Annotated in this window: 45 protein-coding genes (1 of these 45 running past the window's edge); 17 read left to right on the forward strand and 28 right to left on the reverse strand. The window is 53.5% G+C overall.

What is annotated here, in order from left to right:
- The 3 genes from JMI88_RS14635 to JMI88_RS14645 all read right to left on the reverse strand — a co-directional run.
- Positions 1 to 1208, reverse strand: partial view of a hypothetical protein gene (locus JMI88_RS14635; protein ID WP_201362605.1) — the 5' portion only. Its footprint begins 658 nt before the window's first position; the window shows 1208 of its 1866 coding nt (coding positions 1-1208); the start codon lies at positions 1206 to 1208; its stop codon lies beyond the left edge, outside the window.
- On the reverse strand, positions 1208 to 1858 hold the full coding sequence (locus tag JMI88_RS14640; RefSeq protein WP_201362606.1) for an RNA polymerase sigma factor: 651 nt from the start codon (positions 1856 to 1858) through the stop codon (positions 1208 to 1210). The genes JMI88_RS14635 and JMI88_RS14640 overlap by 1 nt, the downstream gene beginning before the upstream one ends.
- Before the next feature lie 280 nt (positions 1859 to 2138).
- Positions 2139 to 3449, reverse strand: a complete 1311-nt coding sequence (locus JMI88_RS14645; RefSeq protein WP_201362607.1) for a serine/threonine-protein kinase — start codon at positions 3447 to 3449, stop codon at positions 2139 to 2141.
- Between the two features lie 307 nt (positions 3450 to 3756).
- On the opposite strand from JMI88_RS14645, the gene JMI88_RS14650 reads away from it, so the two are divergent.
- Positions 3757 to 4821 carry a LacI family DNA-binding transcriptional regulator gene (locus JMI88_RS14650; protein ID WP_201362608.1) on the forward strand — a complete coding sequence of 355 codons (1065 nt, stop codon included), beginning with the start codon at positions 3757 to 3759 and terminating at the stop codon, positions 4819 to 4821.
- Between the two features lie 91 nt (positions 4822 to 4912).
- Positions 4913 to 5089: a hypothetical protein gene (locus JMI88_RS14655; RefSeq protein WP_201362609.1), complete on the forward strand. Its 177-nt coding sequence runs from the start codon at positions 4913 to 4915 to the stop codon at positions 5087 to 5089.
- Between the two features lie 27 nt (positions 5090 to 5116).
- Here the strand turns inward: JMI88_RS14655 and JMI88_RS14660 are convergent, their stop codons facing one another.
- Positions 5117 to 6265, reverse strand: a complete 1149-nt coding sequence (locus JMI88_RS14660) for an AI-2E family transporter (protein WP_201362610.1) — start codon at positions 6263 to 6265, stop codon at positions 5117 to 5119.
- Positions 6266 to 6997: 732 nt separating this feature from the next.
- Here JMI88_RS14660 and ltaE point away from each other — a divergent pair.
- Positions 6998 to 8062, forward strand: a complete 1065-nt coding sequence (ltaE, locus tag JMI88_RS14665) for a low-specificity L-threonine aldolase (RefSeq protein WP_201362611.1) — start codon at positions 6998 to 7000, stop codon at positions 8060 to 8062.
- A gap of 133 nt (positions 8063 to 8195) precedes the next feature.
- Here ltaE and JMI88_RS40115 read toward each other — a convergent pair whose 3' ends face one another.
- Both JMI88_RS40115 and JMI88_RS14670 read right to left on the reverse strand, forming a co-directional pair.
- Positions 8196 to 8318, reverse strand: coding sequence for a hypothetical protein (locus JMI88_RS40115; RefSeq protein ID WP_268905995.1), 123 nt, complete (start codon positions 8316 to 8318; stop codon positions 8196 to 8198).
- 128 nt (positions 8319 to 8446) lie between these two features.
- On the reverse strand, positions 8447 to 8788 hold the full coding sequence (locus tag JMI88_RS14670) for a gamma-butyrobetaine hydroxylase family protein (protein ID WP_201362612.1): 342 nt from the start codon (positions 8786 to 8788) through the stop codon (positions 8447 to 8449).
- 480 nt (positions 8789 to 9268) lie between these two features.
- Between JMI88_RS14670 and JMI88_RS14675 the strand changes: the two genes are divergently transcribed.
- The 8 genes from JMI88_RS14675 to JMI88_RS14710 all read left to right on the forward strand — a co-directional run bounded on the left by JMI88_RS14675 (position 9269) and on the right by JMI88_RS14710 (position 16440).
- Complete coding sequence (locus tag JMI88_RS14675; protein WP_201362613.1) at positions 9269 to 10018, forward strand: pentapeptide repeat-containing protein; 750 nt, start codon at positions 9269 to 9271, stop codon at positions 10016 to 10018.
- 556 nt (positions 10019 to 10574) lie between these two features.
- Positions 10575 to 11342 (forward strand): 3-oxoacyl-[acyl-carrier-protein] reductase, encoded by a 768-nt coding sequence (gene fabG, locus JMI88_RS14680; protein ID WP_201362614.1) that lies wholly within the window; start codon positions 10575 to 10577, stop codon positions 11340 to 11342.
- A gap of 106 nt (positions 11343 to 11448) precedes the next feature.
- Complete coding sequence (locus JMI88_RS14685; protein WP_201362615.1) at positions 11449 to 12318, forward strand: class I SAM-dependent methyltransferase; 870 nt, start codon at positions 11449 to 11451, stop codon at positions 12316 to 12318.
- Positions 12319 to 12448: 130 nt separating this feature from the next.
- Positions 12449 to 13246 carry a COG4280 domain-containing protein gene (locus tag JMI88_RS14690; protein WP_201362616.1) on the forward strand — a complete coding sequence of 266 codons (798 nt, stop codon included), beginning with the start codon at positions 12449 to 12451 and terminating at the stop codon, positions 13244 to 13246.
- A 17-nt stretch (positions 13247 to 13263) separates the two neighbouring features.
- Positions 13264 to 13470, forward strand: coding sequence for a hypothetical protein (locus JMI88_RS14695; protein ID WP_201362617.1), 207 nt, complete (start codon positions 13264 to 13266; stop codon positions 13468 to 13470).
- Positions 13471 to 13677: 207 nt separating this feature from the next.
- Entirely contained in the window at positions 13678 to 14706 is a 1029-nt protein-coding gene (locus JMI88_RS14700) for a GAF domain-containing protein (RefSeq protein WP_201362618.1), read from the forward strand.
- Between the two features lie 135 nt (positions 14707 to 14841).
- Complete coding sequence (locus JMI88_RS14705; RefSeq protein WP_201362619.1) at positions 14842 to 15552, forward strand: hypothetical protein; 711 nt, start codon at positions 14842 to 14844, stop codon at positions 15550 to 15552.
- 126 nt (positions 15553 to 15678) lie between these two features.
- Positions 15679 to 16440: an SDR family oxidoreductase gene (locus JMI88_RS14710; RefSeq protein ID WP_201362620.1), complete on the forward strand. Its 762-nt coding sequence runs from the start codon at positions 15679 to 15681 to the stop codon at positions 16438 to 16440.
- Between the two features lie 46 nt (positions 16441 to 16486).
- On the opposite strand, the gene JMI88_RS14715 is transcribed toward JMI88_RS14710, so the two are convergent.
- Positions 16487 to 17272 (reverse strand): alpha/beta fold hydrolase, encoded by a 786-nt coding sequence (locus JMI88_RS14715; RefSeq protein ID WP_201362621.1) that lies wholly within the window; start codon positions 17270 to 17272, stop codon positions 16487 to 16489.
- Positions 17273 to 17715: 443 nt separating this feature from the next.
- On the opposite strand from JMI88_RS14715, the gene JMI88_RS14720 reads away from it, so the two are divergent.
- Complete coding sequence (locus JMI88_RS14720) at positions 17716 to 18081, forward strand: VOC family protein (protein WP_201362622.1); 366 nt, start codon at positions 17716 to 17718, stop codon at positions 18079 to 18081.
- A 299-nt stretch (positions 18082 to 18380) separates the two neighbouring features.
- Here the strand turns inward: JMI88_RS14720 and JMI88_RS14725 are convergent, their stop codons facing one another.
- Positions 18381 to 18989, reverse strand: coding sequence for an ATP-dependent Clp protease proteolytic subunit (locus tag JMI88_RS14725; RefSeq protein WP_201362623.1), 609 nt, complete (start codon positions 18987 to 18989; stop codon positions 18381 to 18383).
- Between the two features lie 33 nt (positions 18990 to 19022).
- Positions 19023 to 19304, reverse strand: a complete 282-nt coding sequence (locus tag JMI88_RS14730) for a hypothetical protein (RefSeq protein WP_201362624.1) — start codon at positions 19302 to 19304, stop codon at positions 19023 to 19025.
- Positions 19305 to 19569: 265 nt separating this feature from the next.
- Between JMI88_RS14730 and JMI88_RS14735 the strand changes: the two genes are divergently transcribed.
- Positions 19570 to 19968 carry a helix-turn-helix domain-containing protein gene (locus tag JMI88_RS14735; RefSeq protein WP_201362625.1) on the forward strand — a complete coding sequence of 133 codons (399 nt, stop codon included), beginning with the start codon at positions 19570 to 19572 and terminating at the stop codon, positions 19966 to 19968.
- Between the two features lie 360 nt (positions 19969 to 20328).
- Here the strand turns inward: JMI88_RS14735 and JMI88_RS14740 are convergent, their stop codons facing one another.
- The 7 genes from JMI88_RS14740 to JMI88_RS14770 form a co-directional block, all read right to left on the reverse strand.
- On the reverse strand, positions 20329 to 21147 hold the full coding sequence (locus tag JMI88_RS14740) for a phosphatase PAP2 family protein (protein WP_201362626.1): 819 nt from the start codon (positions 21145 to 21147) through the stop codon (positions 20329 to 20331).
- 118 nt (positions 21148 to 21265) lie between these two features.
- Positions 21266 to 21646, reverse strand: a complete 381-nt coding sequence (locus JMI88_RS14745) for an ACT domain-containing protein (protein WP_201362627.1) — start codon at positions 21644 to 21646, stop codon at positions 21266 to 21268.
- A gap of 169 nt (positions 21647 to 21815) precedes the next feature.
- Positions 21816 to 24377 carry a polynucleotide kinase-phosphatase gene (locus tag JMI88_RS14750; protein WP_201362628.1) on the reverse strand — a complete coding sequence of 854 codons (2562 nt, stop codon included), beginning with the start codon at positions 24375 to 24377 and terminating at the stop codon, positions 21816 to 21818.
- Positions 24378 to 25868: a 3' terminal RNA ribose 2'-O-methyltransferase Hen1 gene (locus tag JMI88_RS14755; RefSeq protein ID WP_201362629.1), complete on the reverse strand. Its 1491-nt coding sequence runs from the start codon at positions 25866 to 25868 to the stop codon at positions 24378 to 24380.
- A 294-nt stretch (positions 25869 to 26162) separates the two neighbouring features.
- A complete protein-coding gene (locus JMI88_RS14760) occupies positions 26163 to 29120 on the reverse strand; it encodes a CHAT domain-containing tetratricopeptide repeat protein (protein ID WP_201362630.1) in 2958 nt (985 codons plus the stop codon).
- A gap of 17 nt (positions 29121 to 29137) precedes the next feature.
- Entirely contained in the window at positions 29138 to 29953 is an 816-nt protein-coding gene (locus JMI88_RS14765; protein WP_201362631.1) for an anti-sigma factor, read from the reverse strand.
- Between the two features lie 258 nt (positions 29954 to 30211).
- Entirely contained in the window at positions 30212 to 30967 is a 756-nt protein-coding gene (locus JMI88_RS14770) for a sigma-70 RNA polymerase sigma factor region 4 domain-containing protein (protein ID WP_201362632.1), read from the reverse strand.
- Positions 30968 to 31356: 389 nt separating this feature from the next.
- Between JMI88_RS14770 and JMI88_RS14775 the strand changes: the two genes are divergently transcribed.
- Both JMI88_RS14775 and JMI88_RS14780 read left to right on the forward strand, forming a co-directional pair.
- Positions 31357 to 31986 (forward strand): DUF4388 domain-containing protein, encoded by a 630-nt coding sequence (locus JMI88_RS14775; protein ID WP_201362633.1) that lies wholly within the window; start codon positions 31357 to 31359, stop codon positions 31984 to 31986.
- A 30-nt stretch (positions 31987 to 32016) separates the two neighbouring features.
- Positions 32017 to 33552, forward strand: a complete 1536-nt coding sequence (locus tag JMI88_RS14780) for a PDC sensor domain-containing protein (protein WP_201362634.1) — start codon at positions 32017 to 32019, stop codon at positions 33550 to 33552.
- Positions 33553 to 33815: 263 nt separating this feature from the next.
- On the opposite strand, the gene JMI88_RS14785 is transcribed toward JMI88_RS14780, so the two are convergent.
- The 3 genes from JMI88_RS14785 to JMI88_RS14795 all read right to left on the reverse strand — a co-directional run bounded on the left by JMI88_RS14785 (position 33816) and on the right by JMI88_RS14795 (position 38371).
- Complete coding sequence (locus JMI88_RS14785) at positions 33816 to 36275, reverse strand: aldehyde dehydrogenase family protein (RefSeq protein ID WP_201362635.1); 2460 nt, start codon at positions 36273 to 36275, stop codon at positions 33816 to 33818.
- 16 nt (positions 36276 to 36291) lie between these two features.
- Entirely contained in the window at positions 36292 to 37296 is a 1005-nt protein-coding gene (deoC, locus tag JMI88_RS14790) for a deoxyribose-phosphate aldolase (RefSeq protein ID WP_201362636.1), read from the reverse strand.
- Between the two features lie 64 nt (positions 37297 to 37360).
- Complete coding sequence (locus tag JMI88_RS14795) at positions 37361 to 38371, reverse strand: phosphotransferase (protein WP_201362637.1); 1011 nt, start codon at positions 38369 to 38371, stop codon at positions 37361 to 37363.
- A 252-nt stretch (positions 38372 to 38623) separates the two neighbouring features.
- Between JMI88_RS14795 and JMI88_RS14800 the strand changes: the two genes are divergently transcribed.
- A complete protein-coding gene (locus JMI88_RS14800) occupies positions 38624 to 39421 on the forward strand; it encodes a ribonuclease HI (protein WP_201362638.1) in 798 nt (265 codons plus the stop codon).
- On the opposite strand, the gene JMI88_RS14805 is transcribed toward JMI88_RS14800, so the two are convergent.
- Entirely contained in the window at positions 39418 to 39606 is a 189-nt protein-coding gene (locus JMI88_RS14805; RefSeq protein ID WP_201362639.1) for a hypothetical protein, read from the reverse strand. The genes JMI88_RS14800 and JMI88_RS14805 overlap by 4 nt on opposite strands.
- 370 nt (positions 39607 to 39976) lie before the next feature.
- Here JMI88_RS14805 and JMI88_RS14810 point away from each other — a divergent pair, with 370 nt between their 5' ends.
- Positions 39977 to 41734, forward strand: a complete 1758-nt coding sequence (locus tag JMI88_RS14810) for a S53 family peptidase (protein ID WP_201362640.1) — start codon at positions 39977 to 39979, stop codon at positions 41732 to 41734.
- Positions 41735 to 41904: 170 nt separating this feature from the next.
- Here the strand turns inward: JMI88_RS14810 and JMI88_RS14815 are convergent, their stop codons facing one another.
- The 8 genes from JMI88_RS14815 to rpsP form a co-directional block, all read right to left on the reverse strand.
- Positions 41905 to 42396: an LURP-one-related/scramblase family protein gene (locus JMI88_RS14815; RefSeq protein ID WP_201362641.1), complete on the reverse strand. Its 492-nt coding sequence runs from the start codon at positions 42394 to 42396 to the stop codon at positions 41905 to 41907.
- 113 nt (positions 42397 to 42509) lie between these two features.
- Positions 42510 to 44135: a diacylglycerol/lipid kinase family protein gene (locus JMI88_RS14820; protein WP_201362642.1), complete on the reverse strand. Its 1626-nt coding sequence runs from the start codon at positions 44133 to 44135 to the stop codon at positions 42510 to 42512.
- A 317-nt stretch (positions 44136 to 44452) separates the two neighbouring features.
- Positions 44453 to 46318 carry a transketolase gene (locus tag JMI88_RS14825; RefSeq protein WP_201362643.1) on the reverse strand — a complete coding sequence of 622 codons (1866 nt, stop codon included), beginning with the start codon at positions 46316 to 46318 and terminating at the stop codon, positions 44453 to 44455.
- A 446-nt stretch (positions 46319 to 46764) separates the two neighbouring features.
- Complete coding sequence (locus JMI88_RS14830) at positions 46765 to 47007, reverse strand: hypothetical protein (RefSeq protein WP_201362644.1); 243 nt, start codon at positions 47005 to 47007, stop codon at positions 46765 to 46767.
- A 242-nt stretch (positions 47008 to 47249) separates the two neighbouring features.
- The gene (locus JMI88_RS14835; protein WP_201362645.1) at positions 47250 to 47480 is read right to left on the reverse strand and encodes a hypothetical protein; all 231 of its coding nucleotides are present in this window, start codon (positions 47478 to 47480) and stop codon (positions 47250 to 47252) included.
- A gap of 250 nt (positions 47481 to 47730) precedes the next feature.
- Positions 47731 to 48288, reverse strand: a complete 558-nt coding sequence (gene rimM / locus JMI88_RS14840; protein ID WP_201362646.1) for a ribosome maturation factor RimM — start codon at positions 48286 to 48288, stop codon at positions 47731 to 47733.
- Positions 48289 to 48441: 153 nt separating this feature from the next.
- Positions 48442 to 48672 (reverse strand): KH domain-containing protein, encoded by a 231-nt coding sequence (locus JMI88_RS14845; RefSeq protein WP_126597586.1) that lies wholly within the window; start codon positions 48670 to 48672, stop codon positions 48442 to 48444.
- 50 nt (positions 48673 to 48722) lie between these two features.
- A complete protein-coding gene (gene rpsP / locus JMI88_RS14850; RefSeq protein ID WP_201362647.1) occupies positions 48723 to 49019 on the reverse strand; it encodes a 30S ribosomal protein S16 in 297 nt (98 codons plus the stop codon).
- Positions 49020 to 49617 lie beyond the last annotated feature (598 nt).

Here is a 49617-nt window from a genome sequence, read left to right on the forward strand (position 1 = left end):
GGAGGGGTATTCTGTTGAGGGATATCTACCGCGTCCAGATACTGCCCGGTTGTTGTGTTGATCAGGTGGATCGTGTCGGCTGAACTGGGAGCTTGAATAGGATCATCAAAGGCGATCCATTTTTTATCGGGCGACCAGGTCAGTTTTGCCGTCACACCACAATAGAGTGTCTGCAGCCCCTGTCCATCGACGCGCACCATGCGCAATTCAACCATTGCGCCCCCGGCAGACTTCGTAGCATCGTACAACTCAAACAATACCCATTGTCCATCAGCTGAAAGGATGCTATCCCTGATCGCATACGTGCCAGGAGCATTGAAGATCTCGTGGCTCTCATGCGAAACAGTATCATAACGCATGATGCGATTCGAGCTAGCCGCGTTATTAACATCCTGAGCAATATAAACGATCTGCGGATGTGGACCCTGTGCCAGGGGAGCCGTAACCATAGCCCGCGCTGTGTTGGGGGCGGGACAATCTGTCTGGGTCGCCGGCACTGGTTGCGTGACGCTCATAGCAGTTGCTGACGGCGTTGGAGTAGCAGGCGAAGTCGGCGACGGAGTCGGGGTCGCGACAGGAACAGCATGGTGCGGTGGCTGTGGATTATTATTATTCTTGCTACCCACCAATAGTGTCTTCAAGCTAAAGAAGCTACCAGCAATAATAGCCACCACAAGTACCGCTACCAGTGTGGCCCATAGAGATGTGTGTGTTTTCCGTTGCCCATAATTTTGTTGCATTACAGGTATCCTTTTTTGGGAATAAGTACTATTATCATTTACATTTTTTAAGCCATAATCTTTTTTGCTATTGCGTTGATCTCGCACACCTTTCCTCTGTGCGATTTCTGTATCCATAACGTCTAGAACATCAAAAAGCGGACGGATAGGTGCGACATTTTCGTTATGCTGGCTATTTTCTGCTGGCAGCAATTGAAACGCGGTAGATTGCAAAGCTGACGGCTGGTCGAGTCGTGCCAGTACAGCATCGGCCAGAGAAGTTGAAGATGTTGCTTCTGGCGCTCCATCCTTCACAGTCGCCATCAAACGACAAATATGTTCAATCTCAGCAATATCCTGCTGGCAAAACAGGCACTCCCGTACATGCAGTTCAACACGGAATCTCATGTGCTCGCTGATCTCTGCGGAAACGTAATCTCCCAGAAGAGCATTGGCCTCATCGTGGGTTAAAGCCTGCATTTCACTCATTAGCACACCTCCATATCCAACAGCCTGTACGCCTTACGCAAAGCTATCAACGCACGTGAAACCCGCTTCCGCACAGCCTCGCTACTCATTCCAAGACGGGCCGCAATCTCGCCATAGCGCTCGCCGCTAACATAATGCAGTACCAGGCAGGCCGCATCCTCCTCTGCCAGAGTACTGAGCGCGACACGTAACAATTCTCGCGCAATCGAACCGTCCTCAAACGAGGACTGCTGACCGCTATGCGCAAATGTAGCCGCACTATTCCCGGGTCGGCCATTAGCTGTACTGTGCACGCGCCTGCGCACATCTTGTTTGCGCAGCAATGAGAGTGCGCGATTCGTGGCAATACGGTAGAGCCACGGTGCCAGCAATTGCGTCCCATTTCCCGAGCGGCCAGGCCGCACCTCATCTGATACATCACTGGCATAATCTGAAGGCTTCCAATGCGGAAGGGTTTGATAGACAACGATAAATGTTTCTTGCGCGATGTCACGAGCATTCTCCCTATCGCCCGCAAGCATCTGTGTCAGATAGGCAATGAGCCGGCCCTCATAAAAAACAACCAGATAGCGAAAAGCCTCTGCATCTCCATGAGCGGCCCGTTCAATCAATGCAAGCTCTCCATCCCTATCTGATATTTGTTGCTCCATACAATTTGGTCGCTCCTTCTTGTCTTCATGTGAGCAAAATATCTCATCTCCATAACGCCTCATCCATAAAAAACCGGACACAAATACCCCGGCATCTTCCCTCCCCGCACGCGCGGTAAGGTTATATGCTGGCAGGCGTTGCGCGTTGGGGGGATAACTCTTCACGCTAAATGGTATCGCTCATCAAGGGAAAATCGGGCGCAAGGCCCGAACCTATTGTCATCGTTTATATTAGAGACGATATCACTCATCAAGGGAAAAGCGGACGCAAGGCCCGAACCTACGAGTGGGTGGCGGGCGCTTTCTTCCTGGTTGTTTTTTTGGCGGGGCTTTTGGTCGCGGCTTTGGCGCTCTTGACGCGAGTTGAGGCTTTTTTGATGGGAGCTTTGGCTACCTTTTCGCTCTTGACGCGAGCCGGAGCTTTTTTGGCGGAGGGGCTCTTGCGCTTGGATTTTTCGCTCTTCGCACGTGCAGGAGCTTTTTTGGTGATGGAGCTCCTGGTCGCGGCTTTTTTGCTCCTGGTGCGGGCGAGAGTTTTTTTGGCGGGGGCGGTTTTGCTGGTGGTGCGGCGCTTGCGGGGCGCGGGCGCGGGTACGAGGTCGGCCAGGGTGGCTTCGCCGTTCATGGGGACGGTCTCTTCGTAGAAGACGCTGTCGTCGATGGAGGTCTTTTTGGCCGTTCTGGGGGTGCCGGGCGCGTGCAGGATCAGGCGCTTTCCGTGCTGTGGGGCCGCGACAGGGGCCGGCCAGTCAGGTGAGGCTGAGTCGGCGTGCTGGTGGGCCTCAAGCGCGTCTACAAAGGCGGCCACATCCTTAAAACGGTCTGTGTATTTTTTCTCCATGCCGCGTAAGATAGCCTGCTCGATATGCTGGGGCAAACCCTTAGATAGCTGCGAGGGCGGCACTGGCGTTTCATGGAGCTGCTTCTGCTTCATGGTAGCGAAATCATCGCCCTCAAAGGGACGCCTGCCAGTCACCATTTCATAGGTCATGCAGGCCAGAGCATATTGATCGCTCTCATAGCGCACCTTGCCCTGGAACTGCTCAGGCGCCATATACGATGGGGTGCCACCGATACTTACGCCCGGCGCCTTCACCGATTTCAGCACACGCGCAATGTCAAAATCCGCAATCAAAGCCTCGTTATCGACATTAAATAAGATATTCTCCGGCTTCAAATCGCAGTGCACAACATTGTGCGCGTGGGCGAATTGCAGGCCATCTCCAATCTGACGCAGCACCGTCAGCGCCTGTGCTAAAGGCAAGGGATGCCCATGAAGCTGGCGCAGGCGATCGCGCAGCGAGCCCTCGGAGGCATACTCCTTGACAATATAGGGAGCGCCCTCGTAAGTGCCAAAGTCGATCAGGGATAAAATATGGGGATGGCGCAGTTGCGCCAGAATCTGGGCCTCCTGATAGAGCACATCATGCTCTGCTCCCGGGTCCACAAAGGTTGTGTGCAAAATTTTGAGAGCCACCGGGCGTTGCGACAAAAAACTGTGGACTGCTTTATAGACATAGGCGTAGGCGCCCTGCGCAATTTCATCCACAATGCGATAATTGCCAACCTTCTGACCAATATGGAGCTGCATATAAACACCTCTATTCGTTTTTTCTTAGAATCAAGCTGAGGCAAGCTCAGCACCTATGACGCAAGCGCAATGAATACAAAGGCACATTATAGCACGTCTCATCTCCACTTGTAGAGCATTTACCTGTCTATCAGACAACATATGCACACCTGCACTTCTGACCACAAGTATTTGCTGTATAGAAGGAGAAAAAAGTTGGTGGCAAGAACAAGGTAAATTGACAGGTTATAGAAATTTTGTTAAAGTGCGAAAAGATTGGACGCTTCATTTTTTGTTAATTAGCCTTTTATCAGTAGCGAGAAAACAGATGACCTTAGAATCACCTTCCATCATTGATGTGGCAAAAAAAGCGGGAGTCTCCGTTGCAACTGCCAGCCGGGTCATGAGCGGTTCGACCTATCCTGTGAGCGACGGCACACGTGAAAAAGTATTGATCGCCGCCAAAGAATTGCACTACGTTCCCAACTCGCTGGCACGTAGCCTTAAGGCACAGCGCAGCAAGCTGATCGCGGTGCTGGTAGGTGATAACGCTGACCCCTATTTTGCGCAGGTGGCGCGTGGGGTTGAAGAGGTCGCTAATGCCCACGGCTATCTCACTATTATCTGCAATACTGAGCGCGACCCTGACCGCGAGCTCTCTTATCTACAGACGCTGCAAGACTATCGCGCCGATGGCATTATTTTTACCGGTAGCGGCTCCGACGAAACCAGTGTCCCGGAGCAACTCGAAATCGACGCCATGGTCGAAAAGATCCAGCGCCGTGGAGCGGCCATTGTTATCTTATCTCCCCATAGCATTCAAGCGCCCTCGATCCAGCCCGACAATCTCGGCGGCGCGTACGAACTGACCAGCTATCTGATCTCGCTGGGGCATAAGCGCATCGCGTTTGTGACCGGACCCGGCAATGTGACGGTCGCCAATCAGCGCCTGCATGGTTATCGCCAGGCACTGACGGACTCGGGCATCACACCTGATGACACGCTGCTGCTCCCGGGAAACTTTACCCAGGCCGGCGGCGAGCGCGCGGCCGGTATGCTGGACCAATTTCCACGCGAGAAACGACCGACCGCCGTTTTCGCCTGCAACGACGAGACCGCCTTTGGCCTGATGTATGGTCTACGTCAGCGTGGCTGGCGCCTGCCCGAGGACATATCCATCTGCGGCTTCGGCAATTTGCCCATGGCGCGTATGGTAACGCCGTCCCTGACCACGGTCAACATCGCCCTGCGCGAACTGGGGCGCGCCGGAGCACAGAAGATCCTGACCTTATTGCAACACCAGGAAACTCCCACCCAGGAAACGTTCCCGACCACTGTCGTGAAGCGCGCATCCACCATCCCACTCGAACACACCGCCGGCGTCCAACAATAAACAACTGGAAAGCCGGCCAGAAACGTGGTATATGTGGAAAGCAATAACATAAAACCCGACCATTGTCGGCGATATATGGGGAGGAACCATTATGTTGATCGAGGCATACCTGGCCTATAGCCTGATTCCCCTTTTCTACATACTTCTGGGAATTCTGGTTTACCTGGTGTTGAAATATAGCCACGCACCTGAAGAGACACAACAGAGCGTGGTTAATAATCCGCCTGCCGCAGCCCAGCAGGCAGATGCAGACAAACACCAGGCATAGCGACGTATCCATCCATTCGTAGGAGTGCTAGCCGTCGTCAAGTTGCTCACTAGCCGCAGGCGTATGGGCTGCATCTTTGTGATGTCGGCCAAACTGCTCTGGATGGGTGCGCCGCCACTCAAGCCAGAATGTGATTAAGAGGGCCTGCAGCACGCCCGCGATTGGCGAAGCCAGCAAGGCACCCCAGATGCCAAAGATCTGCGAGCCGGCAATCACGGCGGTAATCGAAACAATCGGATGGAGGCCGACCGCCTCTCCGACGATGCGCGGGCCAATGATGTCGCCCTCAAGGATATGCACCACGATAAAGTAGATCAGCACGCCCAGCGCGATCCAGATGCCCTGCGTCAGAGCAATCAAAATGCAGATCGCCCCCGAGATGAGGGTGCCAAGGATGGGGATGAATTCCAGGATGAAGGCCAGCACGCCCAGCAGCAGGGCATAAGGCACATGGAATAGCGCCATACCAATGCCCACCAGTAGTCCGATCAGCGTAGCCAGGATCAGTTGTCCACGAATATAGCCGCCCACGATACGCTGCAAGGTATCGACCAGAAAATTCGGCCGTATTTTATCGGGAAGATTGTGGCGGCACCAGCGGTTTATGCGATGGCCGTCGATCAGGAAATAGATGGTGATGACCGCCACCACTACCGTATCGAGCAACACATCCAGAATACTGGTAATCAGTGGTAAGGCACTGCTGGCCAGACTTTCCCCACGCGAAATCAGTTGCTGGCGCGCCATCGCAATCTGCTGCTGCGTAATACCGATGGACTGCAAAAAGGTCTCTAGCGGAGAAGAGGTGCCGCCGCGCGGAGTCAAGACATAGGCCAGTGAACGCGACAACGAGGAAAACTGGTGCAGGGCGGTAATGGTCACAAAGTAGAACAGCAGGCTCAAACAGGCCAGGGTAATCAAGCAGATGCTCACAATCGCAAATGGACGTGGAATAAACTTTTGCAACCACTTTACGCCCGGCGTCAGCGCATAGGCCAGCAGGGCCGCGATAATCAACAGCAGCAGCGCCCGTATAACATGCGCCGCACCCCATAGAACAACCGCAATCACCCCGATCCAGGCCAGTATCGCAAGAGGGATATCCCGCCGCCTCTTCCATTTCGTATCTGTTTCACCAACAGGCGCATCCTGCGGCAGATGTCTTGGTGTCGACATAAGCATATCCCTTCCAGGCAAAAACAACCTGGATAACGAGTACGACTTCTAGCGTATGCATACTATACACTATGGATTATGGATACTGACAGCTCATGCAAATCGGAGGCAAGCTCCGAACCTATTGGGGTCATCATCCGTTGTGCGTTTCGATGGCCCATGCAAATCGGAGGCATGAACATTGACAAATGAAGAGGGAGGATGCAGACCGGTGTAGCGGAGCAGGTCAGGGCCGAGATGTGATGCCATGAGGGGCCGAACGGTGAGGGAACTATGGGGTGTCGTGTTATGGGTATTTTTTCATATGCCCAAACCAATCGATCGGATTTGAACATGAACGATAAACACGAAACCCATAGGTTCGGACCTTGCGTCCGATTATTATCCTTCCCCGGAGGACAATAATCGGATACATGACCATGCCTCCGATTGTCGTTCCTCGGCGGAGAAATAATCGGACGCAAGGTCCGAACCTATGGGCATCATCATCCGTTGCGCGTTTCGATGGCCCATGCATGCACCGGGCGGTGTACATGATTCCAATAGGTTCGGACGAGCATGCCGGGAGCATGACGAGCATGTCGGGGACATGATCTCCTCCTCGCCTCCGATTGCACGAAACCCAGACTTTCACACATGACCCTGGCAGATATGAAACTTTGCTTCAATAAGCTATACTGAAGATGTTTGCAGAGAACAAATTACACATTGATTGAAAGGTAGAATCTGAGCATGTATATTGATCTACGCAGCGATACCGTTACCCAGCCAACGGCCGCAATGCGCGAGGCCATGTATCAGGCCGAGGTGGGCGACGACGTTTATAGTGAAGATCCCACAATCAATCGTTTACAGGAACTGGCCGCGACCATCACCGGCAAAGAGGCCGCGCTCTTCGTGCCCAGCGGTACCATGGGCAACGCCATCGCTCTCCTGACACATGCTGGCCGAGGACAGGCGGTTATTGTCGGCGATCAATCGCATATCTATCGCTACGAGGCCGGGGGCGCCTCTACCCTCGGTGGCTCCCCTATGTATACCGTACCAACCCATCCAGATGGCATGCTCGATCTGGACGCGGTCACCCATGGCATCGCGGATGAGAGCGATGAACATACAGCGGCCACGGCCCTGATCTGTATTGAGAATTCGCATAACCGCTGCGGTGGTACCGTGATCGGTGTAGAGCAGATAGAAGCGATTAGCGCGCTGGCCCACACCCATGGTGTCGCGGTACATATGGATGGTGCGCGTATATTCAACGCGGCGACCGCGCTAAATATACCGGTCAGTACGCTGGTGAGCAGCGTCGATTCGCTGATGTTCTGTCTATCCAAGGGACTAAGCGCGCCGGTTGGCTCTCTACTGGTGGGAGAAACAGCCTTCATTCGCCGGGCACGCCGGGTACGCAAAGTACTGGGTGGAGGTATGCGGCAGGCCGGAGTACTGGCGGCCGCGGGCATCGTGGCCCTGGAACAGATGGTAGAACGCCTGGCAGAAGATCATGAGAACTGCGAACGCCTGGCTTATGGCCTGGCGGACATCCCGCACATCCAGATTCAGCCCGATCAGGTGGTCACAAACATCCTGCTCTTCTCGCTCCACCACGGAGAGCAGCCGTTCTCAGACAGCGAGATCGCGCTCTTCCTCAACAAAGCACGCGAGCAGGGTATATTGCTAGGCCGCATGGGCGAGAGGAATATTCGCGCGGTCACACATGCGGGCATCGAAGCCGCGCACATCGACCAGGCCCTGATCGGCATCAGACAGGCCATCCAGGAAATTTACCCATCTTAACAGCACTACATAAGGATCACACCAGCAGCAATACAGGCAGGTCAGCATCGCTGCGCTTGCTTGTTGCCGCTGGTTCATCGCATAATCCATATCTATCACCGCAGAGTATAGAAGCAAGCAAAGCAGGCCAGCACTAGTGTGACGTGGCATTAGTGGCGAATAATGCCAGCACCAGCAGTCCACTGACCACAAGCACAAAAATAATACGTAAGATCCAGCGAGAAATCCCCAGGCGCGAATGCCCACGTGTACTCATATCAGTCAATCCTCCATCGTCTCAGTAGTTATTTCGAGCCCCAATGCACTCTAGATAGTTTTACCTACACTACCCTCTTTTCACTAGCTACAACGATGTGGAGATTGAATGCTAACAGCTAATACTTTTCATGACCTTTTCTTCCTACACTCATCACATTCGCACATGGCGCGCAACTTTTCGTATGTATAGATACCTGTCTTATGGCCATCCTCCCAAACCGGAGTCAAACCATAGCGCCCAACCGGCTCTATATTGATCAAGGTTGTCTCTTCACGGCTCAGGTTTTTTTTGCTAGCCAGCACGCCTGGCTGTCCACCTTCACCGGCGCACCAGGCGCAGGGGCAGGCCCAGCGCAGTCGCTCCCAATCATGGACGCTCTCGTGCTCATCGGTCCAGGATAGATAAAGCGTGCGCTTCTCCTCATCCAGGAAAAAGGATGTAGGGGAAGGGTGATTATATTGCGACATAGAAGGCTCCTCTAGTGAATGTTGCCATCTGGCAATGAATTTTTCTCGCAGAGCGTGTTTCATTCCTCTGGCCATCCCATCGCTATGGGATAGCGCGCCAGCCTGGGGGCGCTGACGCCCCCACTCTTTTTATTCAGTGGTGCAAGCGGTGCGCCGTGCGCACCGCTTGCACCACTGAATAAAATTTTGTGAGCACCGCAGGTGCGAAGTGTCAGGTGCCGAAGGCACGTAACGCAGGCTTTTTAAACACGCTTGCAGCGCTATTATATCTCTTTCTGTCTGCACTGGTCTACACAGGCAATAGCAATTCAATGCAGCATGCATGCCAGAACAGCCTGGCGGCTTTATTACATCCAGGCATGCGGATTAATCATTATACACACAAGACATGAATTAAAATGCAATCTAGTTCAACTCTTTTAGTTACTCTTATACACCTATCCACGTTGTACGAAATAGAACACGTTGGGGGTGTGAAGGATGAGCGAAATTATTATACCTGGCAGTATTATTTGCGGCTGGCTAATTATTATTTGCCTGGCTATCTCTATAGCCAGGTCTCAAAGACGAGGTATCGAGCGGCTACACAATCAGTTACAGGCCTGGGAAAAAGCTCAGGGGGTGCGCAGAAAGCGCTGGGAGGAACGTCTAGAAAAAGATATGATCGCTATGGAGCAGCGCCTGGTTGCCCATATCGATCGCTTACACTTCGAGGAACGCAAACGGACCATACAGCCCACGGAGCGCGTCACGTATGAGCTCGCGCACCTGCCACGCCTTGAGGATACGCCACTTCCTCCAAGGATGCCAACAGAGACAACAGGTCCGGACATACATCAGCTGCCACGCAGCTTTCAAGGCGCCAAGCTCGCAAGCTATGATCTCTCGTATCGCTATCTGCGCTATGCAGATCTGCGCAACGCCGATCTGTCGCATGCCAATCTCTTCATGGCAGACCTGACTGGTGCCTGTCTGAGGGATGCCAAACTCACGCAGGCTGACCTGTCGGCGGCCAACTTCACGCACGCAGATCTCACGAACGCCGACCTGACTGGAGCCAACCTGCTGGTCACCGACCTGTATGACACTCTTCTAGCGGGTGCCTCACTGTTACAAACGCGCAACCTTACCAACGAACAGGTGCGCGGAGCCATTGTCGACCGCAACACCCAACTAGACCCGGGCATCGACATCACGCTACCGCGTATCCCACGCACCTCGCTCCAATAACCCGGAAGCTCGCGCCCTCGGAGGCGCGAACTTCCGAAAAATAAGCAAAGTCTTCGATCATATATAATAAATAACGTTACACTCGTCAATGTATCAAATCGGGCATGATTCATAAAACCACCAGGAAGTACGAACGTCGTAGGTGCGGGCCTCAGCGCCCGCTTGCCGCCCGCCGCAGCGTGGCGGCCCTGTGTCCGTATGACCGATCTCCGCTTTTTCCCATCACCTTGGCCCACGCGGTGCCCAAAAGCGAAGGGTCCTTTTGGGCACCGCGTGGGCCAAGGTGATGAGCAAGAGAGCTGCCCTGTCATAAGGATACAGGGCCCCACAAACGGTGGGGCAAATCGGGCGCAAGGCCCGAACCTATGAACGCTTTTCTTCTTGCGTTTGGTTCTTCGATGTTCTCATACATGATGTATTGCCCGCAAGGGCGCACGTGCTGGTTGCTTGTTCTTTTGCCATGCCGGAGGGATATTTGGTATTGTCTGGAGCAACTATGCTATACTACAACAAGCCAGATAGCATAAAAAACTATTTCGATTGAAGGAACAAATGTATGTCACATGAACATCCTCTTCCACTTACAGGTAAAGTTGCTCTGATTACAGGAAGCAGCCAGGGTATCGGTCGCGCTATCGCCCAGAGATTGGCGCAGGCGGGCGCAGATATAGTCATCAATTATCGCGGTAACGCTGAGGCGGCTGCGGAAGCAAAAGCCAGTATTGAGGAACTGGGGAGGCGATGTATAGCCGTCCAGGCTGATGTCAGCAAGGAAGATGATGTAACCCGGCTCTTTACAGAAGCGACCAGTGCTCTCGGACCAGTCACGATTCTAGTCAATAACGCAGGCACTACACGCGACAAGCTAATCCTGCAGATGTCATTGGCCGATTTTGAGTATGTGATGAATACGAATTTGCGCTCAGCTTTCCTGTGTACCAAAGCTGCCCTGCGCGGCATGATGAAAGCACGCTGGGGCCGCATCGTGAACATCGCATCGGTCGCGGGCCTGATGGGGCCGGCCGGGCAGGCCAACTATGGTGCCTCCAAGGCCGCCATTATTTCTTTGACCTTGAGTACGGCCCGTGAGATGGCGAGTCGAAACGTGACAGCCAATGCGCTGGCCCCGGGATTTATTCCAACGGAATTAACATCCATTGTCACCGAGCCACAGCGCAAATATATGCTGGACAATACACCCCTGGGCCGCTTCGGCACAACCGATGAAGTGGCTGCCGCCGCCGCATTCCTTTGTTCACCAGAAGCATGCTATATTACCGGACAGGTACTCAGTGTCGACGGTGGTATGTCTATGCATATGTAGGAAGTAAATGTTGCTCGAACAAATTTCACCATGTCAGTGAAACAAGTTGCCACTAAAATTGATCTAATCTTTAACAAACAGTTTGGTTAAGGAGGCTTCATTTATTATGGGACTTATTGAAACTGATGAGACGAATCTATATACGTTCGAGCCGTTTGCAGCCCATGCATTCTATACGGAGGTGAACCGCGCACTGGTTAAGCAGACGCTTGCCCATCTCAAGCCACAGACGGAAGGTGAAACGCTAACGATTGTGGATATGGCATGTGGAACCGGCGCGGTCACTCGTCTCATCGCCGAAGAGTTGGTAAAACAGGGTCGAGTAAGCAATATTAAACTGGTGGGCGTCGACCCATCGGCGGAGGCGTTACGCCGTGCGCAGAAGGGTATGGAGGAATCACAACTCCCCATTTCAGCGCAATTCATCCAGGGTGAATCCGAAGATTTGCCACGCATCGTCCAAAATGTTGACGCCGCATTCTTCTGCAATGCCATCCACCTGGTACCAGATAAATTGGCGGCCTTCAAACAGGTATCCTCTATCCTTGCGCCCCAGGGCATTTTTGGCTGCAATAGCGCCTTTTATGAGGGCACCTATGTGCCAGGCACAGAGCGCTTCTACCGTCTGTGGACCCGGCGCGCAGTGGGTTGGCTGAAAAAAGAGCATCCAGAGGCTCGTCTATCACGCGAGGCCAAAGCGATGGCGATGCAATGGTTGACCAGAGATGAGTATATCCAGGATCTCAAGCAGAGCGGTTTTGCCAGCGTTGAAACGGAGCAAAATGATGCCGTTATCTCGTTGGATGGCTGGCGCGACCTGGGTCAATACTGGCTCTTCATCGAAGGCGCCCTGCCAGGCGTGGCGCTACCCCTGGCCGCCAAAGCCCTCGAAGTCGCGGTCTATCAGGCTGGCGAAGAACTCGGGCTCACCGAAATTCCCCGCACCTGGCTGCAAATGGTCGCCATTAAAAGATAACAACGATACATGCATATGGTGTGCTACAATGGGCAATGGGAATCTTTATCTACACGAAAGATTCCCATGATCCATTTTTTCCTATTTAACCGCTAGCAATGCACACTATCGCTAGAACAGGAGCATATGCATGCAATGGGCCGCTGTTTCAGGAGCCTTTCTCGCTTCTGCCGTTGAATTTGTAGAGGCCTTTACCATCGTTCTGGTGGTTGGCGTCACCATTAACTGGCGCAGTTCCCTGCTGGGAGCCTTTGCCGCCGCCGCTACCCTCGCCCTCATTATCGCCACCTTTGGCGTCGCCCTCATCAACTTTGTTCCACTCGGAATCCTACGCCTGGTCATCGGAGTATTGCTGATCCTCTTCGGCCTGAAGTGGCTCAAGAAAGCCATCCTGCGTTACAGCGGACTCAAAGCGCTGCACGATGAAGAGGCCATCTTTGAAGAGACGATGGCCGAGGTCCGGGCGCGGGGTGAGGCCGTTTCGCCGCGCGTCCATCCCTTTGGCCTGGCGCTTTCCTATAAAGCTGTGCTGCTAGAAGGGCTGGAGGTCGCCTTCATCGTGATCACCTTCGGCAGTAGCGCGGTCACTCCTACCTGCACCCAGGCATGCGGTATCAATCTAGCGGCTCTCGGAGCCACGCTGGCCGGCATCCTGGTCATCTTACTCGGCGCCCTGGTACGCGCCCCGCTCACCAGGATTCCCGAAAACACGCTCAAGTTTGTAGTTGGCATCATGCTCACCACGTTTGGCACCTTCTGGACCGGTGAGGGGTTGGGCGTTGAATGGCTCTTCTCAGACGCCTTCCTGATCATCCTGGCCGCCCTCTACCTGCTCACGACGCTAGCCCTGATTGCCTGGCTCAAACAATCCAAACAGCAGCGCGCAGCCTCGACATCCACGGTCCCACCAGTACTAGAGCGCAAGTAGGAAAAGGAAGGATACACATGAATGTCATCAAAGCCATCTACAATTTCATTGCCGGCGACATGGTCATCCTCGTCGGCGTCCTGATCCTGCTGGCTGTGCTGCTGCTGATCAACAATGTGGCGGCCCTCGCGCCGATCCGCGTCATCACAGGCCCCGTGTTGATCATCGCCCTGCTAGCAATCCTGGTCGCCACCCTGCTACGCGAAATCAAACCGAAACCATAAGGCCAAAGGGGTGTGTCACAAGCCATTCAAACCAGGAGAAGTGCGCATGCTTTTTTTCGAGCCGCATTCTTCTCCTGGCGGTTAATTACGCCATGAGAGTTTTTTTATAGTAATATAACTTTTTTCTGTTGACGTTATAGTTGTTAATTGGTATCATGATCTTAATTGGGTGCTTTTCATAGCAATTTCAGCGATTAAGGTAAAAATATGCAAGAAGCACGGACGTGGCGCGAATTATTAGGAAAAATTATCAGTGATCCTAAAGAAAAACAACATTTAATAGAGACACTGAACGTTACTTCTATCACATTTACGCGCTGGGTCAGTGGTGAGTCTGATCCCCGTCCTCAGAACCTACGCCAGCTCATTAATGCGTTACCACAGCGCTACCAGGAGCAAATGCGCCAGCTGATCAAAGAGGAAAAGGGCGTAGCAGAAATTATAGCCGCACCGCAAGAAGTTTCTCTGAAAACCATTCCCTCTGAATTTTATGCTCGTGTCCTGGTGGCACGAGCATCCATAGCTGAGAATTTACGCTTCTGGTCAACCTCTCACCTCATATTGCAGCAGGCGATAGGGCAACTTGACCCGGAACGCCGTGGTATGTCAATCTGGGTAGTGCGCTGTATGCCACCATCTGGACCATACAAGAAGGTGCGCAGCCTGCGTGAAAGCGTAGGGCTGGGAACGCCCCCCTGGGTCGGCAACCTCGAACAGACTGCGATGTTCCTGGGCGCCGAGTCCCTGGCCGGCAATGTGGTTACGCTCTGCCGACCTGGCATTATTCAGAATCTGGATAAAGAACATAATCTGATGCCAGCTTCGCGCGTCGAGTATGAGAAAAGCGCGGCCATCTATCCTATCCTGTACGCAGGAAGGATCGCCGGCGTCTTGCTCGTATCTAGCACCCAGATTGACTATTTCCTATCTCAGGCGCGCACCGACCTGGTTCAACAGTATGCGGACCTGGTAGCCCTGGCCTTTGAACCACAAGATTTCTATGCGCCAGAGGATATTGCGCTCTGTGTGATGCCTTCCCACAGGCAGCAGAAAGAATATTTCTCAAGGTTTCGCCAGATGGTGGCAGAAACCATGCTGCGAGCCGCGACAAAGAATCAGCCGGTCAATAACCAGCAAGCAGATATGCTGGTCTGGAAGAGGTTAGAGGAAGAACTCTTACAGATACCTGCACGTAACGTTGTACATATCAATTTAGAAACCAACAACTACAATTAAACGTGGAAATAGACAGAGGACAAAGCGACGCGACAGACAACTTTTAGCGATAACTTCGAACAGGGCATCCATCCCCACTGGATACAAACCTGCATCGGCACTGGTTCGCTTCAGCTTGAAGCGTCTACGCTACAGATGGTGCTACCAGAGAATCCTGCCGGCCACTATGCTGATGCCCAGATTGACGATTATGGGCAACTACCCCGCGCACAATTTCCCTGGCGCCCACCCCTGCGGATGGAGGTGCGGGCCCGCGCGTCCCATCCCGCGGCCGACGCAACGACGGGAACACAGGACATGACGGTTTTGCGCGGCACGGCGGGCTTCGGCTTCTGGAATTATCCTTTCTCGGTGCGAGGTGATATCCTTATGCTACCGGAGGCGGTCTGGTTCTTTTATGCCGCCCCACCCTCGAATATGGCCCTGGTCCCTGGCGTGCCCGGCTGGGGCTGGAAGGCCCAGGTCATCCATAGTATGCGCCCCGGCGCCTTGCTGGCAACGCTGCCCACCGCACTGGCTACCGGCTGGGGTCGCCTGAGCCAGAACAGCGCACCCGCGGCCCGCTGGCTGCAAAAACTGAGCGGCGCCCAGGAAGCGCTGATACAGACCGATATAATGGCCTGGCACACCTATAGCCTGGAATGGTGGGCGAACGAAGCTCTGTTCTGGGTCGATGGCAACCAGATTTTACGCGCGCCACAGCCTCCCACGCGTCCCCTTGGCTTTGTCGCCTGGCTCGACAACCAGTACGCGGTCGCCACGCCGCGAGGAGTGCTCCGCTTCGGCGCCACCCCAACCGCTACCCAATGGCTGGCCATCGACAACATCCAGATCCAGCCCCTCTAAGAGAGCCAAACAGAGCAAAACAATCCTTGACTGTTGTTTTCCTGCGCGCAATTACTGCTGTGCTTGCACTATCGGCCCGACATCCTGCACAATGGGAGAACTTATCATAAAGAAGGAGAAAAGTTCATGAGCACCATTCCCTTAGCACTCACCGGACAGGTGGCGCTGGTAACCGGGGCCAGTAGCGGGCTCGGGCGCGCAACAGCTCAAGCGCTCGCCCAGGCAGGAGCAGATATCGTCCTCCTGGCACGCGGAGCCAACGACCTGAAGCAAGTCGGCGCGGAAATTGAGTCTGTGGGGCGCCGGGCGCTCCCATTGCCAGGAGATCTAGCTGACGAAGATTACATTCTGAACGCAGTGCAACGCACCATCTCTACCTTCGGGCACATTGATGTTCTGGTCAATGCAGCGGGATTCGATGTTCCAGGAGCGGTGACCGATCTTCCCACAAGCGATTGGGACTATGTGGTAGACGTGAATCTGCGTGCGCCCTTCCTGTTAGCAAAGGCTGTTTTCCCACACATGCGCCAGGCGAGACATGGGACCATCATCAACGTTTCTTCTGTGGCTGGTAAACGTGGCTGGGCCAATGCTGCGGCTTACTGTGCCTCCAAATTTGGCTTGACTGGTTTGACCCAGTCACTTGCTGCCGAAGGCAAAGCCCATGGAATTCGTGCGTGTATCCTCTATCCTGGAGGAATGGCAACCAATTGGGGTGCCTGGGGAGCAAACGCTCGGCAGGCCAGGCCAGAGAATACACGGCCAGTGACAAAAGCCTTACCCTCGACAGAGGTAGCCGACCTGATTGTCTGGATGGCGGCCGCACCGGGAGAACTGGTTCTCAACGAAGTTGTCGTTAGCCCACTGGAAGAACAAGGATGGCCGTAACCAGGAAGGCAACAGCTACAGGGTATCTTCATTGCATCAGAGTACTTTAAGGAGCGGTGAAAAACTCGATCAGAGCGGGGGCCATGGCTTCGGCGCTGACGTCATGCGTCTGACCTTCAAGGGTGCGGTACTGAGCGTTGGGGATGGCACTCGCGAGGGCCTGGGCTGTGTCGCGCATCCATGCCATGCCAGCGCCGCCGGCCATCACAAGTGTGGGGATGGCGACGGAGTTGGCCTGCTTGCTCGGCAGCATACCATCTCCCAGGATGGTAGTGTCGTAGATCAGCGTGGGGGCGATCCCCTCCATCAGCGGCCACATCGGTGAGTTGCGCATCTGGCCGATAGCTTCGGCGGGCATCCCAACCTGCGTCATAAAGAACTCAACCATATCGCCTCGACGACCTTCCGCGTGCAATCGTTTAAACTGCTTCAAGTTCTCTTCTGGCTGGCCGCGCACACTCTCATCAAGGTTGAATGGCGGCTCATACAATGCCAACTTCTTGATGGAGAGTCCGCTGGCCGCGGCAGCCAGGGACAGGGCCGCGCCTGAGGAAATACCATAGACAAAGGCCGATCCGCCAGCCTCTTGAATGAGAGCATCTAAATCTTCGATCTCGCGCTCAACCGCATAGGGGGCCGTATCGCCGCTCTCGCCCCGGCCACGGCGATCATAGGCAAATACCGTGAAGTGCGGTGCAAGCTTCGCCACCAGTGGTCCCATTGGCCCGAACGCTCGATAGCACATAGCGCCATCGACCAGGATGAGCGGCGCTCCTTCACCAGAGCGATCATAGGCGATTGTAGCGCCGTCTTTGGAATGTACTTTACCCATGTTCAGGTTCCTCCTCATACCTATCCTGTAGTTTGAGTATCGACTATCCATAAGTACAATCAGTATACAGCTTCGGATCAGAAAAAACTTCTTCAATCTTGCTCTAATAAATAAATACAGACATCTTCTGAAAAAAAGGAAAAGACATACAGGCGGTTGACCACGGGTTATTGATGTGTTATGATGACAGCGTCAAAAGGCAGGACCGGTTAGGTAGCCCGGTCGCCCTCATGTAACTCATTGAGGGTAACTGTCCCCGCGCAGCAGCGCCCGGACCCACGACAATAACGGCAGATGAAGTGCATCTGCTGACTTGTTGAGGTCCGATGCTTGCAAGTGGGAATATTTCCGTACGGCGAGGAAAATCGGCCGCAAGGGCCGAACCTACCGTGGGGATGATGCGATGCGTCATCACATCGGACCTCCAATCTCAGGAGGTTCTTATGCAACTCAACCACATCAATCTCTGTGTCAACGACCTTACCGCAGCACGCAACTTCTTCCAAACATGCTTCGATTTTCAGCTCCAGGAGCAAAAAGGTGACGCAGTCGCCGTCATGAACGATGGGCATGGATTTCTGCTTGTCCTGAGCAACACGCAAGCATTTAAAAGTGAGGCACAGCCCTACCCAGAGAATTTTCATCTCGGATTTATCCTGGAAACAAGCGATCAGGTAGATCAGGCGTACAATCGCCTGGCTGCCGCTGAGCTTCAACTTCCACAAAGACCGAGAAAAATTAGAGGCAGCTACGGCTTCTACTTCACCGCCCTCAATGATATCCTCTTCGAGGTCAGCTGCCCTCTATAACCTCTTTTGGGTTGATGGAAGTGGGGTGGTTCCGCTTCCATCAACCGGAAATATTCGCGCCTGCGGCCCTGACGCTACGCACCTGCGGTGCTCAAACGGTTTTATTCAAGCAGTGGTGCAAAAAACGCGTGCTGAGCACGCGTTTTTTGCACCACTGCTTGAATAAAAAAGGGCGTCCGCGCATGCGGACGCCCGAGCGCGGGCGCGCAGGTTTCCCACCCACATGGATGTATAACAGACTGTAATAAAAAAGGATGAGATGCATACGTATGCATCCCACCCAAAGGTAGAGCCTGGCTCTATTCTTTATCGGCCAGGGGCAGAACTTCGTCGATAATACCGTATTCAACCGCTTCTTCGGCGCTCATGAAGTAGTCGCGCTCGGTATCGCGTCGGATACGCTCTAGGGGTTGTCCGGTGTGTTTCTGAATGATGCCATTGATGACATCACGGGTGTACAGAATTTCTCGGGCGTGGATGTCGATGTCGGTCGCCTGACCACCGATGCCACCCTGAATCAAGGGCTGGTGCATATGGATGCGAGCATTCGGCAGAGAGCGGCGCCGACCTTTGTCTCCAGCCAGCAGCAGGATGGTGCCAAAGCTGGCTGCATAACCAACGCAGGTCGTGGCAATCGGGCAGGGCAGCGAGCGCATCGTGTCATAAATGGCCAGTCCGGCCGAGATGACACCTCCGGGCGAGCTGATGTACAGGTTGATCTCACGCTCCGAACTCTCAGCCGCCAGGAATAGGAGCTGCGCAACGATCAGATTGGCCATGGTATCCTCAACGGTCCCGTTGACCATGATGATCCGTTCCTTCAGTAAACGGGAATAGATGTCATAGGCGCGCTCACCGCGTCCGGTATTTTCTAAAACGGTCGGGACCAGTACACTGGAAGCCATCATATATATTCTCCTTCTAAAAGCTGGCAACGCTTTTTAAGCATTCAAGTTTTGGCGTACAAAGTAGTAGTAGACACGGGAACCGCTGCCTGAGACGCGCTCATCCAGCACGTTAACCAGGATCCAGCCATCTTTCCCCAGCTCGTTCAACTGCTCGGCATTGACCAGTGCATCCTCTCGGGTATCAATGGTGAGCAGATGATATTCCCACTGCGCCTGCTTGACTGGCGCAACCTCATAAATGGTAGGAATTGGTAAGGACGAACGGACTTCAGGACCTGCTAACTGCGGTGCAAACGGTTGTGGTGAAAAAAACATGATCCTTTTTCCTCTTTTCTCTGGCACTATTTCTTCGCAATCACGCTTAATCAATTTTTTTCATCTAAAAAGTAAAGACCTGTAGCATTGCTTTACTTAACTTGAATATAGCAGGCTAATAGCCTATACTGATAGGGGATAGCTATGCTTTTAGCATAGGTATATTTTTGAGCAATGCTCTCAGCATAGGTAAAAAACATACAGTGAGCGCTTAAATAGATACAATACTAATAAACTACTACGCTATACAATGAGGTGGTAAACCATGGCTGATTTACAAGAAACTCTCGGGCGTGTCGTACGCCAGGAACGCCAGTATCGCAATCTGACGATTAAAGAGCTGGGAGAAAAAGCTGGCCTCTCAGAAATTTATGTGGGAGAAATTGAGCGTGGACAGAAGTATCCGTCAGCCAAGGTGCTGGAAAGCCTGGCCCGGGCCCTGGGATTGGATATCGCGGAGTTGCTGGAGTTGATGGCGGAAGCCATTCGCAGCGAGCGTGAACCCGAGTATACACGCGTGATTGGCTTTACTGTGCCTACGACCAGTGGTCAGCCGCGGCGCACGGTCATCAAGCGGATCGTCAATCTGCTGGATGAAGGTGAGATTGAGAGCGTGACCAACTTCGGTGCCTTCTTGCTCTCCAGGCACCTAACACCTCAATAATACACCACTTCGTAGATGCGCCCGCAAGGGGCAATAACATTTCATGTATCTGGCTTTTCGCCTCGAAGATCGCACCCCGTAGGGAACGTTACGTGCGAGGAGGAAGAAATCGGACGCAAGGTCCGAACCTATGGACATCCCTTTTCGTGATGCGTTTCGATGGCCCATGTCTCGTTGGGCACCATGTGATTCACGAGATCCATAGGTTCGGACCTTGCGTCCGATTTTCCCACCGACCCATGAAAACGGGGGCGATGCAACGTCATGTTTCACATCATTGCCCATCAACATAACAACCTCTCGATCGCTTTGTTTCCCGCTTCTGTGAAAAGTATTGCCCGCAAGGGGCATCTACGACGGTTAAGCGGTAGCCGTTCGGGCATGTTTTTTCTCGCGCCATTTGGCCAGCATGGTGGTTGTCCAGCGATAGAGGAAGATGAAGAAGAACAGGTAGATGGTCCCTTCAAGATAGCCTCCCATGACGTCAGTAAACCAGTGATCGCCTTCCAGGATACGTGAATAACCGATCATCAGAATGTCATAAACCGCGTAGATCTGAAAGGGCAAGAGGAACCAGCGATAGCGCCATTCACGTACCGGTTTAGTAAAGCTCAGGTAGAGCAAGAAGCCATAGTAGGCCACGTCATGTTCAGTATGGCCCGAAGGATAGGTCGGGAACGGAACGATTGGTGTCATAACCTGAATATGGTCGGTATGTGGATTTGGTCGCGGTCGGCCCACCAGCTCGTCGGCCAGCACGTTCAAGCCAGCCGAGCTCATTACAGTAATGACCAGGAAGATCGCCGCTTGTAACCAGGTCAGAGGCGATTTGCCGCGCAGACGAGTAATCAAGGCCATAACCAACATGAATGCCAGCCAGAGTCCTAAGGCCACTTCAGAAGAAACAGGATTATTCAAGATACTGGGGAATATGAAGATGGCCTCGACAAAGCCTGGCACGCGAAAGCCCTGAACGGTATGGGTCACAATCAGGTCAATGGGATACGGTTTGGGATGTCCATGCATAATAAAGCAGGAGATGATGAACACGATAAATCCAATGAACCAGGCAGCAAACTGGATGACATAACGCCCCCTCGCGTTCTGTCGATCTTCACCGCCAGCGGTTCGCTGTGCCGTTGGCCGCTGTATGCCCTGGGGATTAGCAGTTGTAGGCATTGTCATCCTCGTTATGTTTAATATGATGAATAAGTATCTGCATAGAGTACGGACTGCTAAGCTTAAATGGATACAGTGTACTACACGAAAAACCGCATGGCTATACATACAAGAGGCATCAGGCCTGAATAAGCTCGTGACCGGCCTGCTCCAACGCGTCCACGGCCTGTGCAAGCTGTGGCTCTTTGACCAGGATGTAGTCGGTATCAAAGGTAGAAACGGCAAAAATCGACACCTGTGCCTGCGCCAGCGTACTCGATAGGGAGGCCAGGATGCCCACCAGCGCGAAATCCAAAGGTCCTACCACTTTGATGGCTCGCCAGTTTCGTTCGCAGCGCACCTCTTCCGGGACAGAATCAGCCACACAGACCAGCGACAGCTCATCCTCGGTCGAGGTAATCGAAAAAAAGCCGGTTCGCCGCACGGCCCAGGCGGGTATCGCCTCCTCAGGCGCCAGCCGACACACAGCCAGTTCCAGCGACAACAAAACCAGGCGCATAACTATATATCCTTCCTCATGGTGCTAATAATGTCCACATCCATACCTTGCGCCATATTTTTTCATGCGTGAATAAATAAATCGGGCGCAATTCACGAACCTATTGATCAATGCACGATAACGTCCCCAGCAATAAATCGGGCGCAAGGCCCGAACCTATTGGCCTCAATTAGAGGCGGGGGTCGACGGGTTCGCTTTCGAGGGCGAGGACGCCGAAGACGCATTCATGGACGCGTCTGAGGGGTTCGCCGCATACAAAGCGTTCCAGTGCTTCGATGCCGAGGGCGAATTCGCGCATGGCGAGCGAACGTTTGGCGCCGAGGCCGCGCGAGCGCAGGCGGTTCAGGTTTTCCGGCACGTCATACTCCAGCCCGTAGATGATGCGCAGGTACTCGGGTCCACGGCATTTGACGGCCGGTTGCAGGATGCCGCGTGGGCCTGAAGCGATAAACTCAAAGGGTTTGACGACCATGCCCTCTCCACCCTGTGACGTGAGTTGCTTCCACCAGGCGATGCCCTGCTCGACGCTAACTGGCTCGTTGACATCGACGATACGGTAAGGGGTTGCCAGCAGCAATTGTTGATCGGCGCGACAGATTTCGGCCAGCGTCTCCATGTGCCAGACGTGATTCTTGTCTATGTGGACGGTTCCCTGCGTGGCCAGGATATGGAAAGGGGCCAGCTTGAGATCGTCCAGGCCATTGACGGGCCAGCAATACTGGCGATAGGCATTGACATAGCGCTCGGCCAGCTTCTGTTTCTGCTGATAGGTGGCAAGCAGCGAATCAACTTCTATTCCATGTTCTCCGGCCTGCTCAAGTGCGGCAAGGGCGTGTCCCAGGGAAGTACGTGACGCGGCACCAACGGCAGAATATTGCTTCAAGACCAGCGACTGCGCTTTCACAGACCAGGGCAACAGCTCGCAATCCAGGCAGACCCAATCTGTCTGGTGACGCTCCCAGAAGCCGGTCGCTGTCAGGGCCTTTTGTACGCGCTGCAGCAGAGCTGCCTCAAGCTGGTCGTTATCAAAGAAACGCCGGCCAGTGCGGGTGTAGCAGATGCCGATGCCTTCGTCGATCACGCCAAAGCGCTGACGGGCAGCCTGCTCGTCCCGGCAGACCACGACGATGGCCCGCGAACCCATGTGCTTCTCTTCGCATACCACCTTCTCGATGCCCTGACGGCGATAATAGGCGAAGGCCTCCTCTGGATATTCCAGAAAGCCAGGCTGCTGGCTGGTTTCACTGGGCGACATGGTTGGCGGCAGATAGATCAACCACTTGGGATTAGCCGCGAAGCGACTCATGACCTCCAGGGCAGCGATTGCATTCTCCTCACGGATCGTCAATTTAGACTGCAAACGCGTTTCCAACAGGCGCTTACCGCTCACGTCCTGCACATCCAACAGATCATCGTGCTGCTGCTGCAGCGACAGCTCGGGCGCCGCTACGGTTGTCAGTGGACGCACCGGCTCACAATAGGTGCGCAGGGCTGCCACTGATATCAGCTGCTTTTCAGGATATTGCAAGGCAGTCAACCGACCACCGAAAACGCAGCCAGTGTCAATGTTGATGGTGTTATTCAACCAGGTAGGCTCAGGCACCGGCGTATGGCCATAGACCACCATGGATCGACCGCGATAATCGGCGGCCCAGTTATAACGGATCGGCAAGCCAAACTCGTCCGTTTCACCGGTGGTCTCGCCATAAAGAGTAAATTCGCGCACTGCCCGTGAGCCACGTCCCTGCATAGCCGCCGGCAGACCAGCGTGGGCCACTACCAGATTGCCATCATCCAGCACATAATGGCTGATCATCTTATCGATAAACTCCAGCACGCGCTGCTTAAAGGCCGGAGCTTCCTGCTCCAGTTGCTGCAAGGTTTCAACGATGCCGTGTTTTAACGATACATCTTTCCCTCTAAGCTTGCGTAGCAGCTTGACATCGTGGTTACCGGGCACGCAAAAGGCGCTTCCAGCCTCCACCATATCCATCACCAGCCGCAAGACGGCAGGCGTCGCTGGCCCGCGATCGACAAGGTCGCCCAGGAAGATAACCTTGCGCCCGGCAGGATGCGTCACCTGGAAGCGTGGATCCTGCCCACCCTGCTGATCCACCACATAGCCAAGCTTCTGCAACAATAAATGCAGTTCATCGAAGCAGCCATGCACATCGCCAATGATATCAAACGGACCATGTTCGTGCTTCAGATTATTCCAGAGCCGCTGCCGCTCAATCTCTACCTCCTCTACCTGCTGTGGCGATGAGAGGATCACGGTCTGCGGAAACCCCTCGTTTTTCAGGGTACGTAGCGATTTGCGCATCTGGGCCGATTGCAGGCGGATAACATGAGGACCAAACTGCCGATCGGGCCGCTCGCGATTGCGCTCATGGCATACACTTTCCGGCAAGTTGAAGACAATCGTAGACACCAGGCAGTGATATTGCCTGGCCAGGGTCAGCAGAGCCTTGCGTGCCTCCGGCTGCACATTGGTAGCATCGATAACAGTCAATCTACCGGCCGCCAGGCGTTTGGCGGCAATAAAATGCAGCACCTCAAAGGCATCATTGGTCGCCGACTGGTCGTTCTCATCGTCGGAAACCAGGCCACGGCAGTAGTCGGACGACAGGATCTCGGTCGGCTTAAAGTGGGTACGAGCAAACGTTGATTTGCCAGAACCGGATGGGCCAATCAACACAACCAGTGAAAATTCTGGAATAGTAATCTTCATCTATACAACCTCGGACCTATCTAAGGATTCGTGACGCGAGAAGATGCCCATTTGCGAGGGGGCACCCACCTCGGCATCCTCGGGTCCAATGGGAGAGAGCTGCACCTGATAGCCAAAACGCTCGGCAAGCTGCTGAGACCAGTCCTGAAACTGTGCGCGTGTCCACTCAAAGCGGTGATCCTGGTGGCGGAACTTGCCCGCATCCAGGGTCTCGTATTTGACGTTATATTCGGCGTTGGGTGTGGTAATCACTACCGTTTGGGGATGAGCGAACTCGAACAGCACACGCTCAAACGCACGCAGTCGGGGCTGATCCATGTGCTCAATCACCTCGATCACGAAGGCCGCATCATAGCCCTCCAGACGCTGATCGCGGTAGGTCAGGGCTCCATGCACCAGCGTAATGCGCTCGCGCTGCCGCGACGGCATACGCTCCAGATGCAAACGTTTCTGGGCCAGCTCCAGAGCACGGTAGGAGACATCCAGCCCCAGAATATGCTCAAAGCTCTTCTCCTGCAGCAACTTTTTAAGCAAGCGACCCTCGCCACATCCCAGGTCAAGCACGCGCTTAGCTCCGCGCTGCCTGACCACCTCAAGCGCGGCCAGCAAGCGCTGCTCATGCAAACGAACGGACTTCTCCTTCTTCTGCTTCTGCGCAGCTTCAACGGGGGCGGCAGGCGGAAACTGTGCTTCCGTAGTCTTGCTCTCTTCACTCGCCTGCTCGTCCACGGCCTCTATCTCACTGGCCTCATCATCGTTCTGCTCTTCCTCGGGCACCAGGCGCTCCAGGGCATCGCGCGTCAGACTCTGCTTGTGGCGCAGATAGTTATAGGCGATCCTCCGACGCTCAGGATGCTTCTCCAGCCAGCCCTGCCCACGCATCAACAACTTGTTGACCTCATCATCACCGATCCAATAGTGCTTGCTGTTATCCAGCACAGGGATCAGCACATAGAGATGGGTCAATAGCTCGCTCAACCGGCATTCGGCGCTCAGCGTCACCGTAAAATAGGGGCTCAGACCCCATTCGGGGTGAAGCTCATCCAGGAGATGCTGCACTACCTCCACGGTATAGCCCAGCGGCTCAAACAGCCGTCGCAACCAGGCCTCTCCCCCAAGGCAAGGGACCACGGCGATCTGCGCCTGCAGCGGTAGCGAGGTCGTCACCAGTTCGGGCCGCTGCTTACAGCGTCCATTGAGGGCCGTACCGAACACATCAGCCAGGGCCACGCTGAGGAATGACGAAGCCACATAGGGACGATCATTGACATATTGGTCCAGAGAACTGGCATTGCCCTTGCCACGCACAAGCTGGACAGCATCAACATCTAAGAGAAGAGCAGCCGTACAGCGCTGCTCGGTAGCTTCAGGATAAAAGACATGGGCCTGGCCAAAATTTAAATCAAACGTCTGTAGCCGTGCTGGATTCTTATGCAGCAGGTAGCCAAGCTCAGTCGCAGGCTGGTAGGTAGTTGAAATCGTCAATAACATAGGCAGGTATCCTTACCCATTTCTCATAATGTCGCATAGCCCATCCATTTTACACCAAAAAGCCAATGCGGGAAACATATACGATATGCATCATTCCATCACGCATAGGTTCGGGGCTTGCCCCCGATTACCCCTCCACCAATGGGAATAATCGGGAGCATGGGCATGTATCCGATAATTGCCCTCCGGGGAAGGAGAATAATCGGGGGCATGGACATGTATCCGATTATTGCCCTCCGGGGAAGGAGAATAATCGGGGGCAAGCCCCGAACCTATGGCATGATGGAACGGTGGTTAAATGAGGGGGCCGGCGTCGCCGATGAGGTGGAAGGCGGCCCAGAAGTAGGGGTGGATGCGGTAGGCGAGGGTCGAGGAGGCGCGGGCGCGGGCGATAAAGACGCGCTGGGCGTAGGCGAGGGCAGTGGCTTTGCTGGCTCCTCCTAAGAGGGCCTGGTAGAAGTGGGCCATCAGGTCAGCGCTGCTGGCATCGTCGACTTTCCAGAGGGTGGGCAGGAGCGAGGCGGCTCCGGCGTAGAGGAAACCACGGCCGAGGCCGATGACTTCGTCGACGCCGCCGACGACGGCGCGACCGGTTTCGCAGGCGCTCAGGACCAGGAGCGAGCAGTGCGCGAGGTTGAGGTTGAAGACTTCGATAGTGCTGAGCTGCCGATCGGCCAGCTGGATATGAGAGAAATTAGGGGCATCCAGTCGGAAGAGTCCGTGAGCTGCAATGTGGATAATGGGGCTGAGCGGCCCACGCTGCCAGAGCAGGGCTGTCGTGGCCTCTCGGTTGAGCGCGCAAGGCACCTGTAGCTGCCGAGCCGCCGTTTGCGCCTCCTGGATCGCGTACTCCAGGCGTCCACTATCCGAGAGTCCCATGACCAGCGATTGTTGGAGAGGGATATGGCGCTCCAGCACCGATTGTCCACGGCGGCGGCAAATATCCATCAACATGACAGAAGGCAGGTAAGAGATTTCGGCCTTCTCGATCACAAATTGCTGTCCATCATACAGGCAATGAAATGGGATGTAGTGCAGCATACCGTATGGAACGATCGTCAGGTGGCGACAGCCACGCAGGAGGTCCTCAATGGGCGTTAAGAGCAGCTCATAGAAGCGCTTGAGCAGGCCCAGGCTATTGCTCTGCAGGCTTAAAAAGGCCTGGGCCTGGTCGGCGGTGTTGGCCGCCCGGCCTGAGAGGTCCAGGTTGGTGCGCCAGAGAGAATAGAGCCTCTCGAGCTGAACCACGGCATCCGGAACGCTGCGCACGGTAACACCAGCGGTGGTCAGGTGAAAAATGTAGAGATCCTGGTCCGAGAGGTAATATTCGAGCAGATGCGCGCCAGGCGCCAGCTTCTTGCCCAGCGTGGCAACACCTGGATGAGTCCAGTTGGCACGCGGACGAGAGACAAGCGAGCCAGCTGAGCGCAACTGAATCTGCTCAAATAATTGCTCAATGCGCCGCTCGCGTTTCTGCATCTCCTGCCGGGCCGTGCCGGGATCCACCGCGCGAATACGCATCACGGCCGTATCGCTCAAATTGGACTCGTCTTCAGTATGATAGACAATCGAGCTAAACCAGGCATGCTCCTCGCGCGCCTTGACCAGGGCGTCCAGAATATCCTCGTTCATGCGATCATCGGGTCGTACACGAATATCGATGTTGTGGCGCAGGTAATCGCCCAGCACGCGTGATTTTGCTTTCTCAACATAAGTCATGGCCTGCTCAACCTGGCCACGACGCAGGGCCAGGATAATAGCGCGCTGATAAATATCGCGCTTATTCTCCAGGAAGCTGGTACGTTCATCCAATACCAGGCGACTCTGTACATCATCAATGCCCTGAATGGCCTGATCATAGTAATCGGCGGCCCCATCCAGATCCTCGCGGCGCTCGGCCAGTTGTCCCAGTAGATCAAAGCAGCGGTATTGTAGCTCCAGCAGGCCCTGGCCCTGCGCGACATCCAGCGCCTGGGCACAGAGTTCCTGGGCGGTCAGGATATCGCCCCGGGCATCGGCGATACGGCCCTGCAGCAAGATCGCCTGCGCCAGGCGCGGCAGGTCTTCCTGCTCAGCAAAAATGTCCGCCACATGCTCAACTTCGCGCGCACTGGCCTCGACCTGCTGGTCGGCAAAATAGAGTTCGGCGCGCTGCAAACGGGCCAGGAGTGCCAGGCGATGGAAACCACCCTCTTCTAGCAAGCGGCTAGCCTCACGCAGCATCTCTTCGGAGGCGCGCATATCGTCCAGCAAGATGGCGGCGGCCGCCTTATGCATCAGGGAGCGAGCCAGATTGTGGCGTTGCGCAGGCGAGGAACGAAAGTACTCGATGGTCTCGCTGGCCAGGTCATAGGCTTCATGGGCACGATTAAGGCGCACCAGGCATAGACACATCTGCTGCGCCACCTCATAGGCGGCAAACACAATCTTGTGGCGCTGAAAGCGTTCACGACTCTGGTTGTAGAGCAGCAGCGCCTGGCTATAGTGGCCCTGGGCCGCATAGATATCCGCGATATTCAATTCTTCGCGAGCCACCGAGATCTCTTCACGCGCACCATAGCGGTCAAAGGTGGCGCGGGCCTGCTCATGCAGGGCCACGGCCTCCCGGAACTTTCCCTGCGCCGCCAGGGTCAGCGCCTTATTGCCCTGGGCGCGGGCCAGATAGAGATCAACATTATCACCATGCAACACATACGTTTCGATGGCGCGATCAAACAGGTGCAAGGCCTGCTCATAGCGGCCAAGCTCAAAATGAATGATCGCCGCATTCGCATCGATCTGGCCGGCCCGCAACAGCTTGCCATGGCGCATAAAGATCGTGCGCGCCTTCTCAGCATCCTGGATCGCTTCGGTGGTCCGATTCAGGCCAAGGCCGGCATTGATGCGCCCAAAGCGGGTCCTGGCCCAGCTCACCTCATCGCCAATCGACAGAAACTCCTCACCGGCGGTATCAAAAAACGGCAATGACTCTTCGTTGCGGCCCTGACGGCGCAGGGCGTCCCCGCGCGCCATCAATCCCAGGGCATGGTAGTAGGTACTTTTCGTGAAGTCGCCGATCAATATCAGATAGCCCGATAGCGTCAGGGAGCGCTCCACGTCGTCATTCCAGCTCCGATCGGCCTCTTTCTTGAGCGCATATACCAGGCGATCAAGGGCTGGCGTACTGAAAAAGGGCAGGTGGGCCAGCAGCAACTGCCGCCCCTGCTCTTCACTCATGCCGACCAGAGCCGCCACGAGATCTTGAGGAGTCATCGTATTATCAACTTTATCTAGCGCGCCTCTTGTACTGGAAGCTGATCGATCACTACGATACCCTCAGGCAACTGCAATTCAATGGTATACGTAGTAGGCTGCAAGGCGGGAAATACGACGTTGCCTAACTCATCAATGTGCTGCGTCTGGATTACTCCATTAGCGGTCATCAGTTGTGCTGGCGTACCCTGCAAGGCATCAATGGCCTTACCCTGGCGCGTGACCAGGCCAATCAATTGCAAGGCACCTCGCTGCCTGGGACTGTTTTCAAGCTGCAAAGATATAGTGACGTCCTCGGCCTGATAGTTACGCGGCCACGCAAGGTCTGGCTGCCCCAGGCTACGCTGGTAAGCGAATCCAGGCTGGGGAGGCAGCAGCAACGCAGCGATACGCCGCACCCCATCCAATGTCTGCTCACGCACCTGCCCTAGAGTACGCTTAATGTCCTGCAGCGGCTGCTGCGCATTATGAGACGCCACCGGACTGACGACGCGGCCAATGGCAACGGGCAGCGGATCAGCGGCCAGAAAGTTAGTAAGCGTCACCATTTCAGCCGAACAGAGCACACACATCCGCAGATGCGCCTGAATGGCGACGGCATGCTCACCATTCATCAATCCTAGAGCGAAATCGCCCAGGACCTGATTGGATGGGCAATCCCAGCGGTAAAGCTTCTGGCTCAGTCGACGTTCCACATGACGATAGCTTGCCAGCTGAGACGAACATTTTTGACAGCGCGCAAGGTGCTCTACAACTGCGGATCGCACTTTTTCGCCCTCAAGGTAGGCAATGAGCTCCTCATTGCTGATAGCACCCGGTTCACTACACTCCATGAGCGTTTCCTCTACATCAACAAATGCTACAGGTTCAGCACATTTCTCCCTCCCCCAGCGGGATCGTCCATATATAGGTAGAACGGTAGAGATCGCATAAGCGCATACAATACAGATACTCCAATGCTCCCTACAAAGCTGAAAACCCGGAAGAAGACCTTGTGTCTGCTACTTCATCAAAATAAACGAGCCTGATTGTGCTTTTCGGACCCATTGTTGTAGAGTTCTCATCATATCTGGTACAATGGGCTGAAACGGCTAGCGGCGGAAAAGGGCCTGAAGGCGTCGATTACGGCGTAATCGCTCCAGGACATTGCGCTTAATCCGGTACACATCATCAACGGACGTAAAATATCGTGGATGCTGCATACTAATTTCACCTGGCTTCATGCCATGAACGTAGGCCTCATATATCAGTATACGCTCATCTTCGCTACGCACTTCTTCCAGGATAATCTTCCAGAGATCTTGCGCCGAGAGATTGGCAATCACATCCTCGGCCGGATCATCGCTAGCTGGCTCATGCTCGATGGACTCCAATGTATCTTCGTACTGACGTGCCTGGCGCACTCGCACCTCATCGGCCACTACACTATGAACACACATCTTCATATATTTTAATATAGCCGCCAATGATTCAAAATTGCCAATCTTGAGCGGAGTCAGCGCCTGCGCAAATTTAGCAAAAGCAGCATTAACCAGGGGCGCTCCACCATCCTGCCCCAGAATAGTAGCGACACTCTGATGCTGCGTCACCCAGGTAAGAACCAGGGGCGCATACTGCTGATAGATACAGGCCCATGCCCCCTCATCCCGCTTGATAATAGCGCGACGAAATAACTCAAGACAAAAACGCTCATTGGAAACGTTCTGCTTTAGAAACTTATTGGTCTCCTCTGAGCAACGGCGAGCCAATTCGTTAATTGAAAGTAGCTCGGTTTGTGGTGCGCTGTCACCTGATCCTCTCATCTCAGGCTGAGATCCAGGCGATTGAGAGAGGTTGTGAGACTCCATCTAAACTCCCTGCTTCCAGACTACTACATATTTTGCGGCTACCAACTGCTGCACGCGTTCAGGAACACAGTATTGGGCAAATACGGTTACATGTTCCTGGTGGATCACCAATACACCTCGACAATGTTTTCATTTATTATCGCACGTTTGAGGGTCTATATCCATACAATGATGATACATCAGGATAAGCAAAAACTGGCAGTGCAGGATATATGACCTAAGACTTAAAATACCCAGTAAATAAAGGATAATAGTACCGTTTATTAGGTGATTCAGCTCATTGAAACGAAAAAATTATCACAATCTTCGTTCTTTATGCTATGCTTGTATAATCTGCAATAGAGAAAATCTTAAGGGTTTAACCTGCTTAGAGACGGAGCAAGACGCTCATGGCATCACGACGCGGTATCGCGACTGACCAATTAATGAATGTAATTCAAGTTCTCCAACTTGGGCGTAAAACGGGACAACTTTCTATCGAGCGTGGCGAGGAGCCACATAGAGAGTGGGGAGAAATCACTTTCGTACAGGGCCGTATCATCTCAGCTCAAAGCGGGCAACTTGAAGGCCAGACAGCCATGGATTGGCTCCAAACCTGGGGACCGTGTCGCTTTATCTTTGTTAACGATATAGATAGAGGCACGGGCCCAATGATGAATCTTCAATCGTCATCATCAGCCACCAATCCATCATTACCAGCAATGTATTCATCAATACCCATCACACCGCTGAATGATTCCCGACAACGTCATAGCACAGGACCCATGCCAGCCTTGCCAGTTACGCCAATGCCAATGCCCTCTATCCAGGCCAGCCACAGTGGACCCCAACGTACCTGTACACCTGAAGAAGGCATGAGACGCCTGGCCCAGGCCAACCTTTCACGTCATCACCGTCAATTGTACCTGCTCATCGACGGTAACCGATCTGTCATGGAGCTTATTCGCTTGACAGGTCGTCAACCCGGAGAAGTTCAGCAGCTTCTGTATGACCTGGAACGCATTGGAATTATTCGCTAACCTCAATATCAACAAAGGACACAACAAAGAATGGCTCAAAAAGATATACAAGCACACCGGCGAGGATGGTTCCCATTGCCTCTACGCATCTCAATCGGCTATGTTTTCGCTGCGATCATCCCCCTGCTACTGGTAGTGGTGTTCATCAAAGTGCAGACACAGCCTACGTTGATCAATCAAGCCAACGACACTATGACCAGTGACGCGCAAACACGTGTGCAGTTGATTGATAATTATTTTCGTGAACGCACACTAGACGCCATGGCACTCACCCAGGTACCCAGTGTTCAACAATTTATGGCACTTTCCCCTGCTGATACCCCGATAGCAATATATAAAGACGGATTATTGCACTCTACGTTTGCCTTACAAGCAGGGTTGAGCCGCAGTAAGGACTATAGTTACTGGGCACTCTTTAATGCACAGGGGCACTTAATTCAATCCTATCCGACAGGAACGCCCCAAAGAGGCAATGCGTATATTACGCCCGAGCAACTAAAGAGCATTAAAGCAGGCAAAACCTTTATTTCGCCAGTTTACTATGATCCCAAAACAAATGTCGCGACCGTTGATATTTATGCTCCTATTTTTACACTACCAGTACCGAATACCAAACCGCAAGTCCTGGGTTTTATGCGCGCAACGCTGAAGATGGACTACATCTGGAAAGAGGTTGTGCAAAAGGACGCCAATGTCCATGGTAAGAATAGCTACGCCTTTATCGTCGATGAGAATGGTGTGCGCATCGCCGATACCGATCCCAACAGGCTGTTCACCAGCATCAAGCCGCTAAGTTCGACCGCCCAGCAGCAAATCCTAAACCAGCAGCGCTATGGCAATAAATCACAAATACAAGCTCCCTATGATCCAGCGCTGGGCAACCACACTGGTAACAACCGCGGCGCATCAGAAATCTTTAACGCCCGGCCACAGGGTCAACAAGAGGACTTTGAAGTGGTGCGCCAGGCAACCACCAGCGTCCCCTGGCAATATTTTGTGCTCAGCCCGGTCAGTAGTGTCACCAGTATCGCAAATCAGCAGATGAGCAATATTTTCTGGCTCGCCGGACTGGCGGCCCTGGTCGTCGCTATTGGCGGTTTCTTCGCAGGTATCGGCATCTCGCGCCCGATCATGCGTGCCGTAGAAAGCCTGCGCGGCAATAGCCAGGCGCTGAACATCCTGGCCCAAAGCCAGCAAGATGCCGCCGGTGAGCAAGTCTGGGTGGTAGATTCTTCGCAGGTAGGATTGCAGTCGGTGCAATACTATACCGAGGCCGCCAAAGTAGCCTCAGAAAAGCTCAACAGCACTACACAGTTGCTCAGACAACACGGAAACCAGTTAACACCTGCGCAGGTGGAGCAGGTCATGGAGGACATTATGCGCTCGGCCAGCTACCTGGTCAATGCCCTGGAATACCAACATTCCAGCAACCAGAAACTGGCGACCGCCCTCAAAGTGGCCACCCAGGTAACCGAACAGTTGCAGACCGGCGCATCCTCCGCCACCGATGCCGCCGAACAGCTCGAACGGGTGGTACAGGAGCTACGCTCTGTCGTCGGACGCTAAACCGTCCTTGCGCAGAAAAGGCACCCGGAAAAAGGGGTATTTCTTTTTCCGGGTGTTTTTTTCAAATTACGCATTTTCAAAACACCTTCCTCCACGCGGTGCCCAAAAGCGGCCTTCGCTTTTGGGCACCGCGTGGAGGAAGGTGTCATTCCACAAGATACAAAGCGCCTGGATACAGGGCCGCCGCTCTGCGGAGGGCGGCAAGCGGCCGCAGAGGGCCGCACCTACGTTATCCTCCGGAGGGGTTAAACGCCCGCAAGGGGTTACTCCCCGTAGGGGACCCAGATGTTTTTGACCTGGGTAGCTTCACGCAGGAACTCTTCACCCTCGCCCTGGATGCGATCAAGCCAGTTGCGGCTGCGACCGTAGTTGACCCAGGTGCGCTTCATATTACTGGTCGAGGCTAGCTCAACGGCTTTCGAACCTTCAGCCGTGCCAAAGTACCACATGGAGTTTACGTCGTGGTGCTCGGCCAGGACCTTGCTGAGGGTTTCACGCTCGCCGGTGACGATATTGATGACGCCCGCCGGGACATCCGAGGTTTCAAAAATTTGATAACAATCGGTGGCGCTGAATGGCGCGCGCGGCGAAGGGATGGCTACCACGGTATTGCCCATGGCGATCGCCGGAGCGACCAGCGAGATGAAGCCCAGCAGCGGATAATCGTCTGGACAAGCCATACCAATAACGCCGATAGCCTCTTTCATGGCCAGCACGGCTCCGCGCAGCGGCGGTAGGTGCACGCTCCCCTCGAACTTATCGGTCCAGGCCGCATAGCTGAAGAGGCGCGACAGGCTGGTCTGTACCTCGTTGAGCGCATCAGCATATGTGCGACCGGTCTGGTCGACAATGCGCCGCGCGAACTCGCTTTCACGCGCGCCCAGGTTCTCAGCAATATAGTAAAGGATCTGAGCGCGATTATGCGCGGAAGTAGCGCTCCACCCACTGGCTTTGTGTGCGGCCTCAACGGCATTACGAATATCTTTACGATTGCCTTCACCGACCTCACCCAGCACACGACCCGCAGCCCCGGTAATCGTCAGGCTATAGCCAGAGTCCGGGCGTGCCTGCTTGCCGCCAATGAATAGCTTGGGGGTGCGATCAATAGGAGGAAAACCATAGCCAACATGCGAGTCAGTCGTGTTGAATTCCTCTAGTTCATCCGTATGCACCGCAGCGCTACCATTAGCGGTCGCCTGCTGCTCTTCGGCCTGTGCTACAGCCTTTGCGCTGCTGGAGCGACCATGGTGGACATTGAGCCAGGCAGGCTTCACATACTCATAGAGGCCCTCTTTCCCGCCTTCACGACCATACCCGCTCTCGCGATAGCCACCAAAACCACAGGCCGCATCGAATTGATTAGTGCAATTCACCCAGACACTTCCCGCTTTCACTTTAGGAGCGATATCCAGGGCCAGATTAATGTTGTCGCTCCAGATACTGGCGGCCAGACCGTAACGGGTATTGTTGGCAATCTCAACCGCTTCTGCGGGCGTTCTGAAGGTGAGGGTTACCAGCACCGGCCCAAAGATTTCCACCTGCGCCAGGGTAGAGGCAGGCGCCACATTGGTAAACAGTGTGGGAGGGAAGAACGAGCCCTCGGTCGGACAGGCAGTGGACGGCTGCCACATCTGGGCACCCTCTTTCACGCCAATATCAACCAGGTGCTGAATCTCCTCACGTTGTCCAGGCGAAACAATCGCCCCGATATCCATGGCCTTATCCAGTGGATCTCCGATGCGCAGATTCTCCATGCGAGCACGCAATTTATTGATCAGGCGCTCAGCAATATTCTCCTGCACCAGCAATCGCGAGCCGGCGCAGCATACCTGGCCCTGGTTAAACCAGATAGCGTCCACCACACCCTCGACAACGCTATCCAGATCGGCATCGTCAAAGACAATGAAAGGCGATTTGCCGCCCAGTTCAAGCGAGAGCTTCTTGCCGCTGCCAGCCGTCGCCTTACGAATGCTGCGGCCAACATCGGTCGAACCGGTAAACGCGATCTTATCGATATCGGGATGGTTGACCAGGGCATCCCCGGCCTTAGAGGCCTCACCGGTCACGATGTTCACCACACCGGCCGGCAGCCCGACCTCCTGCATGATCTCGGCGAACTTCAAAGCGGTCAGCGAAGTATAGCGGGCCGGCTTCAAGACCACGGTATTGCCCATCGCCAGGGCGGGCGCGATCTTCCAGGCCAGCATCAAGAGCGGAAAATTCCAGGGGATGATCTGCCCCACCACGCCAACCGGCTGATAACCAGATAATTCCGTCTCCATCAACTGGGCCCAACCGGCGTGATAATAAAAGTGCCGGGCCACCAGAGGAATGTCGATATCGCGCGTCTCACGAATGGTCTTCCCATTATCCAGCGACTCCAACACCGCCAGCAGGCGAGCATGCTTCTGAATATGGCGCGCGATAGCATATAAATAGCGAGCACGAACGTGTCCCGGAGTTTTGCTCCATGAGGGAAACGCCTTGCGGGCAGCGGCCACAGCTTTATCCACATCGGCTTTATCGGCGGCGGCGACCTTCGTGATGCCCTTACCAGTGGCGGGATTACTGCTCTCAAAATATGTCTCTTTAGCAGGCGCGGTCCACTGATTATTGATGAACAACTGGAACGGCTGATGCTCTTTTATCCAGGCCAGTGCAAGGGAAGATGCTTCTGGTGCCGGACCGTAGTCCATCGTCTCAAAAATTTCCATAATACTCATAATGTCACCTTCCAGACTAAACCATAGGATTTTCATAGGCGGCGGCATACTGGCCGCTCACGAAGTGTGCCAGCTGGCGCTCGATGTCGGACAGCAGGCCGCTGGCGCCAAAGCGGAACAGCGTATTATTCAGCCACTCGTTGCCGAGCTCTTCTTTGATCAGGGCCAGCCAATCCAGCGAAGACCTGGCAGCGCGAATGCCACCGGCCGGCTTAAAACCTACCTTATAGCCCGTCTGCTCATAGTAATCGCGAATGGCACGCACCATGACCAGGCCAACCGGAAGGGTAGCATTCACCGGCTCTTTACCGGTCGAAGTCTTAATGAAGTCAGCGCCAGCCATCATACAGACCAGGCTGGCCATACCGACATTGCGCAGGGTCGCCAGCTCGTGGGTTGCCAGAATCGTTTTCAGGTGGGCCTCTCCACAGGCCTCACGAAAAGCCTTGACCTCGTCATATAACGCCTGCCAGTTGCCGGTCAGCACATGATGGCGCGAAATCACAATATCGATTTCGCGGGCGCCCGCCGCCACCGAAGCCGCAATCTCTTGCAACTTCTGCTCAAACGCATTCAGGCCAGCAGGAAAACCGGTCGAAACCGCAGCGACAGGAATATCGCTGCCACGCAGGGCATCAACAGCCGTCGATACAAACTGATGATAGACGCAGACCGCTCCGACGTGCAAACTCTCGAAGCCCAGCGCCTGTAGAATCTCCGGACGCACCGGCTGGAGCGCCTTCGCGCACAGGCGTCGCACATTGCCAGGGGTATCGTCGCCTGACAACGTCGTCAGATCCAGGCAGGTAATCGCCCGCAACAGCCAGGCAGCCTGCCATTCTTTTTTAACGGTGCGGCGCGCCGGCAACGTAGCGGCCCGCCGTTCGATAGCACTGCGATTAATGTGTACGCGACCGACCCACCCCATATCCAGGGGCATCCCTGGATTACGCACCAGGGTGTCGGCCGTAGCTGGCTGTGCGTCAGCTACTGACTCCGTACGCGCTTTAGTCGTGGTCATGGATTTTTCCTTTGACGGTACAATGAAAGACGTCATTTCTTCAACGAAACGATAAGAGGTTAAACTAGTGGCAAGCATCAACCAGGGCAGCCCACGAGGCTGCTTGAGTCGCCAGGGTACGCAATGTAGTTAAAGTGCTGGTTGTCTCACGGACACCGATGAGTTGTTCATCTTCACTGGTCACAGATTCTCCGAGAGAACGGCGCATATTGAAAAGCAGCCAGCCGAGCCAGGTGCCCATACAAGCATGGATAGCACTCTGGCCGGAGCCCTCTATCCTTCCTCCTGCGCCGCAATAGGCTGCCAGCAAAGCCGAAAAACGCTCCTCGCCCGCCTGGCCTGTGAGCAATCCACTCCAGGTCAGGGCAGCCCCCACCAGTTCCATAGTGGGATTCACCAGTCCGGCCGCCTCCCAATCGATCAACCAGGGGGTTGCTGGATCGCTCCAGACGACATTGGAAGGATCACAATGGGCATGGCTCACCAGCATGTGCTGGCTCAGCAATGTGCCGGCCTCTTCATAGGCACGGGTCCATTCGAGCAGGCGCGGCAAGACCGAGCGCACCTGATTAGCCCAGGGAAGATTTAAATCGGAGGCTTGAAACGTCAAGATATCCCAGTCCTCATCTTCAAAATGCGTCCACTCAAAGGGACGCACCTCCGAGACCTGCAGGTGCAGGGCATGCATCCGTGCCAGCAGGGTCCCGATCTGGCGGACCTGCTCAAGCGTCACGGATTCCGCCGGCAAGACGGAGCCATCAATCCATCTATATACAAGCAACGTCATATCATCTAGCTCATAGATGACATCTCCTGCACCATGCGCCAGCGCCGCCACGGCCGGGATGCCTCGCTCCGCCATAGCACTCGCGATATGTTCAGATAAACGATAGGCATGTTGAACGCCCGGCTTCTGTAAAAGCGCCGCATTTAACTGCTTTAACGCGAACGTGCCGCCGGTAGTCTTGAGCCGCCACACACGATGCAACAAACCACCCGTCACCGCCTGAGGCTCCTCCAGCGGCTCTCCCAATCCTGCCATAGTGCATAGATGTACGACTTGCGTAGTATTCATCGAAATAAAACCTGATCCCTATTATGTTGCTGCCAGTAGCGCAGAAGGCCGCTCAATTGGATGAGCGCCATGAGCGCGCTACAAATATACAAACCCAACACAATTCTATCATAAGCAATCCATATTGTGGATGGGATGGCAAAGTCACAGGGAACGAAGAGCTATATGCTATCCATGTAGCAGTAACTATGCTAAACTGCACCATACACATGACATCAATCATTACCAGCAGGAATTGAAAGGTTGTTTGGAGTGAGCGAAATTCAAGCCTCATTAGAGTGGGAATCAATCCTCAAAGCTGTTCTCGACATAGATGTACGGGCCGCGCTGCCGGGTCTGGACAAGACCGGAGTCATCGCCTATACCGATGGAGCCTGTATTAAAAATCCCGGTGGCCCGGCCGGCTGGAGCGCCTTGCTATGGGCGGCCGCCGACGCCAGCGACGGGCAGCTTCCACAACAGTCTCCGTGTGTAGAGTGCTACGGGCACATTCCCAAATCGCCCACCACCACCAACAACCGGGCCGAGATCTCGGCGGTCCTGGCCGTACTTTCGATCGCGCCACCGCTACTTCCACTCACCATCTACAGCGATAGCGAGTATACCATCAAAGTCGCCACCGGCGTCTACCAGATGAAAGCCAACCCGGACCTCTGGGAGATCTACCGCAAAATGCTCAGCTATCGCAAGGCCAAACCCAAATTTATCTGGGTACGTGGACACGCCGGACATGAACAGAACGAACGGGCAGACTACCTGGCCGGACTGGGCACCTGGAATAACAACAAGGATGCCTTCGAGCGCTGGCAGAACTCACAGACGCCCGAAGCGCGCAGCGGACTCTCAACAGCCCAGATCAACACCATACGCAAGCAAGTCCAACAACTCCAGGCATATATAGATACTATCGACCCCAATAGCTCACGCGTCAGCCTACAAGAACGCAAATTTGTAGCCGACATGACCAAACGCCTGCGCAAAAACAACTTCGTGCCATCCGAGAAACAGAGCAGCTGGCTCCAAAAGCTGGTCGTCAAATATCGCCTCTAAAACAAAGCAACAATAAAAGCGATTACATAGGTTCGGAGCTTGCCTCCGATTATCCCTCCGCCAATGAGCATAATCGGGAGCATGGTCATGTATCCGATGATCCCCCCGCCAATGAGCATAATCGGGAGCATAATCATGTATCCGATGATCCCCCCGCCAATGAGCATAATCGGGAGCATAATCATGTATCCGATTATTATCCTTCGCCGAGGACAATAATCGGAGGCAAGCTCCGAACCTATGCAATTACCGTGATTGTTTCTTTTGTGTAATGGAACGACTATAAAACGCTGGACGGGGTGGGCGGTTGTGATTTTGTTCACACAATATTTGTAATTATTTACATTGTTTAACACCGCAACAACACATATAATGTGGATGCATAGGAAAGAGGTGAGGGCGTAATGGTGGGGTGATTACATCTATGCATGCAATTTTTATTATATGTGGAGGTTTCTCTATCTTATGTCGTTTCATCGAAAATCACGTTTTCGAATAAAGTGTCTATTCATGTGTTTATGTTGTATTTGTTTATTGGCCCTCACTGGCTGTGATATGGGCAATACGACATCTAATAATGCAACACCAACACCAACACCAACATCAAATCTGCAATACCAGACACTCAAACTGGATATTCCCCAGCAGGCGCTTACAGCCCCGATTACTGGTCCTCTATCAGATAACCAGATATTGCATGTGGGGGTCACCTTTAAGATTGATCCTAATACAATCAAGAAGTTTGATAACAAGGGATCGGATAGTAGTAGTACACAGAACAGCGGTGATCTGGCGAAGAACCTGGGAATCAGTGAACAGGCATATCAGCAATTTAAGCACTACTTTGGGATCAAAGATGCGACCGTCAATCTGAATAAGACGCGTACATGGATGACGATCGATATAAAAGCTGGCTCGCTGGCTACGCTGATGCAGACCAAATTTGTCACGCACAAGCTCAATAATCGCAGCTTTTATACCCCAGACCCCAATCAGATGCCGAAAGTACCGGTGCAGATAGCGGGCGCCATTCTGGCAGTGAGTGGCCTGGATAACTATAGTCATCCAGCACGGCCAGGAGGTTTTTTTACTCCGGCCTCAAGCCATCATACACAGAGCACTGCGGATGTTGATTGTAGTCCGCTAACCAATAAGGCCGGCTGGACTACGCCTACCCTCCTGCCCTCTGATTATATTCAGTCCTATGGCCTGGCACCTTTCCAGAAAAAAGGCTGGTATGGCCAGGGGCAAAAGGTGCTGCTGGTCGAGCCATACGATACCTATATTCGGAATGACGTAAATGCCTTCTTTAACTGTGTCAATTTTAAAGGCACATTGAAAACTGTCACACTGGATGGAACTCCTCAGGTACCCACAGGTTTTTTTGATGAGTCTACGCTTGATCTTGATGTGATTGCCAGTGTAGCCCCCTATGCTCAGATCGTTGATTACCAGGGAGACGCCGGGGGAGCTTATCAACGTGGTGGGGATGATTTTGTTGTGATCAATGACCTGCTTCAGCAAATCATTGATGATTATCGCAATGATACCCATTCAGGGGCCGTGATCAGTATGAGCTTTGGGGGACCTGAATCAGAGATTACGCAAAATGATCTGGCTATGATTAATCAGAGTTTGCAGATCCTGACTGAAGATGAGCATATGAGCATTTTTGTCGCCTCCGGCGATTGTGCTGCCTTCGGAACTGGAAGCTATGGTCAGCTTGGAGTGAGTTTCCCGGCCAGCGACCCGTGGGTAGTTGCCACGGGAGGCACTATGCTCAAAACCGAAGCGAATGGCCAGCGTGCCAGTGAGATCGCATGGTCGGATAGCACTGCCGATCATAGTACTTGCAACAACTCATGGGGATCTGGTGGTGGCGTTAGCACTGCCTTCAAGGCACCAGACTGGCAACAACAGAGCACCTCTTCCATTTCTGGACTACAAAATCAGTATTCCACTGGCTATCGTCAGTTGCCCGATCTCGCTGCGGCTGCTACCAATAATGTATGTTATATGCAAAACCGATGGGGGGCGTGCGATGGTACCAGTGCAGCTACTCCGCTGGTCGCATCTGGGATGGCGGTCTTAAATGGTGCATTCAAGTACAACTTTAAGCACTTTTTCTTCGGTCCCTCTGGATGGTATGCCGCACAGGCTAAGGAGGCAAAATATCATCCTTTCTACAATATTACGAAAGGGGATAATATCTACTATCGAGCTACCCCTGGCTGGAATTATCCAACCGGTCTGGGTACGCCCAATTTCTTAGGTTTCTACCAGAGTCTGCAGCAGTTTCTTCCGCATAAGTAGGTTCGGCCCTCGCGGCCGATTTCCCGCTTGCCGCATAGGAACTACTTATGCGGACGGGCGCGCATGCGCGCCCGTCCAGTTTTTTATTGTGTGTTGTGACGTGCGCTGGGCGCACGTCACAACACACAATAAAAAATGTTTTGAGCGCCATCTGGAAAGATGAAAGAAAGCTAGTGATCTTCCTGATGGTCCTTCACCATTTCCAGCACCACGGCTAGCGCAACCATAAAAGATGCATCCACTCCCGGCGCGACATCGACGGCGTAGCATTCATGGAACAGCGAAAACTCGCGGCCCACCTGGCCCAGAAGGTTGCCAGCACTATCATTGACCGTAAAATTCCAGGCCCAGACATTACCATTGATATGGAAGACCATACCATTATCACCCTGAACCTTGAAACGCTCGCCAAAAAGATGAAACTGCTCATGCACATTCGCCCAATGCTCACCATTGCGGTAAATGTCATAGCTCGGTCGGAAAGAGATCAGCTTTTGCTTGATATGGACCAGTTCCTGGCCGGTATAGTGATCCCGCACCACCAGATTATCACCCATATGGAAAATTTTGCCATGGATATCAAAGACATCATTGCCAGCATCATCCCGCACCGTAAAGTTATCGGTCAGACCCCAGGCATGTTCTCTCAGATGATAGCGCATAGGCTTGAACACCTTTCAACCTATAGATCTGAGAAGCGCATATGTGTGCCGGGACAACAAACTTCTCAGACACAGTCGATCATACAAACGATGAATAGAGGTGCACCGTAAGCCTAAGGCAACACCAGGCGCCTGGCCTGCACCACATTGCGTTTACTACACTTCCCATCGACAATCACCACAGCGCCCTCTGCCAGTTCCCGCATAGCAGCCTCCAGGTTAGAGACACGGCGGCCCTCGTGGTCAAAGATCGTTGTCTTCTCAGTCACAACCACCGCTCCTGGCTCAGCTTCACCCGAGCGCTTCTGGACCGCGCCGGCAATCACATACGTATTGGGGCGAGAAGCACAGGGAGCTTTGCCGAAGATGGCCACCTTGCGTCCCTGGGAGGCCAGCGCATCCATCACATCTGGCAGTTCCTTGCTCAACTCTTTCACATGCTCCTGCTCCTGCTCAGATTTATCATCTTTGGAGTGTAGCTCCGACTCGGCCAGCGTCTCTACCGCAGTCGTATGCTTCTGAGAAGAGGTCTCCATGGGCTTACCATCTTCGTGGCGATGGCGCTGGAAGAGGCCATGCTTGAGCCTCTGGCCAGTCTCAGATTCCTCCTGCTCATGATAGGCGCCATTCTCTTTATTGGAAGGATGATATGCATGCTCGAACAGCTCTTCATCATACGCCAGAGGAATAGCGACGGGAAGAGCTTGAGGCAACGTATCGATCTGATAGGTAATAAAGATCTTATCTAGTTCCTCTTTATTCAAATGTGCCAATTTTTCATAATCGCTGGAGCTCAGATAGTCTTTGAGTTTGACTGCACTGCCATCTACCTGCAAGGGAGCGCTGGCCGGAACCTTGATACGCAAATGGGAACCTTTAAAGTACTCGGCCGTAGTATTGTCCGGCTTCTGGCGCAGCAGCAACGACGACAGTTGTTGCAAGGTAGTCAATGGATTGCCGGCCGTAATCACACAGACATCGATAGCCCCATCATCCACATAGGCGTCTGGAGTGATACGCTCAACTTTAGCGTAGCGGCGCGTATTGCCCAGCACAATCTGGACCGCCTCACCCCGCCAGAGCGAATCGCTGTCCTGGCCGGCCTGAATCTCAACCGGAAAAGGATGCTGCTCCGGCAACTCTTTGGCGGCCGACAGCCCGACAGCGAAGGGTCCAATCTGGTATTTTAATGGCTTCGAGACACCACTCATGATAGCCGCATCCAGACCGATACCTGCCATCAACAAAAAATGGTGACGCACCTTCCCGCTCTCCTGCGAAGCCTTCTTACCAGCCTTAGCAGGAACAATCGAAGGCTTATCGTCGCCCGGAAAAGAGATCGAGCGCACCGAGATACGACCCACGTCAACGTTGCGCGTCTCGCTATTGATGAGGGTCAAAGCCGCTTTAACAGGATCGGTTGGCACACCGATTTCGCCCGCCCACACATTAGCGGTACCCCCGGGGATCAATCCGACAGTTGGCCGCTTACCCTTCACGCTCATTACACCATTGACAGCCTGATTGAGCGTCCCATCACCACCATAAACAATCACCAGATCACTCTTCTTCTCCAGCGTAGCCTCACGCGCCAACACCATTATATGCTTGCCATACTCTTTTAAAGCAATTTCTGTTTTGTAGCCACCAGCCGACAGGACAGCCAGAATATCCGACAATTTGGCCGCATTCTCACCCGCCCGGGGATTAATAAGGAAAGAAGCAGTTTTACCAGGCATAAGCATACCACCTCGCAGATATATAAAATGTTAACTAATTCTCATAGAACACGAGGGAATCAGTAGTTCAGTTTCAAACATAGGATATTTGTGCGCCAGGCTTGCTTTATTTCCATTGCCATCGGGGTGTCAGCGCCCACTCTTTTTATATGTGTTATTGCAGGAAGCGCGCGTTGCGCGCTTCCTGCAATAACACATATAAAAAGAGTGGGCGCTGAAGGCGCGCAGCGTTAGGGGCCGCAGGCATGAAATGAAAGGAGCGCAGGAGAGCGGATGGGCTCTCCTGCGCTTTGGTTTGGCGTGTGTCGTGAATAGTGTTATTTGACCAATGTTCTGACAGCCTGGGCGATGTCGTGGGCGCTGATACCCGCGGCTTCGAGCAGCTCAGCAGGTTTACCAGAGCTTGGCATGGACTGTACGGCCAGTTTGACGATCTGAGGCATGGGGACTTCGGCCTGCGAGAACGCTTCCAGCACTGCTTCACCCAGACCACCTTCGGGCCAGTGGTCTTCAACCGTGATGATCTTGCCACCAGCTTCTTCAGCCGCGGCCAGCAACGTTTCATCGTCGATGGGCTTCACCGAGTAGGCGTCAATGACGCGGATACGGATGCCCTCGCTCTTGAGCTGATCGTATGCCTGCAGGGCTTCGTGCAGCGTAATACCTGCCGCCACCACGGTCGCCAGATCTTTGTCAGACTGGCGCACGACCTTACTGCCACCAATCGGGAAAGTCTCGTCAGGACCATAGATGACGGGCGTTTTTCCACGCGTCGTACGGATATAGGAAATTCCACCGTGATCGGCCATGGCCGCCACCAGTTGAGCGGTCTGGTTGGGATCACATGGATAGAGTACTGTACTATTATAGACCGTCCGCATCATAGCCAGGTCCTCTAAGCCCATCTGCGATGGCCCGTCTTCACCAATCGAGACACCAGCATGCGAGCCGGAGAGACGAATATTAGCCTGCGATACTGCAGCCATGCGGATAAAGTCATAGGCACGCGACAGGAAGGCCGCGAAAGTCGAGGCGAAGGGGATCATATCCCGGACCTGAGAGCCGACAGCAAAAGCCACCATCTGCTGCTCCGCGATATATTGCTCGAAGTAGCGATCCGGATAGGCCTTGGCGAACTCGTTGGCGTAGGTGGAGTTGCTGACCTCGCCATCCATCGCGATCACCCTGGGATTGGCTGCGCCGAGCGCGACCAGCGCATCTCCGTAGGCTTTACGTGTCGCCTCAGACGATTTGAGCTCGTAGCGTGGCAATTCGAGGGGCTTCTTCTCTCCCAGCGGCGCAGGTTGGGCGGGGGCTGGCTTCTGCACAGGGTAGACCATGCTGCGCGCAGCGGGCTTCAGCTCGTCAATGGCCTGCTCAGCCTGCTCGGGGGTCAAAGGCTTTCCATGCCAGCCATCTTTATCGGCCAGGAAGGAGACGCCCTTACCCTTGATGGTTTTGGCGATAATAAGAGTCGGACGATCAGTGACCTTAGCAGCCTGGCGATAGGCCTCATCGATCTCCTCGTAGTTATGGCCGTCAATGATGATATCGTGCCAACCAAAGCCACGAGCACGGGCCGCATAGGCCTCCATATTCCAGCCCAACTCGGTCTCACCGCGCTGACCCAGACGGTTACAGTCGAGAATCGCCACTAGATTATTTAATTTGTAATGCTCGGCCAGGTGGAAGGCCTCATAGTTGGAGCCCTCAGCCAACTCGCTATCACCCAACAAGACCCAGACCTTATAGGGAAGCTTATCCAGGTACTTGCCAACAGCAGCAATGCCCACCGAGATCGGCAGGCCCTGTCCAAGGGAGCCGGTCGCCACATCCACCCACGGAAGCTCAGGAGCAGGATGGCCCGCCAGGCGGCTACCAAACTTACGTAGCGTCAACAGTTCTTCATCGGTAATCGCTCCCGCCGCCTTAAACATCGAATACAGCAGAGGCGCCGCATGTCCTTTAGACAAAATGAAATGATCGTTGGCAGGATTTTTCGGATCATCGTAGTCATAATGCAGATGGCTCAACATCAAAACCGACATCAGATCTGCCGCTGACATCGACGAGGTGGGGTGTCCAGAACCTGCTGCGGTCGTAGAACGAATACTATCAACACGTAATTGTTGGGCAAGATTTGTCCATTGTTTCACCTGGGAAGTAGTTTCTGCAGTTGTCATAAGTACTCCTCACTATACGAGTATTGTACACTTATATCCCCGTTTTCTTGCGTTCGCAGGTAGCTGGGGCAAGCCTTTGTTGCTTGCCCAATGCAAAAAGCCGAAAATATTAACTACCACCTGACACGGCGGCTCCGCTCATCCAAATGAACGTCATCCAAATGAACGGTCTCACGTTTATTATAAAACATGGTAAACGTTTTAAACATTCAACGCCGCTCGCTGGTAGCTAAGCTGGACGGATGAATAGTGTGACGCCATCGCCTGCATAAGGCCACCACAACATTTTTTAACACGAATTGGCGCGGACGAATAGTTTCAGAACGCATGCTTCACAGAGAGGAAGGAGGAAGAAGAGAAAGAAGAAATATCATGATATGAGACATACACGAGCTTCTAAAAAGAAGGAAAGATGTATGTCTCATTATTGGGCGTGTATAACCAGCTTAGCGATTGGCTTTGGGTGCCAGGGCCCAGAACAGCAAACCGGCCATGACAAAGAACAGCACCAGCATAAATGCCATGACGGGGTCGACAGCACCGGTTACCGGAAACTGAAAAATGGCTGCTAAGAACAAATAGAGCAACCACAGTCCACCCAGTATCGGGAAAACATATAACCAGTTAAAACGCGCACGAGGGTTCGGTTCACGAACAACGACTTCATAGTCTGAATTAAGTGGCTCCATACCATACCTTTCCTTCGAGACCGCAGAGAGCATATTACTATGCTGTTTATTGCAGGCGGCCGTGAGACACATCTCTTCTAAATAAAGATCAGAAATATGCCGGGTCGAGCAAATCTTATGATAATATCTATCAATAGGTCGTTTTAACAAACGACCTATTGAAATTCAAGTCATATTATAGTCGTTCGCTTCCAACAGCGCAACTTCCCCACACCATCCCTTTCGGATGCATAAAAAAGACCTTAGCGTCCAAAACTGCAAAAGTCTAGATTGGTGGAGTCACAAGCATCGGAACAAGCAGGCGAGAGGATGTCTTCTAAAAAGGAAATAGTGGGAAGGGAGTAACGTTTATTGAAGTGGCGACGCAACTCAAACGCATTGATCTGGTACGTAGAGCCATCTGAGGCAGCAGTAAGTCGGCCTTCGGCAATGGCACTACAAACATCAGCAAGAGTCGGGATGTGGTCGGACATAAATTTCCTCCCCTACAAATATACTGCGACTGCGGCGTGTTACACAATCAACGCAACAACAGTAGAAACACAAGGTACCAGTTACAGACACGGCTAAAAGCACTAATTCGTTTCACTGTGTCATTTCTAGAATAAGGGCCAGGAGATGCGATCCTCAACGGTCTCCATCGGGCGCACATCACTCTTTGCGTGCTGCAACGAATCCCGTTGCTTCCACCCCTTATTCGTACAGATGGTACATTTTGTCTGGTTATTCAATCTCCTTTTGATTGGGATCATCTACTACTGCCTCATCATCCAACAACCCTTTCATAGGATCAATATACATCACATGTCTGATCAGGTCAATCTGTTTAATGACCTCTTTGACGGCTGGTATCAAAAATTGCTGCCCTTGCGGTCCTTTAATGACATAGACATCATTGCCGCCGGTGGTCCAGATATCAGTAATCACGCCGACTTCCTTCCCGCTCAGGCGTAGTACGCGCAGGCCCATAATGTCATGTTGGTAGTACGCATCGGGAGGAAGTTTGGCCAGTTCAGCGAGAGGAATCACAATATCGCGGTTGCGCAATTTTTCGGCCGCGTTCGCATCATCGATACCCTTAAATTTGAGCAGCAGCATCTCGCCCTTGTAGGGGCGTACCCCCGCAATGGAAAGGCTGTGATGATCGGGCATCAGGTAGACGGTCTCCAGCGAAACAAAGCGATCGGGCACATCGCTGAGTGGAAACACCTTAACCTCTCCCCGAATACCAAAAGGGGCCACTATTTTTCCGATAGTAGCCCATTCTGTCGTGTTTTTCATTAGCACGTAGCTCTATTTCTGTCTGACCAGCCTGAGAAAGCTCCAGCACGCCACACCTGGCCGGCACGTACGCTCATACAATTTGCATGGCAAGGCTACCCAGGTATGTGCCGGGCAAATAAGCCTGTGCTGCCGCTGGCACACAATAATAATTTATTGGATCTCAAGTGAGGTATGACGACCTTCGCGTGTGCCGCCTGCGCGCAACAGTGTACGCATCGCTTTGGCAACGCGTCCCTGACGACCAATCACTTTACCAAAGTCATCGGCCCCCACATGCAACTCTAGCACGAGCGCGTTACGGTCATTGCGAACTTCACGCACCTGAACGGCTGAAGGATCATCCACCAATGACTGAGCTACATACTCAATCAATTTTCGCATATAGTATCCTTACTTCAGATACAACTTAGCCTGTGCCGATAGAAATGTACTTACTCAGCAGCAGCAGGAGCAGCTTTAGCAGCGGCTTTCTCTTGTGTGAAACGGTCAAGGATGCCAGCGCGCTTGAGGAGCAGAGCAACGGACTCTGTGGGTTGCGCACCGTTTTTCAACCAGCTGAGAGCTTTTTCCTCGTTGATGTTGATGGCGGAGGGCTCGACAAGTGGGTTGTACCAACCGATATTTTCGATAATGCGGCCATCACGAGGAGAGCGTGCATCAGCGACCACAACACGATAGCTAGGGGCTTTCTTCATCCCCGTACGTTTTAAACGAATTTTGACAGTCATGCTTTATTAATTCCACCTCTGCCCCACACAAAGGGGGCTGTATTTTCAGCAGCGCCACGTTTCATAGCACCTAATAGTGCCCCTAAATTACGGCTTGATTAGAATAGCACGGTGCAACGGAATTGTCAATGTTAAGTGTTGAGTGCCTGCTTTTCGCGCCTGCGGCCCCTGACGCTTCGCGCCTACGGCGCTCACAATTTATATAAGATGAGGTGCAAGCGGTGCGCCCGGCGCACCGCTTGCACCTCATCTTAACAAGAGAAAGCAATAATTTTGTGATGGGATAAGGGTCGCCTGTGATGGATACGAGAGTGGATAGGTGTATGCTAGCTAGTGGGAAATGAAATGCGCGGAACACGTCCAATTGCGTTTTATTGAAGCATACAAAGATCAAATGGTGGTGCATATTGCCGCATGGATATATTGTCCAGCCATGCTGCATGTTATAATGCTGATATAACGGCTGAAATGTTCGAGGACGAACACTCACACAACACGCAATGCTTACGCGGTTGATCAGGCATGCGCACCTATTCGTCCCTGGATATTTTGTGTTTATTTATTCGAAACAGGGATACGTGGGGAGCGGTCTCCATCC

It is taken from the genome of Dictyobacter formicarum (genome assembly GCF_016587435.1).

Excerpts from the sequence above, each read along its gene's own strand:
- JMI88_RS14805 (WP_201362639.1), bottom strand. The coding sequence starts at position 39,606 with ATGATTATGCTCCCGATTATGCTCATTGGCGGGGGGATCATCGGATAC.
- JMI88_RS14775 (WP_201362633.1), top strand. The coding sequence starts at position 31,357 with ATGGCATCACGACGCGGTATCGCGACTGACCAATTAATGAATGTAATT.
- ltaE (WP_201362611.1), top strand. The coding sequence starts at position 6,998 with ATGTATATTGATCTACGCAGCGATACCGTTACCCAGCCAACGGCCGCA.
- JMI88_RS14830 (WP_201362644.1), bottom strand. The coding sequence starts at position 47,007 with ATGGAGCCACTTAATTCAGACTATGAAGTCGTTGTTCGTGAACCGAAC.
- JMI88_RS14705 (WP_201362619.1), top strand. The coding sequence starts at position 14,842 with ATGGTGCTACCAGAGAATCCTGCCGGCCACTATGCTGATGCCCAGATT.
- JMI88_RS14685 (WP_201362615.1), top strand. The coding sequence starts at position 11,449 with ATGGGACTTATTGAAACTGATGAGACGAATCTATATACGTTCGAGCCG.
- JMI88_RS14820 (WP_201362642.1), bottom strand. The coding sequence starts at position 44,135 with ATGCCTGGTAAAACTGCTTCTTTCCTTATTAATCCCCGGGCGGGTGAG.
- JMI88_RS14710 (WP_201362620.1), top strand. The coding sequence starts at position 15,679 with ATGAGCACCATTCCCTTAGCACTCACCGGACAGGTGGCGCTGGTAACC.
- JMI88_RS14670 (WP_201362612.1), bottom strand. The coding sequence starts at position 8,788 with ATGTCGCAATATAATCACCCTTCCCCTACATCCTTTTTCCTGGATGAG.
- JMI88_RS14825 (WP_201362643.1), bottom strand. The coding sequence starts at position 46,318 with ATGACAACTGCAGAAACTACTTCCCAGGTGAAACAATGGACAAATCTT.
- JMI88_RS14780 (WP_201362634.1), top strand. The coding sequence starts at position 32,017 with ATGGCTCAAAAAGATATACAAGCACACCGGCGAGGATGGTTCCCATTG.
- JMI88_RS14690 (WP_201362616.1), top strand. The coding sequence starts at position 12,449 with ATGCAATGGGCCGCTGTTTCAGGAGCCTTTCTCGCTTCTGCCGTTGAA.
- JMI88_RS14785 (WP_201362635.1), bottom strand. The coding sequence starts at position 36,275 with ATGAGTATTATGGAAATTTTTGAGACGATGGACTACGGTCCGGCACCA.
- rimM (WP_201362646.1), bottom strand. The coding sequence starts at position 48,288 with ATGAAAAACACGACAGAATGGGCTACTATCGGAAAAATAGTGGCCCCT.
- JMI88_RS14835 (WP_201362645.1), bottom strand. The coding sequence starts at position 47,480 with ATGTCCGACCACATCCCGACTCTTGCTGATGTTTGTAGTGCCATTGCC.
- JMI88_RS14845 (WP_126597586.1), bottom strand. The coding sequence starts at position 48,672 with ATGCGAAAATTGATTGAGTATGTAGCTCAGTCATTGGTGGATGATCCT.
- JMI88_RS14675 (WP_201362613.1), top strand. The coding sequence starts at position 9,269 with ATGAGCGAAATTATTATACCTGGCAGTATTATTTGCGGCTGGCTAATT.
- JMI88_RS14640 (WP_201362606.1), bottom strand. The coding sequence starts at position 1,858 with ATGGAGCAACAAATATCAGATAGGGATGGAGAGCTTGCATTGATTGAA.
- deoC (WP_201362636.1), bottom strand. The coding sequence starts at position 37,296 with ATGACCACGACTAAAGCGCGTACGGAGTCAGTAGCTGACGCACAGCCA.
- JMI88_RS14715 (WP_201362621.1), bottom strand. The coding sequence starts at position 17,272 with ATGGGTAAAGTACATTCCAAAGACGGCGCTACAATCGCCTATGATCGC.
- JMI88_RS14815 (WP_201362641.1), bottom strand. The coding sequence starts at position 42,396 with ATGCGCTATCATCTGAGAGAACATGCCTGGGGTCTGACCGATAACTTT.
- JMI88_RS14725 (WP_201362623.1), bottom strand. The coding sequence starts at position 18,989 with ATGATGGCTTCCAGTGTACTGGTCCCGACCGTTTTAGAAAATACCGGA.
- JMI88_RS14655 (WP_201362609.1), top strand. The coding sequence starts at position 4,913 with ATGTTGATCGAGGCATACCTGGCCTATAGCCTGATTCCCCTTTTCTAC.
- JMI88_RS14720 (WP_201362622.1), top strand. The coding sequence starts at position 17,716 with ATGCAACTCAACCACATCAATCTCTGTGTCAACGACCTTACCGCAGCA.
- JMI88_RS40115 (WP_268905995.1), bottom strand. The coding sequence starts at position 8,318 with ATGAGTACACGTGGGCATTCGCGCCTGGGGATTTCTCGCTGGATCTTA.
- JMI88_RS14735 (WP_201362625.1), top strand. The coding sequence starts at position 19,570 with ATGGCTGATTTACAAGAAACTCTCGGGCGTGTCGTACGCCAGGAACGC.
- JMI88_RS14650 (WP_201362608.1), top strand. The coding sequence starts at position 3,757 with ATGACCTTAGAATCACCTTCCATCATTGATGTGGCAAAAAAAGCGGGA.
- JMI88_RS14740 (WP_201362626.1), bottom strand. The coding sequence starts at position 21,147 with ATGCCTACAACTGCTAATCCCCAGGGCATACAGCGGCCAACGGCACAG.
- JMI88_RS14660 (WP_201362610.1), bottom strand. The coding sequence starts at position 6,265 with ATGTCGACACCAAGACATCTGCCGCAGGATGCGCCTGTTGGTGAAACA.
- JMI88_RS14695 (WP_201362617.1), top strand. The coding sequence starts at position 13,264 with ATGAATGTCATCAAAGCCATCTACAATTTCATTGCCGGCGACATGGTC.
- JMI88_RS14770 (WP_201362632.1), bottom strand. The coding sequence starts at position 30,967 with ATGGAGTCTCACAACCTCTCTCAATCGCCTGGATCTCAGCCTGAGATG.
- JMI88_RS14645 (WP_201362607.1), bottom strand. The coding sequence starts at position 3,449 with ATGCAGCTCCATATTGGTCAGAAGGTTGGCAATTATCGCATTGTGGAT.
- JMI88_RS14755 (WP_201362629.1), bottom strand. The coding sequence starts at position 25,868 with ATGTTATTGACGATTTCAACTACCTACCAGCCTGCGACTGAGCTTGGC.
- rpsP (WP_201362647.1), bottom strand. The coding sequence starts at position 49,019 with ATGACTGTCAAAATTCGTTTAAAACGTACGGGGATGAAGAAAGCCCCT.
- fabG (WP_201362614.1), top strand. The coding sequence starts at position 10,575 with ATGTCACATGAACATCCTCTTCCACTTACAGGTAAAGTTGCTCTGATT.
- JMI88_RS14750 (WP_201362628.1), bottom strand. The coding sequence starts at position 24,377 with ATGAAGATTACTATTCCAGAATTTTCACTGGTTGTGTTGATTGGCCCA.
- JMI88_RS14760 (WP_201362630.1), bottom strand. The coding sequence starts at position 29,120 with ATGACTCCTCAAGATCTCGTGGCGGCTCTGGTCGGCATGAGTGAAGAG.
- JMI88_RS14765 (WP_201362631.1), bottom strand. The coding sequence starts at position 29,953 with ATGGAGTGTAGTGAACCGGGTGCTATCAGCAATGAGGAGCTCATTGCC.
- JMI88_RS14795 (WP_201362637.1), bottom strand. The coding sequence starts at position 38,371 with ATGAATACTACGCAAGTCGTACATCTATGCACTATGGCAGGATTGGGA.
- JMI88_RS14745 (WP_201362627.1), bottom strand. The coding sequence starts at position 21,646 with ATGCGCCTGGTTTTGTTGTCGCTGGAACTGGCTGTGTGTCGGCTGGCG.
- JMI88_RS14700 (WP_201362618.1), top strand. The coding sequence starts at position 13,678 with ATGCAAGAAGCACGGACGTGGCGCGAATTATTAGGAAAAATTATCAGT.
- JMI88_RS14730 (WP_201362624.1), bottom strand. The coding sequence starts at position 19,304 with ATGTTTTTTTCACCACAACCGTTTGCACCGCAGTTAGCAGGTCCTGAA.
- JMI88_RS14810 (WP_201362640.1), top strand. The coding sequence starts at position 39,977 with ATGGGCAATACGACATCTAATAATGCAACACCAACACCAACACCAACA.